Here is a 56,823-nt window from a genome sequence, read left to right on the forward strand (position 1 = left end):
GACCTGAGTCTCGACGTGGATGTGCTGGTCAACAACGCCGGGATTCAAAAGGTCGCGGCAGTCCAGGACTTCGATCCCGCTGACTTCCACAGGATCCTCACGCTCATGCTCGAGTCCCCGTTCCTGCTGATCCGCGCCGCCCTGCCCCACATGTACGAGCGCGAGTGGGGTCGGATCATCAACGTGTCCTCGATTCACGGTCTGCGCGCCTCAGCGTTCAAATCCGCGTACGTCGCCGCGAAGCACGGTTTGGAGGGGCTGTCCAAGGCCGTGGCCCTGGAGGGCGCTCCGCACGGTGTGACCAGCAACTGCGTGAACCCCAGCTACGTGCGCACGCCTCTGGTCGACAAGCAGATCAAGGACCAGGCGGCCACCCACGGAATCCCCGAGGACGAAGTGGTCGAGAAGATCATGCTCACCGAATCAGCGATCAAACGCCTGGTCGAGCCGGAGGAGGTTGGCGAGCTCATTGCCTTCCTGGCCGGTCCCTCCGCCGGCATGGTCACCGGTGCCGCCTACACGATGGACGGCGGCTGGACGGCGTCCTAGCCAGATGGCACCGGGCGCTCCGGGCCGTCGCCCACGATCTGACCGTTGCGGGGTAGGCCGTCCGGAAATGACAGGGGTAAGCCAACAGCCTGAGCGAAATCCAGAGAATCGACCGCCTGCACATGCACATGCACGTGCGGTTCGGTGCTGTTCCCAGAATTTCCGAATTGGGCAACTGCGGTCCCAGCCTGAATGCTCTGGCCAACTCGAACCCTGATGCTGCCTTGCCGCAGGTGGCACAGTGCTACGTACTGGCCGCTGAAGGAATCCTGCACCACCACGTAATTTCCAGCCAACGCGCCCCATCCGGCGGCGACGCGGCAGGCTTGGGTCAGCGCGTAACCAACGGAGGACAACCCGCGGAAGGCGTCGTGATCTTCGGCGTGGTCGTCCGCCAGAACCACCGTGCCGGTCACGGGTGAAATGACCGGTTGTCCGAAACCGACGAACTTCTCGGGAGCCTCCGTGCGCAACAGCGACGTGCCAGTGAACCTGGCCGAACGGTTCTGTCCATCCACCGGCACAAAATCCATCGCGAAACTGGTGCCGAACCGATCGGTTCCGTGGCTCGGCACTCGATTCGCGGGGCTGTTCTGCACCAGGCACCGCCCGTGGAACGGATAGTCGAGTTCCATGCCCTTCATTCTTGCCCGTCCGGCGACTCGTGGGAATAGGCCACGACGCCGCTCACACACCCCGGCACGCACGGCGGGTGGGCCGAGCGGCGTCGGCGAACCATTTCGTCAGGGGTTACGACAAAGTAACCGGGTCTACTGCGCAGTAAGCCCTCATCACATGGTCCGGCCCGTACGCCACGCCGACGACGCCGCCCGCACACCCTTCCAGGCCCGGCACCTTACGCCGAGGGCGCCCCGGTGCGCAGGGCCGTGGACAATTTGTGCGCCTGATCGAGCAGCGCCGCGCCCAGTTGGGGGCGGCGTTCGGCGCGGAATCTTGATTCGATGCCGGTCAATGACAGGGCGTACCGGGGTTGTCCGGAGGCATCGAACACCGCGGCGGCCATGCCCCATGACCCTTCGACAATGCGTCCCGGATTCAGGGACCAACCGTGGTCGCGAACGCGGGCGACGAGTTTGCGGACGTGTGCGTCGCCGTGCTGAGAGCCGAGGCGTTGCCGTTCGTCCCGGGTGTCCGCTAGGGCGGTTTCGAGCTGATCCGGCGGGAGTTGACCGAGGATCGCGATCCCCGCGGACGCCACGCCCAGCGGGAGGCGGAGCCCTTCGTAAAGCACATGGGAGCGGACCGGAAACGACCCCTCGACGCGGGCCAGACAGATGACTTCGTTGCCGCGGCGGGCAGAGAAGAACGCGGATTCACCCGTGGCCTCCGCGAGGCGCTGCAGGCACGGGGTGGCGAGTTCCTGAGCCGGATAGCGCTGGGCCGCCACGGTGCCCAGGATGTGGAGTTCGGGTCCGAGCGCCCAGTTGCCGTTCTCGGTGCGGTCGACCAGGCCTTCATCGGCCAGCGCCGTCAGGAGCCTATGGGTGGTGGGCCTGGTCAGTCCGGTGTGGAGCGCAATTGCCGCGGTAGAGCCAGCCGTTTCACTCGCGGCAACCGCCTGCAGGATGGCCGCCACCCGGGCCACGACCTGAGTGCCCCTCTGGGTATGCGGTGAGCGGGAGTGCGACGAGGTATTGGAATCCGGTGTTGTCATCGTCGTCCCCTGGCTTGGAGCTGTCGCGAAGTTGTTCACATTATGGACAGACTAGACGCTGTTTTTCAGAATGTGAGGACTTGCCCGGAAGAATGCGGAAGTTCATTGACCAGGATGTGGGCGCTTCCTACGCTGAGATGGAGATCACACATTACGAAAGGGTGACCGTGTCCAAACTCAGAGACAACGTTGCCGAACTCCTGGCCGACACACTGCGGGACGGCATGACCCTGGCCGTGGGTGGCTTTGGCCTGTCCGGTATCCCGCGGGACCTCATCGAAGCGGTGAGGGACAGCGGCGTGAAAGACCTGACCGTGGTGTCCAACAACATGGGCGTGGACGGCAAAGGCCTGGGACTGCTGCTCGAGAACAAGCAAGTCACCAAGGTTTTGTCTTCCTACGTGGGGGAGAACAAGGAGTTCGCCCGTCAGTACTTGGAGGGTGAGCTCGACGTCGAGTTCACACCCCAGGGAACGCTTGCCGAGCGGCTGCGGGCCGGCGGTGCGGGAATCCCCGCGTTCTACACAGCCACCGGTGTTGGCACCTTGGTTGCCGAGGGCAAGCCGACCGCGGAGTTCGACGGCCGAACCTATGTTCAGGAACGCGGGATCGTCGCTGACGTGGCTCTGGTGCACGCGTGGCAGGGAGATACGGACGGCAACCTGATCTACCGCCGCACCTCGCGGAACTTCAACCCGGTGTGCGCTGCCTCCGGCAAGGTCACCTTTGCCGAGGTCGAGAACATCGTGGAACCGGGCGAGCTGGATCCGGACCACATCGTGACGCCCGGTGTGTACGTGCAGCACGTGGTGCAGTACTCGGGTGCTCCCAAAGACATCGAGCAGCGGACCACGCGACCGAGGCCGGGCGCGGCGACGTCGTCGGCCGAATCGGAAGGAGGCGCGGCATGAGCTGGACGCGCGACGAGATGGCGGCCATTGCGGCGTCGGAACTCAACGACGGCGACTACGTGAACCTGGGTATCGGCATCCCCACGATGGTGGCCAACAACCTGCCCGAGGGCGTGAGCGTGGTGCTGCAGTCCGAGAACGGTGTGCTGGGCATGGGGCCGTTCCCGTATGAGGGCGATGAGGACCCGGACCTGATCAACGCCGGCAAGCAGACCATTACTCTGCAGGACGGTGCGGCGATCTTCGACTCGGCCACGTCCTTCGGAATGATCCGAGGCGGCCACGTGAAGATGGCGATCCTGGGTGCCATGCAGGTCTCCGAACAGGGGGATCTGGCTAATTGGATGATCCCCGGCAAGATGGTCAAGGGCATGGGTGGCGCCATGGACCTTGTGGCCGGAACCCCGCGTGTGCTGGTCTTGACGGAACACGTGGCCAAGGACGGTTCGGCCAAGATCAAGCGCGAATGCGACTTGCCGCTGACCGGCGTGGGCGTGGTGGACCGGATTGTCACGGACTTGTGCGTCTTCGACGTGGAGGATGGCGGGTTGGTGCTGCGGACCCTGGCCCCGGACGTGACCGAAGAAGAAGTGGCAGAAAAAACCGAAGCGAAGTACCGGGTTGACCTTGTGGACGTCACCCCGGATTCCGTTCCCGTACAGGAGGACAAATGACCGAGAACGCCAATGATGTTGTGATCGTCAATGGGGCGCGTACCCCGCAGGGCAAGCTGATGGGCACGCTCGCGTCCCTGAGCGCGGTGGAGCTTGGGGCGCACGCCATCAAGCACGCTGTGGAGCGCTCGGGTATTGCCCCTGACACCGTGGATTACGTGTACATGGGCAACGTGGTGCAGGCCGGAAACGGCCAGAACCCCGCAAAACAGGCCGCCGTGGAAGCGGGTCTGCCCATGACCGTGCCCGCCATGACGTTGAACAAGGTGTGCCTGTCCGGGCTGGTCGCGGTGACCGAGGCGGCCCGCATGATTCGCGCCGGCGAGGCCTCCGTGGTGGTGGCCGGCGGCATGGAATCCATGACCAGCGCGCCGCACCTGTCCCTGGGCGCTCGCAAGGGCAAGGCCTACGGCGACATGACCCTGGCCGATTCGCTGGCCAATGACGGTCTGGTCGACGCCGCTTTGGGGGTTGCGATGGGCGAGCTCACCGAGACGGGCAATTCCGAGCGCTCGATCGGCCGCGAACAGCAGGACCAGGTCGCGGCACGTAGCCACCAGCTGGCGGGTGAGGCGCAGTCCTCGGGTGTGTTCGCGGACGAGATCGCGCCGCTGGAGATCCCGCAGCGCAAGGGCGATCCGGTCACGGTGTCCGAGGATCAGGGTGTTCGTCCCGAGTCCACGGCCGAGGGCCTCGGCAAGTTGCGCGCTGCGTTCACCAAGGACGGCACGATCACTGCCGGCAACTCGTCCCCGATTTCGGACGGTGCCGCGGCCGTTGTGCTGACGACGCGCGCCTACGCGGAGGAGCACGGTCTGTCCTGGCTGGCCGTGGTGGGCAAGCCGGGTCAGGTTGCGGGTCCGGATACGTCCCTGCACTCCCAGCCGTCGCGAGCCATTGAGCATGCGCTGGAACGCGCTGGGTGGTCCGTGGATGAGCTGGATTTCGTGGAAATCAACGAGGCATTCGCGGCAGTCTCCGTGCAGTCGGTCGATGACCTGGGGATTCCGTTGGAGAAGGCCAATATCCATGGCGGTGCCATTGCCTTGGGCCACCCGATCGGCGCGTCCGGTGCTCGTCTGGCGCTGCACGCGGCTCTCGAGCTGGCACGCCGGGGTTCCGGCAAGGCGGCCGTGTCGCTGTGTGGCGGCGGCGGTCAGGGTGAGGCGTTGCTGTTGAGCCGCTAATGCAGTGACGTTTCCGCAATCCGGATAATGGAATAGTTATTCCATTATCCGGATTTGTGCTGCATACTCAGTGGACGAGACCCACGCCACACTCAGGAGATGCGCCCGATGACTCACACCCATGCCTTCAACGGACCGGCTTGGATTGTCGTTCCCGCCGATCAGCCAGAGCAGTTCGCTGAGGCTGCACAAGCGGCGGACGTGGTGGTGTTGGACCTGCACAACGGCGTGCTGCCGCGGGACAAGGAGTTCGCGCGCCAGTGCATCCTGGAATGCCCGTTGGATCCGGCCCGCACGGTCATCCGAGTGAACCCGGTGGGGACCGATGAGCATGCTGCAGATCTGCAGGCGTTGGCTTCTACGACCTACCGGCGTGTGGCGGTTCCCAAGGTTGAATCCGCCGAGCAGCTCGCGGGGCTAGTCGACTACGAAGTCGTGTCCATGATCGAGTCTCCCCATGGTGCCCTGGCGCTGGGCGAGATTGCCGGCGCGAGCGGCGTCGTCGGCCTCATGTGGGGATCAGAGGACCTGATCGTGAATCTGGGTGGCCTCACGAGCCGCAAGTGCAACGGCGCGCTCCGGGATATTTCCCTGCACGTGCGCTCGCAGACGGTGCTGCACGCGGCGGTGGCAGGGATTTTCGCGGTCGACGGGATCTTCCTGGACGTCGAGAACCTTGAGGGACTGCTGGGCGAGACCCTGGACGCCTCCAGCTCCGGTTTTGCCGCCAAGGGTGGGATGCACGTCTCGCAGATGGCCGTGATCAAGGAAGGGTTCCGCTCCAAGCCGGACAAGCTCGACTGGGCCCGCGGCGTGGTGGAAGTGGCCGCGGAGCAGCGGGGATCGTTCCGGCATGGGGCGCAGGTCATTGACGCGCCCGTGATCACTCTCGCGGAGCGCATGGTGGCTCGCGCCGATGCGAGCGCATCCGTGACGCCCTAGCCTTTCGAGGCTATTTCAACGCGTGCGACAGGGGAGCGCGCTGCTCAAGTAGGTGTTGGCCCCGCTCGTAATCGTCGTCCGAGTTGTAGGTGAGCACGCCCACCAGCTCGCCGCGTTCGTCGCCGTACCAGACCACGAACCCGTCCGGCCGCTCCCGGAACTCTGCCGTGCTGAAGCCGTCTCCCCACGCGGAGTATTTGAGCGTGTGGTCACCGATGATGCTCCAAAAACCGGGGATCGAATCCCACGATTTTTGCGCGTTCTGCTCGACCGCAGCATTGTGCCCGGCGATTTCTCCCATGGCCAGCGCGTCACCCCAGTGCTCGACCATGATGGGCCGCCCCGCCACGCCATGCTGGGCCAGCGCGGAATCTCCGGCGACCCACACGGTGGCGTGCGCCTTCAGATGCTGGTCGGTCATGATCCGGCCGCCCCGGACCTCCGCAGGCGAGTTGTCCAGGAGCGTGCCGCCCGGAGTCACACCCACCGCGGCAAGGATCAGATCGGGGTTCAACGATGTCCCGTCATCGAGTTGCACGACCCGCGGGGCCGCCACGGACTTCACGCTGCGGCCGGTACGCACCTCGACACCGACGGCCTCAAGCCAGTCCTTGATTCTCGACGACGCCGCTGCGCCCAGTCGTTGCTCCTGCGGCCCGTTTTCGGGCGTCACCAGGGCGACGTTGAGGCCGCGTTGGGCCAGTGACGCGGCTGCTTCGCAGCCGATGAAACCGGAGCCGATCACCAGGGCGGTATACGCCGTTCGCGCGGAGGCCACCAGGGTCCTTGCGTCATCGAGTGATCGCAGCAAATGGATTTCGGCACCCTCCTGCGCGGCGTGAAGCGACTTGGAGCGCGCACCCGTGGCAACAATCAACCGGTCGAATTCCACGGACCAGCTCTTAGCCGCCACGGTCTGCTTCTCTATGTCCACGGCCGAGATCGACGAGGCGAGCAGCAGCTCCACACCGTCCGGAAGGCCCTCTCCATTGACAGGGTCGCCGGTGGGTTCTTTCTCGCCGGACAGGACTTCCTTGGACAGCGGCGGGCGTTCGTAGGGTGGATCGATGTCTTCGGTGACCATGAGCACGGGACCCGGCCCGGCGGCGTCGAGGTAGCTACGTGCCGCGCTGACGCCACCCGCGCCGCTGCCGATGATCACCAGGGGATAGTGCTCCCGTGAGGGGAGGGACTGGTGACGGGGGAATGTCGAGGCATCCGAAACTGTCATGCTCCCATTTTGCTGACCGCTTGAGGGGGCTGACCAGGGGTTCGGAGGCTACTTGCGTGTTTTCGCTCCGATGGCCGTGCGGTGGTCCATGATCTTGTCGAGCAGGCTGATGAGCAATTCGCGCTCTTGTTCGGTGAGGGCCTGGCTCCAGTCGTTCTCGCGGGAGTTCTGCCGGGCGAAGACCTCTTGGATCTTGGTTTGGCCCGTGTCGGTGAGGTGCAGGATCAAGGAGCGCCCGTCCGCCTCGGATGCCTGTTTGACCAGCAGACCTTTGGATTCCAGATTGCCCGCGAGGTTCGAGACCGCAGCACGGCTCATTCCCATGAGCTCGGCCGCGCGGTGAGGGGTCAGGGGGCCCGCAACCCACAGCGCGAACAGCATGCGATAACTGGCCCACGTGCCACCGGCGGGGCGGTGAATGGAGGACTCGAAGTCGTAGATCACCGATGAGGACGCCCGGAACAGCGTGACGAACAGGCGGTTGGCCGTGACGTCGCATTCCGGGAACTCTTGCGAGATGCGTGACGCGGCGGCATTTGCGAACTGCCAGTAATCCGGGTTCACCGCGTTCGGGGCGTCGTCAGGTGTGGGCATGGTCCAAATTTAGTGTGCAGCCAAGCCGTTCGGGGAGTTTCTCTCGGGTGGGCAGGTTGTTAGACCTTTTATTACCTGGTGAGATCTCAGCGGCGCGAGGCTCATGGTGGTCACGTATTGAACCGCTTGCTCTGGGAATGAACAATGAAGGCAGGAGCCCCGTTGTCGCGTTGAGGAGTGCTGGAAATGTCCACCGTTGAACCGAACGCACGAAACGAAGCGCGAACGGGACACCGTGGCGGGGTCGAAACCAGAGACGAACGGCACCCCGGCAAGCGAACCGTGCTGTCGGGATTCCTGTTTGGTTGCGGTATTGCAGCGTCCATGATCGATCTGTTCATCTTCCACTTGGGCCTGCAATGGCACCATTTTTATGATCTGTCCACCCATGAGGTGGCGTTGCTGACGGACGGGATTTTCCACGCGTTCGGGTGGTTCATCACCGTGTGGGGCCTGTTCCTGCTGGCCGATATCCGACGCCGCGGGGGCGTGAATTGGAAGCGCTGGGCTGGGGCAGTGGCCCTGGGCATCGGGTCGTTCCAACTCCTCGACGGCGTGCTCAACCACAAGATCCTGGGCATCCATCAGATCCGGTACGGCGTTGACCTGCTGTTGTATGACACGGTGTGGATCGGATCTGCGATCGTACTCATGGTGACCGGGTGGGTGGTGCTGCGCATGACCCGTTCGGCCCATGACGCTCGCTGAGGCTGCCCGTGCACGCTCATGACTCAGCCCACGCGACTGGCCTTGATGGCTGGCTCGTGTTCGAAGTATTTGTTGCTGCATTGCTGATTGCCACGGCGGTCGGGTATGCCTGGTCCCTCTGGGCCGGGCGGCACCGCAGTGCGTGGCCGGTTCATCGGACCGTGTTCTTCTACGCGGGACTGGCCTGCGCGGCCGCGAGCCTGGTGGGCCCCTTGGGCCAGGCCGCTCACGAGAGTTTCACCGCGCACATGATGGGGCACTTGTTGCTCGGGATGATCGCCCCGCTCCTACTGGTGCTTTCGGCTCCGGTGAGCGTGCTGTTGCGGGCCTTGCCCGTGGGGCGAGCGCGTGCGGTGTCTCGCATGCTCCGTTCGCCCTACGTCCGGGTGATCACGCACCCGGTCGTGGCCGCTCTCTTGAACGCGGGTGGATTGTGGGTGCTGTACACCACCCCGCTGTTTCATTGGATGCACGGTTCCGTGTGGGTGCATGCGCTGGTGCACACCCATATTTTCTTGGCGGGGTATGTGTTCACGGCGTCCATGGTGGGCGTGGACTCGGATCCGCACAGGGCGTCGTTCAAGCTTCGAGCCGGGGTGCTGATTGCGTTCATCGCTGCGCATTCGATTCTGGCCAAGTGGTTGTACGCCCACCAGCCCATGGGGGTGGAAACCGCGGATGCGCAGTTCGGTGCCCAGCTCATGTACTACGGCGGAGATGCGGTGGACGTGCTACTGATCGTTCTGCTGTTCACCGGGTGGTACCGGGCCACGAGGCCGCGGTCAGCGAGCTCGGATAGGGCGCGAGCGACGTCGTCGTAGACGGCCCCGACTAACGCACCATGCGAATGGTCTTCAAATCGTTGGATGCGCTGTCGATCCGTTCGGCGCCGTCCGCCTCAAAGCCGTTCTTCTCGTAGAATCTGCGCGCTCGGGGGTTGTCCTTGGCCATCCACAGCTGTGACGGCTGATCGTCGAGGGAGGCGTCCAAGAGTTCTTGTCCTGCGCCCGTCCCGTGGAATTCCTTGAGGACGTAGAGCATGAACAGCTGGAAGTCCCGCACGTCATCCTTTTCTTGAGGGTGGGCGGTCATCGAGAACCCGATGATGTGATCATCCGCTTCTGCCACCCACGGGAACATGTCCTGGCCGTGATTGTCCACGATGGCTTGCCAGGTGCGGCGGCGGGATTCCCAAGCGGTGTCTCCGAGGAAAGCGTCGGGTAATTGGCCCGTGTACGTCTCTTGCCAGCACCGGAGGTGCACGTCGGCCAGCGGTTCAACGTCGGTCGGTTCGGGGCGTCGCAAAGTGATCGGTGGAGCACTCATGGTTTAACGCTAAGAAACGGCCCCGGGGGCGGTTCAAGCGGCCGGTAGCGCCCGGCCCGAAATACCGTGTGATCCACGCCACTCTCGATAGCCTCAGGGGTGGTTGGTGACCCGATCCCACCGCACCAAGCCGTACCGATCTGACTGACGAGGTATCGCCATGAGCACCCCCGAGCACCATTCCGACACCCGCACCACGGCTGAGCCGCCGCTGGCCCGGCTGATGCGACCCGTGAACTCCGTGGTGGAGCGGTTCATCCCCTCCGCCTTGATCTTCGCCATCGTGCTGACCGTGGTCGTCGCCGTCATGGCTCTGATCCTCACCGATTCCGGTCCCGTGACCGTGATCGAAGGGTGGGGAGTGGGCCTGTCCGGGCTGTTGAAGTTCATGACCCAGATGGCCTTGGTGCTGTTGCTCGGCCACGCACTCGCCAGTACACGGCCGGTGCGTGCGCTGCTCGGCAGGTTGGCTTCCGTCCCGCGTTCACCTTTGAAGGCGTACGTGTTCGTGTTTGTCGTGGCAGCTATTTCCTGTCTCATCACCTGGGGTTTCGGGTTGGTTGTTGGCGCCTTACTGGCGAGGGAGGTCGCCCACGAGTTCGGCCGCAGGAACATTCCCATCAGTTTCCCCATGCTCGTGGCCGCAGGGTTCTCCGGCATGGTGGTGTGGCACATGGGTTACTCGGGTTCCGGACCGCTGACCGCGGCCACGCCTGGGTCTTTCATCGAGAAGCAGGTGGGGTACGTGATTCCCATCAGCGAAACGACCTTCTCATGGTGGAACATGAGTGCCGCGGTGGCGACAGTGATTCTGGTGGCAGCGGCCCTGTGGCTCGTAGCTCCTCGAGTAGTGCCCGCATCTCACAGGATCACCGCGGAGGCGCTCAAGGAATCCGATCAAGAGGTGCAGCAGCCCAAGGTCGAGGCCCCGGCAGATCACTTGGACGCGTCACGACTGCCCACTCTCCTCATCGGGATCGCTCTCGTGGCCTACCTGGTGATCCATTTCGCGCATGGCGGGTCGGTCACGCTCAACATCGTGAACTGGATGTTCCTCGCATTGATTTTCTTGCTGTCCCGCAATTCGTTTGCGGTCATGGGCCTGATCAAGAATGCTGCCTCCAACGTGGGCGACATTCTGCTGCAGTTCCCGTTGTACGCCGGAATCATGGGCATCATGACCGCCACCGGTCTCATCCAGGTGCTGTCCGATTCGATCGTGGCGGTGGCCTCGCCGCAGACTTTGGGGTTGCTGGCGTTTCTGTCCGCGGGTCTGGTCAACTTCTTTGTCCCTTCCGGCGGTGGCCAGGTGGCCATCCAGGCGCCCATTCTTCTCGACGCCGCCGCGAGACTCGACGTGGACCCCTCCGTCATGATCATGGCCGTGGCATACGGCGACCAGTGGACGAACATGATCCAGCCGTTCTGGGCGCTGCCGCTGTTGGCCATCGCGGGCCTCAAGATCCGCGACATCCTGGGTTACACCACGGTGGTGCTCTTGGTGTCGGGAGTCGTTTTCGGTGCCACCATGTTGATCGTGGGGGCAGGGGTTTAGCGCACCATTCGCACGATCATGAATCCGGTGGCTTGAATGTAGACCGCTTCGGCGCCGTCTGTGGTGAAACGGTTGCGTTCGTAGAAGCGCCGTGCCCGGGGATTGTCCTTGGCGACCCAGAGGAACGCAGGATTGTCACCGATGACGGCCTCTAGGAGAGCCTGTCCGGCACCGCTGCCGTGGTGCTCGGCGAGTACATAGAGCATGCGAAGTTCCAGGGGACGAGCGGCATGTTCATCAGTCGACGGTGCGGCACCCGCGAATCCGATCAGCTGGTCCTTCGTCTCAGCGACCAGCAGTGTGCCGTCCCTCTCTGGACGTTGCAGCGTGCCTTGCCACATCTCGACCCGGGCGGCGCGAGCGGCGTCGTCGAAGGCCGAGGCCGGCATCAACTGCCCGTAGGTTTCCCGCCACGTCTCCACGTGGAGGTCCCCGAGGGCAGCGGCGTCGTCGAAAGTGGGCTCGCGCAGGGTGATAGCCGGCGGGTTCATGGCCCTATGGTATTGCCGCAGTGGGTGCGTGTGGATGTCCGAGGTTACGTTTACTGTGGTTCACATCTCACCCGCGAAGTGCAGCACTCAGCCAGGAGTCACCATGAAGATCACCGGAGCAGTCCTCGAAGAGATCGGCCTGGAGCGTCCCTACACGGAGTCGAAGCCACTGAACATCACGGAGCTGGACCTGGACGATCCCGGCCCGGACGAGGTACTGATTCGTATTCGGGCCGCAGGCCTGTGCCATTCGGATCTTTCCGTGGTCGATGGAAATCGAGTACGGCCCACGCCCATGCTGCTTGGCCATGAGGCTTCCGGGGTCGTGGAAAAAGTCGGTGAGAACGTCACAGACCTGTCCGTGGGAGAGCAGGTCACCACGGTGTTCCTGCCGCGCTGCGGTGAATGCAAGAACTGCCTCACGGACGGAAAACTGCCGTGCACCCCGGGCACCGCCGCCAACAATGACGGCGTGCTCATCGGTGATCACGTGCGGCTACATCGGGAAGGTGAGGAGGTTCGTCACCATCTGGGGGTCTCTGGGTTCGCGACGCACGCCGTGTTGAACCGGCAGTCGGTGGTTCCGATTGGCGACGACGTGCCCGCGGACGTCGCCGCCGTCCTGGGCTGCGCGGTGCTCACCGGCGGCGGCGCCGTGCTGAATGCCGGCCAACCGGCGGATGGGCACGCCGTGATGGTCGTGGGCCTGGGGGGTGTGGGGATGGCTGCGCTCATCACGGCCGTTTCCATCGACAAGGGCAAGGTCATTGGAGTGGACGCCAACCAGGAGAAGCTCGCACGCGCCCGTGAATTGGGAGCTGACGAGGTCTACACGCCCGCACAGGTGACCGAGCAGGGCATCAAGGCCCCCGTGGTGATTGAGGCGGCCGGGCATCCCAAGGCGTTCGAGACCGCAGTGGCCGCGACAGAGGTGGGCGGCACCACGGTGACTGTGGGTTTGCCGTCCCCGGATGCGCGATCCAGCATTTCGCCGCTCGTACTCACCGCTGAGGCCCGCACCATCAAGGGTTCCTACCTGGGCTCAGCCGTGCCCGCCCGGGACATCCCGATCTACGCGCAGCTGTGGCGCGAGGGGAAACTGCCGGTCGAAGAGCTGATTTCCGGGCGAATCGCACTGTCGGAGATCAACAGCTCACTCGACCTACTCGCGGACGGTCAGGCCGTCCGCCAGGTGATTATGTTCGAGGACTGAACCTGCCCCCGCCCGGGATGAGCGCTGTCAGGCCTCGTCCGGGTTCCAGCCCCGGATTTTTCCGTCCGGGGCCGCGTACTTGGCGATCAGGCTGCAGTCCAGGTTCTCGTAGCCCTCGTCCACGAGTTGCTGGAACCGCTGGGCCGCGAGCTCGGCCGCGGGGAGGTTCACCCCGGTCTGTTCACCCGCAGCCAGCGCGAGCCCCACATCCTTGGCCGCAAGTGCCGCGGAGAACGTGGCCTTGAAGTTGTTGTTCGCCGCCGAGGAGTCGACGATGTCCGGCACGGGATACCACGTCTGCAGGGCCCAGGAGTTGCCGGACGAGACCGAGGCGATGTCCCAGAACACCTGCGGGTCCAGGCCCAGCCGGTCGGCAAGGACAGCGCCTTCGCCGCAGGCCTCCAGGCTGATGAACAGCATCATGTTGTTCACGATCTTCGCGGCCTGACCGGTTCCCGCCTCGCCGGTGTGGACGATCCGCCCGGCCATGGGCTCGATGTACTGCTTGGCTTTCTCGACTGCGCCGCTCTCGCCGCCCACCATGAACGTCAAGGTCCCGGCCGCCGCACCACTAATGCCTCCGGACACCGGGGCATCGACGAATTCGAATCCCGCCTCCGCGGCGGTCTTGTGCAGGTCGACCGCGGTTTCCACGTCGATGGTCGAACTGTCGATGAGCAGGGCGTCTTGTGGCGCGAGGGCCAAGACTCCACTGTCCCCGAGGTACACGGCTCGCGAATGCTCACCCTTTGGCAGCATGGTGAAGACCACCTGCGCGCCGTCCAGGACTTCCTCGATAGAACTGCAGGTCGTCACGCCCTGGGCCTTAGCCTCGTGCATCGCTTGTTCATTGAGGTCGAAACCGCGGACGTCGTGGCCCGCCTTCACGAGGTTGGCGGACATGGGTCCGCCCATGTTTCCCAGGCCGATCCAGCTGATGGTGGTCATGGTGGTGTCCCTTTCGGCGGGCCCCCGAGGAAGATCAGGAGCTGGTGGTGTGTGTCGTGCGTTCCTGGTCCAGGCGGCGTCGGTCTTCGGCGTCGATCGACTGCAAAGAAATACCGCGGGTCTCGCGCAATGTGGCCACGGCGAACAGCGTGATGAGGCACGCGATCGAAATGTAGATGGAAATGGGCACCCAGGAGCCGAACTGGCGCAACAGGGTGGTCGCAATAATGGGAGCCAGCGAACCCGCGACGATCGAGGTGACCTGGTAGCCCAGCGAGACGCCCGAGTACCGCATGCGTGTGGGGAACATCTCGGCCATGATGGCGGGTTGTCCGGCGTACATGAAGGCGTGGATTGCCAGGCCCAGAACGATGGCGGCAAGAATGACCCAGTCGTTCTGAGTGTTGAACATGGGGAACGCGATGAACGACCACACGATGCCCATCAGCGCACCGGCTGCGTACACGGGGCGTCGGCCGATCTTGTCCGTGAACCGGCCCATCAGGGGCACCAGGATGGCGTGGATGATGTGCGCCACCAGCAGGAGCAGCAGGATGTTAGAGGTGTCCATCTTCAGCTGTGTGGACAAGTACGTGATCGAGAAGGTGACCACGATGTAGTAGAGGATGTTCTCTGCGAAGCGCAGTCCCATGGCGCCGAATACGCCGCGGGGGTAGCGGCGGAACACTTCGGCCACACCGTATGCGGCACCCTTGGCCTCGATGACCTCTTCCTGAGTCTCCTTGAAGATTGCAGCGTCCGAAACATGGGTGCGGATGTAGTAGCCGACGATCACGATGACCACGGACAGCCAGAAGCCCACGCGCCAGCCCCACGAGAGGAACTGCTCGTCGGAGAGCGTGCGGGAGAGGATCAACAGAACCACGGTTGCGAGCAGGTTGCCCAACGGGACCGCGGCCTGGGGCCAGCTCGCCCAGAAGCCGCGCTCCTTGTTGGGAGAGTGCTCGGCCACGAGCAGCACGGCGCCGCCCCACTCGCCACCCACGGCGAAGCCCTGTGCGAAGCGCAGGATCACGAGCAGCGTGGGAGCCCAGTAGCCGACTTGGTGGAACGTGGGTAGGCAGCCCATGAGGAAGGTCGCGGCACCCACCAGAATGATGGCCACTTGGAGCAGATGCTTACGGCCGAACTTGTCACCGAAGTGCCCGAAGACGATGCCACCCAGTGGGCGTGCAATGAAACCAACCGCGTAGATGAGGAAGGCCTTGATGATGCCGTCCAAGGGGTTGCCCGTGTCCACGAAGAACAACGGGCCGAACACCAAGGTGGACGCGGTTGCGAACAAGAAGAACTCGTACCACTCGACCACGGTGCCGGCCATTGAGGCGGCCACGACCTTCTTGAGTCCCGCGCGGTTCTCCGGAGTGTCATTGGGATCGAGATCGGCTGCGGGGGTGGCCCGGTCCGCGGTGCTCATGGGGTTCTCCTTATGAATCAAAACTGTGACCGCGATCACGCCGCAGTGGGTCAAACCTACTGCTAGCTCCGGACTTCCTCAATGACCAGAACCTGGCCCCCGCTGTGCAAAAATGCACACACTGCTCTCGATGAGCTTTGCGATACACATGGGAGGGGTGCGAGTGGCGCAAGACGTCGACAATCTGTTGCTACTGCTCTCCGTGGTGCGCCACGGCTCGTACTTGGGTGCGGGTGCTGCGCTGGGGATCAGTCACACCACGGTCTCCCGCAGGATCGCGGCCCTGGAGAAATCTGCCGGAGCCCGCCTGCTCGTTCGTTCCGGGGAGGTATGGGAACCCACGGAACTGGGGCGCGAATTCGTCTCGGCCGGTGAAGACATTGAACTGGCACTCGGCTCGTTGGCGTTGGATTCGGGCGGCGTTGGCGGTTCTGTGCGGGGTGTGGTTCGCGTACTCGTGCCCGAGGGGTTCGGTGGTGTGGTCGTTGGGGCGGCCATGCGCAGATTGTCCGAAACCCACCCCGGCGTTCGCCTGGAAATGATCAATGCCGCGCGGAGGGCCAGAACCAATCTGGTGGGCATCGACTTCGAAGTGGTGGTGGGACGGCCGGAGGTCTCACGGAACGAGGCTTTCCACTTGGCTGACTACACGTTGGGAATGTACGCGTCTCGGTCCTATCTCGAGACCCATGAAGCGATCACCGAACCCGACCAGGTGCAGGACCACCCGCTCCTCTATTTCGTGGAGTCGATGCAAGACGTTCCGGAGCTGACGGATCCGGTGAGTTACTTTCCGCGCATGCGGCAATCGGTGGGGGCTACGTCCTCCATGGTCCATGTGGAGCTCACGCGCGCCGGTGCGGGGATCGGACTCCTGCCGTGCTTCATGGCCGAACGGGCCAGTGACCTGGTGCGACTGTTCCCCAGAGAACTGACTTTCCCCGTGTCCTACTGGGTAGTCTCACGCCCCGATCTGCTCCGACGGCCCGCGGTGCAAGCAGTCATGAGTGCTCTCCGGGCCGCGGTGCACGACATGAAAGATGAGCTTGCGGCTGCCCCGCCGGAGGATGAGCGGGCCTAGCGGGAGCCGGATTGGCGCGGATCACCCTCAGCTCAAAAGCCGCTCGAGACCCGCAGTGAACTCCGCTTCAGAGGATGAGGTGTCCAGCCCCATGGCCTCCCGCGTCTGCTCCGTGCTGACCGACCCCAAGGTGAAGCGAACCAGGGTGAGGGCTGTATATTTCGCTTCGCCCTGGGGTGATCCGGATTCAGTGGAGAGCGCCACCAGTTCCGGCACCGGACTCAGACTTTCCGGGTTGATCGAGTGCGCCACGCTCACGACTTCCGCGCCATCGCGCACGGCCAGGATCAGCGAACGAAACTCACGCGTCAGGTGGGCGGCGCGCTCGAGCGGGGTGGCGGCGTCGTCAAGTGCCTCTGTTGAGAGCGGCGCAACCATGCGCTGGGCGAGCACTCCGAGCAGCTCTTGTTTATTGGCCACGTGCCAGTAGAGGGCGCCGGGTTGGACTCCGAGGTCCTTGGCAAGGCGGCGCATCGAGAGGTCGCCCAGGCCGTAACTCTGCAGAATGCCCCACGCGGCAGCCACGATCTGGTCGCGAGACAGGGCCATGGTGCTCCTCGAAATCTGGGCGGGGACGATTGGAACTTTACCCGCGGGGCACCCTCGGATTGACAAACTTGAACACTGTTCAATAATTGAACGGTGTTCAAGAACTTCAACGATCTCGCAGATCGCACGCTCAACGGTGAGCCGGTGACCCCCGAAGAGGCGCTCCAACTGCTCGAAACCAGTGATCAGGACATGCTCGACCTGGTGGCTGCCGCGGCCCGATTGCGGCGCGAGCACTTCGGGATGACCGTCAAGGTGAACTACCTGGTCAACCTCAAGTCCGGGTTGTGCGCGGAGGACTGCGGCTATTGTTCGCAGCGGTTGAATTCCGGCGCGGGCATCCTGAAGTACTCGTGGCTCACTCCCGAGCAGGCTGTGGAGCAGGCGCAGCACGGCATCAAGGGTGGCGCGAGCCGCGTGTGCCTGGTGGCGAGCGGTCGCGGACCGTCCAATCGCGAAGTCAACACCGTGACGCAAACGGTCGAGGCGCTCAAGGAACAGCACCCCGGGGTGGAGGTCTGTGCTTGCCTGGGTCTGCTCAAAGACGGCCAGGCCGAGACCCTCAGTGACGCCGGCGTGGATGCTTACAACCACAACCTCAACACCGCCGAGTCCAATTACGAGAGCATCTGCTCGACGCACACCTACCAGGACCGCGTGGACACCGTGGAGCGAGCCAAAGGCGCGGGGCTCTCGCCGTGTTCGGGGCTGATCGTGGGCATGCGTGAGACGGACGAACAGCTCGTCGAGGCGCTTTTCGCCTTGCGCGAGCTCGATTCGGATTCGGTGCCGGTCAACTTCCTGATGCCCTTCGAGGGCACTCCCTTAGCGGGTACTTGGCAGCTGAGCCCGCAAAAGTGCCTCAAGATCCTCGCCGTGGTGCGCTTCGTCTGCCCGGACAAGGAGATTCGCATGGCGGGCGGTCGCGAAATGCACTTGCGTTCGCTCCAGCCGCTGGCGTTGCACGTAGTCAACTCGCTGTTCTTGGGTGACTACCTGACGTCCGAGGGCCAGGCCGCCAAAGCGGACCTGGACATGATTGCCGACGCCGGCTTCACCGTTCTCGGGTCCGCTTCCGACGACGCTTCGAATGCCGACACCGCGGCCGTACCCGAACCCTACGAAAAGGTGGACCTGGGTTTGGAGCCGGCGCTGCGGCGTCGTGGGGCGGGCACGGCGGTGGCCCCCAATGCTTAAATCGGGCGAGCGATCCCTCGCCGACCGGGACCGGGGCTTGTTGTGGCACCCGTACGAAGCACTCGACGGCGAGCCACCGTACGCGGTCGAGGAAGCCGACGGCGTCAGCCTGAATCTGCGGTCCCCGGATGGCGAGTTGATACATGCCATTGACGGCATGTCGTCGTGGTGGTGTGCGGTGCACGGCTACCGCAATACACGGCTGGACCGTGCTGCGGTGGAGCAGATCAGCCGGTTCTCCCACGTGATGTTCGGCGGTTTAACCCACCAACCCGCAGTGGAATTGGCCGAACGACTCGTGGCCGTCACGCCGGAGGGTCTGGACCACGTGTTCCTCGCCGACTCCGGTTCCGTCAGTGTTGAAGTGGCCCTCAAGCTCGCGGTCCAGTATCAAGCGGCGCGGAGTCGTCCCGAGCGGCGCCGTATCCTCACGGTCCGCGGCGGCTACCACGGGGACACTACCGGTGCCATGAGCGTGTGCGATCCCGAAGGCGGCATGCACGCGCAGTTCAGCGGGCTCGTTGCGGACCAGTTGTTCGTGGCACCCCCGCCCGCAGCGCGCTTCGTTCCGGCCGGGGATCTTGCCGACGCCGCTGATCGCTTTTTCGACGCCCCCGCGCCCGACTACGCGGTGTCCGACGACGCCGCTTCCGGATGGTTCGGCAATCTGCCGGCGGGTTCGTGGTCGAGCAATACCGACGAAGTTGATCGTTGGATCTCGGAACTACAAGAAACCGCGCGGCACCACCGACACGAGCTGGCGGGCGTGATCGTCGAGCCCATCCTGCAGGGCGCGGGTGGCATGCGCACCTACGATCCTCGCTGTCTCAAGGCGCTGCGCGAGCTCGCCGATGAACTGGACCTGGTCTTCATCGCGGACGAAATCGCCACCGGTTTCGGGCGCACCGGCGCGTGGTTCGCGTGCGAGTGGGCGGGCATTGTCCCGGATGTGATGTGCGTGGGTAAGGCGCTGACCGGCGGTTACCTGACGCTGGCGGCGGTCCTCGTCTCGCGGCGGGTTGCGGTCGTCGTCACGGATTCGCCACAGCGTGCACTGATGCACGGCCCCACCTTCATGGCCAACCCGTTGGCGTGCGCGGTGGCTCATGAATCGCTGGCCATGCTTCAGGAGAGCTGGCGGCCGAGCGTGACCCGGCAGAATCTGAAATTACAAGAAATCCTGCCGACTGCCACGGAGCTGTCCACGGTGGCGGATGTCAGAGTGATCGGGGCCGTGGGGGTTATTGAATTCCACGACGCGCCGGATCGGGGCGTGCTGACTCGGACTGCCTTGGAACGCGGCGTCTGGCTGCGACCCTTCGGGAATCTGCTCTATGCCATGCCGCCGTACGTCTGCACCGAGCGCGAGATCGAGCGGATCGCCCGCGCCATGGTCGCCGCGGCAGGAACTGTCGCGCAGCAGGCGGTGAGCGCACGGTGATGGCCACTTGCCCGGCAGCTGAACCGGTCGCGGTGCCGCACTGCGAAGCGCCATCGCCTTTGTCCACGCGTGCGCAGGAGGCCACCTCATGATTGGGAAGACCGGACCGCTCGATTCCTGGCTGCACGACAAGGCGAGTACACGCGCGGACTTGGGGCTGCGGCGTCGTACCGTGGCGATCCGCGAGAACTCGGTCGATTTGGCGTCCAACGACTACCTGGGGCTGTCACGGGATCCGCGAGTTGTGGCTGCCGCGGCGGAAGCCCTGCACCGGTACGGCGCGGGATCGCGCGCGTCCCGACTGGTCACCGGAACATTGAGCGTTCACGCGGACCTCGAACGGGCCCTCTGCGATCTAACGGGACAGCCCGCCGCGCTTGTATTCTCCAGCGGGTATGCAGCGAACACTGGCTTGCTCACGGCCCTGGGGGAGGCGGACACCCTGATCGTTTCCGATCAGCACGTGCACGCGTCCCTGGTGGATGGGGCGCGTCTGTCTCGAGCGCCAGTGGTGATTTCCGGGCACAACAACGTTGAACACGTGGCGCAGTTGCTCAAGGAGCGCAGTCAGAAGCGCGCCATCGTGGTCGTCGAGTCCATCTACTCGGTGCTCGGCGATCATGCTCCACTCAAAGAACTCGCCGCGGTATGCGAACTCCACGGGGCACTGCTCGTGGTGGATGAGGCACACGGAATCGGTGTCGCTGGGCGGGGACGCGGGCTCGCACACCAGGAAGGCCTGGCGGGCCACCCCAATGTGGTCCTGACCGTCACGCTGTCCAAGGCCTTGGGCGCACAGGGCGGAGCGGTTCTGGGGTCCGAGCTGTTGCGCGATCACCTGGTCAATGTCGCGCGTCCTTTCATTTTCGATACGGCGCTCGCCCCGGCCAGCGCGGCCGCGGCAACTGAGGCGTGCCGAATCATTGTCCGCGAACCGGATCTGGCGGAACGGCTGCACGCTAACGGCCGAGTCATCGCTGAGGTACTAGGGATCGAGCACGCCCTCGCGGCAGTTCAGTCCGTACCGATCGAATCGCCGGAGTTGGCGCTCACTACGGCCGAGACCTTGCGCGATCGAGGGATTCTGGTCGGCTGCTTCCGCCCACCGTCAGTGCCGGACGGCATCAGTCGGTTAAGGCTCACGGCCCGAGCAAACGTGGAATTACAAGCATTGACGGACGCATTGAGCGAGGTCCAAGACGTCATAACTGAGTTGGGTGCCCGACCGCTCGGGGTGGTCGCGTGATGGGTAATCCTTTGGCGCGGGCGGCGGAACTCCTGACCGGGGTTGTGGTCGTCACGGGCACCGATACGGACGTCGGCAAGACCTACGCCACCGCGGCCCTTGCCTTGGCCGGGTGCTCGGCGGGGCGGCGTCGGATTGCCGTCTATAAACCGGTCCAAACGGGCGTGCTTCCCGGTGATTCCGGCGACATCGACGACGTCGCCCGCTTACTTGCCGCTGCCGGCGTACCTAGCGATCTCCTCACCACTGCCGAAGGTCAACGACTCTCGGCGCCCATGGCCCCGCCACCGGCAGCGGCCATCGACCAGGTGCCACTGTTGAACCTCGACGATCACGCGGAACGCGTTGCCGCGCTGCTGAGCGATCACGACCTGGTGCTCGTTGAGGGCAGCGGAGGTGTGCTCGTGGAACTCGACGGTCAGGGGCGCAACATCGCGGATCTGACCGAGCGCATAAGCCGCGACGTCGATCCGTACGTGGGAGTAGTGCTCGTGGGCCGCCCCGATTTGGGCACCCTGAATCACACATTGCTCAGCCTCGAAGCTTTGTATCGCAGGGGAGTGCGCGTGCTCGGAACGGTGCTGGGTAGTTGGCCCTCGAATCCGCAGATACTGCACGAGACCAATCGCGACTACATCGTTAACATCCATGCGGAGGACGGCAGGAGCATCCCTCTCCTTGGTGCCATCCCGAAGGGCTGGGGCTCCGTGGGCTGAGTATGAGGTGAAGTAACTGCAGGTCTGAAGTGTGGTGGGAGGGAAATGCCATTTCGGAGCAGGAAATCGACACTTCCCTCACTTGAGACTTCGTCGGTGCCGTTGCCTCACCTCAGACTCGCGCAGGTTGCTGGATAGTGCAGCTGCGCGGAGCATGCTCCGCGGTTAGCGCTCCGCCGGATCAGGACCCCGCCACCAACGCGTCGTACACGCGCTCGAACCGCTCGTGGACACCGTCGTAGTACTCACGAGTCTCATATTGCGGGGAGTACGTGCCAGCGGGTTCGTGATTCGCCGGTTCCACATCCGGTGCCAGTGACTCGAGCATTAACAGCGCCGTGCCGCGGGCGGTGGAGCGCTTCATCACCTGATGGATGACAGGTTTGCCCAGGTAATCGCCAAGAATCTGCAGCCACGACGGTAGACCCTGCGTCACGCTTCCCGCGGCCACGATCTTCTCGACGTCCTTGGCAGCCTCTTCCATTTCATCGGCAACTCGTCGATACGACGCCGCGATGCCCTCCAACATGCCGCGCGCCATTCCCGTGGCATGGGTGGACGCGGAGACATCGACGAACGCGGTGCGCGCACTGCCGGCCCAACCAGTGGAACGTTCGCCGGTCAGGAAGGGCAGCACCCCCGGGGTCGAAGGGGACACTGCTTCCGCCGCAATCTCGTCCAGGTCAACGCCGTCCAGATTGAGCGTGGTCTCAAGCCAGCTGATGGCCCTACCGACATCATTGAGGGCACCACCCAACAGGCATCGAGAAGAGTCGATCCGGTAACACCACAGCCCGGGCGGAATATCGTTCGGCCGGTGATGCAGGAGCACTCGCATGGCTCCGGAAGTGGCAGCCGAGACAACCATGGTCTGCTGATTGTCGCCGCCCACGCCGACGTTGGCACACAACCCATCGGCAACAGGTGCGTACCACTGGGCGTCGGAGAGAGCCTCCCAGCGTTCGGTGCGTTCGGGGTCCACGTCCGGTAGCGGCTGATCGGGGTCGAGGATCGGGGACAACACGTCCTCGGTGATTCCCGCGGCCTTGAGCATGCACTGATCCCAGTTGCCGGAGCGCCGGTTGAGCAGCCCGGTCCACGCGGCGGTTGCGGTGCCCGCTGCCGTAGTGCCCAACAGTTTCAGCCAGACATATTCCCCGATGGACATCCATCGAGCGGCTTCCTCCATGATCTCTGGCTGCGTCTCTGCGAGCCAGCGGAACCTCGGCGCCAGATAGCTCGTGTGCAGTCGGGCGCCCACGATGTCCTGGACTTCGCGCTCGTCCAGTTCTTTCCGGAGCTGCGCGAGCTGCGGTGCGCAGCGGGAATCCGCATACGTGAAACACAGGGTAATAGCGTCCCCGTCTTCGTTCACGCCCACGAGAGATGACGCGAAAGTATCGAGGCCGACGCCGCGCACTCGCCCGGCCAGCTCGGGCCGGTCACACACGAGGTCCAGAATCTCGGTCAGCTCTTCGACCACCTGATCGGGATCGATCACCGATGTGCCGTCGGAGTTAGTGGTGAAGGAATGCGGAACCTTGTGCCGGTAGCCACGGACCGGGGTCCCGGTGGCATCGTGGAGAGAGCCGCGGCTTGCCGTGGAGCCAACGTCAAGGGCCATGACCAACGGGTCCACTGCTTTCTTGAGTTCGACAGCGAACTCCACCCCGTCATCCGGTCGCGGTGTGTCCTTGTGTTTGGCCATGATTCCTCCTGCTCCATTGCGGTGGATCGACACCTTCAGTCTATGGAGCGGGGCCGAGCGTGGGGCGGGAGCAACTCGCGTGAGGGAGGCAGGAAACGGGAGAGAGCGGCGTCGGCGTCCCAAATTTTGAGATGCATGACCGACATGTGGATAGCGTCAGGGGCCGCGCGTATCCTTGAACGAACAAATCTTTCGGGTCGCGGCAACTTCGAGCCGCGTGAGAGCCCGAACCACACCTTGGGAAGGAGTCACTGTGCCGCAGCTGCGATCAGCCACGTCAACCACCGGCCGGAACATGGCGGGAGCGCGCGCCCTGTGGCGTGCCACCGGCATGGGAAGCGAGGACTTCGGTAAGCCGATCATCGCGATCGCCAACTCCTTCACCCAGTTCGTCCCCGGACACGTGCACCTGAAGAACATGGGCGAGCTCGTGGCCTCCGCCGTACACGAGGCTGGCGGTGTGGCCAAGGAATTCAACACGATCGCCGTGGATGATGGCATCGCCATGGGCCACGACGGCATGCTCTATTCCCTGCCCTCCCGTGACATCATCGCGGACTCCGTGGAGTACATGGTCAACGCCCACTGCGCGGACGCACTGGTGTGCATCTCCAACTGCGACAAGATCACTCCGGGCATGCTCATGGCTGCCCTGCGTCTGAACATCCCCGTGGTGTTCGTCTCCGGTGGACCCATGGAATCCGGTGAAGGTGTCGAGGGCGTGGTGGAGCACCGCGTGGACCTGGTGGACGCCATGGCCCTGGCCGTGGATGAATCCATCACGGACGCTCAGTTGGCCCAGATCGAGGAGAATGCCTGCCCCACCTGTGGTTCGTGCTCCGGCATGTTCACCGCCAACTCCATGAACTGCCTGACCGAGGCGCTGGGGCTGTCCCTGCCCGGTAACGGCACCACGCTGGCGACCCACGTGAACCGTAAGCGCCTGTTCCTCGAGGCCGGCCGCCGCGTGGTCGAGTCCGCCAAGCGCTACTACGAGCAGGACGACGAGTCCGTGCTGCCCCGCAACATCGCCACCAAGGCCGCGTTCAGCAACGCCATGGCCTTGGACGTGGCCATGGGCGGTTCGACCAACACCGTGCTGCACATCCTGGCTGCGGCCCAGGAGGCCGAGGTGGACTTCAACCTCTCGGACATCGACGCACTGTCCCGCAAGGTTCCGTGTCTGGCCAAGGTGGCGCCGAACTCCACTAAATTCCACATCGAGCATGTACACCGCGCCGGTGGTATCCCCGCCATCCTGGGTGAGCTGCGCCGCGGCGGCCTGCTGGATGAGGACGTCCACACCGTGCACGCCCAGACCATGGGCGAGTGGCTGGACGAGTGGGACATTCGTTCCGGCAAGGCTTCGAATGAAGCTAAGGAGTTCTTCCTGGCCGCACCCGGCGGTGTTCGCACCACCCAGGCGTTCTCGCAGGCCAACGAGTACGAGGACCACGATCTGGACGCCGCCGAGGGTTGCATCCGCGACATCGAGAACGCGTACACGATCGAGGGTGGCCTGTGCGTGCTGTTCGGCAACATCGCTGAGGACGGCGCCGTGATCAAGACGGCCGGCATCGACCCCGAGCTGTTCCACTTCAAGGGCAATGCCTACGTGGTCGAGTCCCAGGACGAGGCCGTGCACGAGATCCTCTCCAAGAACGTCAAGGAAGGGGACATCGTGGTGATTGCCTACGAGGGCCCCAAGGGCGGACCGGGCATGCAGGAAATGCTGTACCCGACCAGCTACCTCAAGGGCTTGGGCCTGGGTAAGAAGTGCGCCCTGATCACGGACGGTCGCTTCTCCGGCGGTACCTCAGGCCTGTCGATCGGCCACATCTCCCCGGAGGCCGCAGCTGGCGGTGCCGTGGGGCTGATCGAGCACGGCGATGAGATCGAGATCGACGTGGAGAACCGCGTGCTTCGGGTCAACGTCGACGACGCCGAGCTTGCGCGTCGTCGCGAAGCCAAGGGTTCCGCACCCTGGAAGCCCACCAAACCGCGAGAGCGCAAGGTGTCAAAGGCGTTGCGGGCTTACGCCTCCATGGTGACCTCTGCCGATAAGGGCGCAGTGCGCGTTGTCGAGGACTAAATGAAAGTTATTCATTTGTAGCGAAGCCGCTAGTGAAATGAAGAAGATGACCCCGTTTATTAACGGGGTCATCTTCTTGTCATATTTGCCCTTTCGGGTGGCGCGCGTGTCACAGGTAACAACCCTGGTCCTAAGCTCAGCTCTCAGGCACGCGAAGATGTACGGGCCTCATGCGAAAGGACTTTTGGATGGCACAGCAGGGCCCACACATCGGGACGACCGAAGAGCGTCAGATCCTTAAAGAGCGGTTCAACGATGAAACCGTTGGTTTCCACAAGGGACTGGGTGCGCGACAGCTTCAGATGATCGCGATCGGTAGTGCGATCGGAACGGGTTTGTTCCTGGGTGCCGGTGGCCGGTTGGAGCAGGCGGGTCCGTCGCTGTTCATTCTGTACGCGATCTGTGGTTTTTTCGGCTACCTGATTCTTCGGTCGCTCGGTGAGCTCGTGGTGCACCGGCCGTCCTCCGGGTCCTTCGTGTCGTATTCACGCGAGTTCTACGGTGAGAAAGCGGCGTACGTCTCCGGTTGGCTCTACTGGTTGAACTGGGCCATGACCGCGGTCGCGGATGCCACGGCCATTGCCATCTACATCAAGTGGTTCGGGCAGTACAGCGAGACCGTGGCGGGTATCCCGCAGTGGATCTTGGCGCTGGTCGTAGTGGTCCTGGTGGTTGCCATGAACATGGTCTCCGTCAAGGTGTTCGGTGAACTGGAGTTCTGGTTCTCGCTTATCAAAGTCCTGGCGCTCGTGATCTTCCTGATAGTTGGAATCTTCTTCGTCATGTTCGGAACACCCACCGGTTCCGAGGTCGGTTTCTCCCTGATCCAGGACAACGGTGGCCTGTTGCCGGCCGGTATTCTTCCGGCGTTGATCGTGGTGCAGGGCGTGGTGTTCGCCTACGCCGGTATCGAGTTGGTGGGAACCACTTCCGGTGAGACCCGCAACGCGGAGAAGGTCATCCCGCGGGCGATCAACACCGTGATCTTGCGTATTGCCGTCTTCTACGTCGGTTCCGTGCTGCTGTTGTGCCTGCTCCTTCCCTACACCGCCTACAGCGCCACCGAGAGCCCGTTCGTGACATTCTTCTCGTCCATCGGCGTGGATGCGGCCGGTCCGATCATGCAGCTCGTGGTGATTACCGCGGCGCTGTCTTCGTTGAACGCGGGCCTGTATTCCACTGGACGCATCATGCACTCCATGGCGCAAGCGGGATCGGCCCCCAAGTTCGCCGGAAAACTCACCAACTCCGGTGTGCCGTTCGGCGGCATTTTGATGACGGCCGGTGTCGCTGTGCTGGGTGTGGGCCTGAACTTCGTGGTTCCCGAGCAGGCGTTCGAGATCGTGTTGAACCTGGCCGCACTGGGAACCATGGCCGGTTGGGCGGCTATCACCATGTCGCACATGAAGTACGTGTCCATGGCCAGGCAGGGGTTCTACAACAGACCCTCTTATCGCGCACCACTGGCTCCTTTCACCAACTGGTTGACCATTGCGTTCCTTGCGGGTGTGATTGTGCTCATGGCCGTGGACTACCCGGTGGGCACCTTGACCCTGGGATCCTCACTCGTGTTGATCCCCATCCTGATGATCGGTTGGTTCGTGGTGCGCGGTCGAGTCCGTGCGATCGCTGCCGAACGAGAGGGCTACACGGGGGCGTTCCCCGTTCTGGCGGAGCGTCCGGTGGTGAGCGCCTTCCGAGTCGGCCGCGAGCGGTCCACCGGATCCGGCTCCACCACTTCCACGGCTTCACTGCATCAAGTTCCCAAGCCGCACACGGACGCAGCCACCACCGACACCACCAACTCCGACTAGATCAGCACCGAAAAGCACACCACTGACGGGGATCATCCCTCTAAGGAGAACGAGACCATGACACAGTTCGTCGACGTACCCAATATGGCCCGATGGATCCAGCGCGAAGGCGTCGAGGGGATCATGCGCAACATGGTCAAGTACCTGGAGAGAGATTTCGCCCGCTGGGAGAAGTTCGACAAGATCCCGCGCGTGGCCAGCCACACGCCGTTCGGGGTGATCGAGTTGATGCCCACCTCGGATGGCGAGGAGTATTCCTTCAAGTACGTGAACGGCCATCCGTTCAACCCCGCCCGCGGCTACCAGACCGTGACCGCGTTCGGCGTGCTCGCCAACGTGGACAACGGCTACCCCACGTTCCTGGCCGAGATGACCCTGCTGACCGCGCTACGCACCGCAGCGACGTCGGCAATGGTGGGCAAGCGCCTGGCGCGCCAGGACTCCAAGCGCATGGCCATGATCGGTGCCGGCTCCCAGGCCGAGTTCCAGGCACTGGCCTTCCGTGCCGCGATGGGTATCGAGGACCTGGACGTCTACGACGTGGACCCCGCCGCGATGGACAAGCTCAAGCGCAACCTGGAACCCCTGGGCTTCCGCATCAACGCCATGACCTCCACCGATGAGGCCGTGGCCAACGCAGATATCATCACCACCTGCACCGCGGACAAGGCGCAGAACACCATCCTGGTGGACAGCCACGTCAAGCCCGGCGTGCACATCAACGCCGTGGGCGGTGACTGCCCGGGTAAGACCGAGCTGGAGGCGGCGATCCTCTATCGCTCCACCGTATTCGTGGAGTTCCCCGAGCAGACCCGCATCGAGGGCGAGATCCAGCAGGTCGAAGAGGACTTCCCGGTCGTGGAGTTCTGGAAGGTCCTCACCGATCAGGCTCCCGGGCGCACCTCGGAAGAAGAAATCACCATCTTCGACTCCGTGGGCTTCGCCATCGCGGACTTCTCCGCCCTGCGTTGCCTGCGCGATTCGACGAACGGTACGGAACTGCAGAGCTACATCGACCTGGTGGCGGAGCCGGAGGACCCCAAGGATCTCTTCTCGCTGGTGAACTCGCTCAAGCCCGTGGGCTGAGCCTCGCTCACACCCCGGCTGCAGTTTCCGCTACTGTGACCTAGATCAGTGCAACAGCACACACTAGGTACCCGGTCCCGTTCACTCCACAACTGCGAGTGAACGGGATCGTTCCGAGGGAGAAGTCCGGGGATTTTCATGGATGCATTAACAGAACTTGTGGGAACGGTGGGCGAGTACGTTTGGTACGTCGTCTTCGCGATCCTGATCGGCGTGGGGCTCTATCTGACCGTTCGTACGGGCGTGATCCAGCTGCGCGGACTCCCCGAGATGTTCCGCGTTCTTACCGACCCTCCCGGTGACGCCGAGGACGGCAAGAAAGGTATCTCGTCCTTCCGCGCGTTCACCGTGTCCGCGGCGGCCCGCGTCGGCACCGGCAACATCGCCGGTGTTGCCATCGCCATCAGCCTGGGCGGCCCGGGTGCCGTTTTCTGGATGTGGACCATCGCGGCCATTGGCGCGGCGAGTGCCTTTACCGAGTCCCTGCTGGGCCAGCTTTACAAGATCAAGTCGCGGGACGGTTACGTGGGTGGCCCGGCGTACTACATGGAGCGGGGCCTCAAGAAGCGCTGGATGGGGTTGATCTTCGCGGTCACCATCACCATCACCTACGGTTTCGTGTTCAACTCGGTGCAGTCCAACTCGATCGTGGACGCCGTCAGTGGTTCCTTCAACCTGGACATGGCCGACAGCCAGAACCTGTGGATCCGCATCGTCATCGGTCTTGCCCTGGTTGCCATTACCGCGGCCGTGATCTTCGGCGGTATTCGCTCGATCTCCAACGTGACACAGATCGTGGTTCCCGTGATGGCCATCCTGTACCTGATCCTGGGTCTGCTGGTCGTGGCGCTCAACATCACCGAGGTTCCCGCCATGTTCCTCATGATCGTCGAGGGTGCCTTCGGAATCCGCGAATTCGTGACCGGCAGCTTGATCGGTGTGATCATCCAGGGCATGAAGCGCGGCCTGTTCTCCAACGAGGCGGGTATGGGTTCAGCGCCCAACGCCGGCGCCACCGCTTCCGTGTCCCACCCGGCCAAGCAGGGTTTCGTGCAGTCCCTGGGCGTCTACTTCGACACCATGATCGTCTGCTCCGTCACCGCGTTCATCATCCTGCTCTCCAACCCGACGTTCGGCGATGAGCGCCAAGGTGCCTCGCTCACTCAGACCGCGCTGGGCGCACAGCTGGGCGACTGGGCCATTCACTTCCTGACCGTCGCGATCTTCCTCTTCGCGTGGTCGTCGGTGATCGGCAACTACTACTACGGCGAGTCCAACATTCGCTTCATGACCGGTTCTCGCGCGGTCATGACGGGTTACCGCTTCCTGGTGCTGGCGTGCGTCTTCCTGGGTGCCATTGCCGCTCTGGATCTCGTATGGTCGCTCGCGGACCTGTTCATGGCGTTCATGGCCACCATCAACCTGATCGCCCTGGTCGGGTTGGCCGGGGTCGCAGCCAAGGTCCTGCGCAACTACATGGACCAGCGCAAGGCCGGTGTGGAACCCGTCTTCCACTCCGGTGACATCCCCGGTCTGTCCGGCCTGGGCGCGTGGGACGGCACGGACTTCGTGACCACCCGCGAGCACTGGATCGTTCAAGCGGAGGAGAAGGCCGAAAAGAAAGAGGCCAAGCGCGGCTAGTCCCGCCGCGGCGTCGTCGTCATGAATCGTTCGCGACCAGGACGACGACGCCGCCCGCGCACCAGACGAAAGGCCCCTCACCACGCGTGGTGAGGGGCCTTTCGCTACGACTGATGAACCGGGGTCAGCGAGGGTCCTTCGAGTCGGAAGTCTCGCGCTTGTCGGCACCGCGGTCCTTGCCGTTCTTCTTGCCGAGACTGCGAACGACCTCTGCGTCGATGGCGCCGGTAATGGCGTCACCGTCCGCGGTCGATTGGTCCGCGGCGTCTTGGAGGCGCTTCTCGTGGCCTTCGGGGAAGTCCTTGTCCTCGGACTCCTTCAGGGTCAGTAGCGCGCGCATGCGGTCGCGGCGGCTTTCCTCGCTCGAGATCTTCGGGCGACTGCGGAACCACCAGACCAGCATGACAACAACCATGACCATGCCCACGTAACCGATGGCGGGATACACGTAGCTCATGAGTGTGCCGAACCCGATGAGGCTGATGAAGTATCCGACAACGCAGGTGCCCAGGAACACCGGGACGTAACGGTTGCGGTGGTTGACGGTGATGCGGCGGCCCAGCGCGTAAAACATGCTGATGCAGGTGTTGTAGATCATCACGAACGTCACGATCACCATGCCCAGTGCAGCCGTGGGGTGCATGGTCTCGAAGAGCATGAGCATGGGGATGTCAGAGCCTTCCACGGACTCGTAATTGACCAGCAATGCCACGGCGTTCATGACCAGCAAGATCGTGTACACCACGCCACCCAGGACACCGCCCCAACCGGCCACGCGGGGGTTGGGGGTGTTGCCGCCGATCATCAGGCTCATGGAGACACCCAGCATCAGGGCCATACAGGTGTAGTTGATCGCGGACAGCCACCACGGAGACACGGGGGAATCGGCCTGCACGGCCAGATCACTCATGGCACCGAGGTCCACAGGCAGCTGCAGCATGGTGTAGATGAACGCCACGATCACGGCCACGAAGATCAGGGGTGTGACTGCGGAAATGATGTTGGTGACCTTGTTGACGTTGAGCAGGCCGGTGAGCATCACGATGCCCACCATGATGGCCGAACCGATCCAAGCGGGAAGGCCGAACTGCTGCTCCAAGGTGGAGCCGGCGCCGGCGAGCATCACGAATCCCATGGCGAACAAGGTCAGGGTCACGCTGATGTCCAAGAATCTGGAGACCACGGGGTGTGCCACGGAGCGGAAGACGCCGCGGTGCTCCTCTGCCAAGAAGTAACTGCCGATCTGGATGATCACAGCACCCGCGGCAATCATGAGAATGCCGGAGACCACGGCACCGGCAATACCCCACGTGCCGAATGAGATGAAGTACTGGACAACTTCTTGACCGGTCGCGAAGCCAGCCCCCACCAGGAGCCCGACAAAGGCCAGAGTGACTTGTAATGTTTTTCTGGCATTCACGGGTGACAACTCCTCGAATTTAGGGAACAAATGGCGAAAATCAGCGAACCTTCCCAGGATAGAGGACTGCATGACAAACGCCACCTGGTGTGATAGGGCGAGTGAGATACTCGGGGCAATAGCTTGCCGAGAAAGGAGAATCGCATGGCGCAGCAATGGGAAGACGACCTCAAGGACTGGGTGGCCGGTTGGGATGCGGTGCGCGGAACCGAAGCACCGCCGCAGAACGTGGTGGCCTGGGACGGTTCAGTCCCTTCAAAGGACGGGCTCGTGTTGGTCTGTCCCGAGGATCAGGTCGTGATGGCCCGCGGCGCCGTGAATGCTCAGGAGAAGGAGGTGCTCTCGCAGGGCATCTTGCTGACGGGTGCGGTTCAGGAGCTGGACCGTGGACTGAGTTTCCCGGGTGAGTCCGGGATGTTCGATGCACCCATGGGGGACGTCACGCGGTTCGAAGTGGACGAATGGGGCAAGCCGGTAGCGCACTCCACGCTGTCCGTGCAGGACGAGGTTGCCTACATGGGCCCGCTGCTCACTGACGCCTCCACCGAACGCGATCCTGCCGAGGTGCTGGACCCGTTGGTCTCGTCCATGGCCAACGAGGCCTTTCTTGCTGATGCCGAGCGTTTGTACACCGTGGTCCCCGAGGACGAAGTTCCCGCCCGCGAGTCCCAGGGCTGGGAACGCGCGGCCGTGGTGTTGCGGTTGGGCTGAGAGCGACGTCGGCAGTTTGCAGCTGGGCCGGAGAACAGCAGGCCCCAGAACCATGTGATCCCGCCTCACTGCAAAGTAACCGTGGTTACTACGCAGTGAGGCGGGATCAATTGGTTGGTCACCCAATGACCGTCAGGCAACCACCTGACGCTTGGCGGAAATCACCCCGGTGTTGAAGCCGGCCAGGTGCAGGCCGCCGTGGAAGCGGGCGTGTTCGATCTTCACGCAGCGATCCATCACGGCGTTGAGCCCGGCGTTCTCGGCGATCGCCGCGGCTTCCTCGCTCCACGAGCCCAGCTGCATCCACACGGTCTTGGCGCCGAGGTCCACGGCCTCCTGGGCCACGCCGGGCAGATCGGAGTCCTTGCGGAACGCGTCCACCATGTCCGGGACCTCGGGCAGGTCCGCGAGCGAGGGGTAGACCTTCTGGCCCAGCACCTCGTCCAACACGGGGTTCACGAAGTACACGCGGTACGGGGACGAAGACAGTAGATACGTGGCCACGAAGTAGCTGGCCCGCGCGGGCTTATTGGACATGCCCACGATCGCGATCGACTCGGTGTTGCGCAGGATGTTCAGTCGCTCGGGGGCGCTGGGGCCCACCCAGGTGCGTTCGGTGCTCATGCGTGGACTCCTTCGGTAGCTTTTTCGGACGTGGGTTCGGCGGTGGCCGCTGCGGGCGTCACGGTTTCGACGACGTCGCCCTCGCGGTTGATCCCGGTCGCGGCGGTCAGTGCCTGGTCCAGATCCCACAGGATGTCCGCGGGGTCCTCGAGACCCACGGAAATGCGAATCAGGTCTTCCCTCACGCCGCCGGATTCCAGCTGCTCGGAGGTGAGCTGCTGGTGGGTGGTGGACGCCGGGTGCAGCACCAGGGTGCGGGCGTCACCAATGTTGGCCAGGTGCGAGGCCAGCTGCAGGTTCTCGATGAACCGGCCGCCCACTTCGCGGCCGCTGAGCTGATCGGTGCCGGCTACACCGAAGGCGAACACGGAACCGATGCCCTGGGGCAAGTACTTCTGGGCGCGTTCGTGGTGCGGGTGATCTTCGAGACCCGCGTAGTTCACGTAGCCGATGCGCGGATCGGTGGCCAGCCACTGCACGACCTCTTGGGCATTTGCGACGTGGGCGTCCATGCGCTGGGGGAGGGTTTCCACTCCCTGCAGCAGGTTCCACGCGGCCTGCGGGGTCAGCGATGGACCGATGTCGCGCAGCTGCTCGGAACGCAGCTTGGTCAGGAAGCCGTACTCACCGAAGTTCCCCCACCACGTCACGTTGTTGTACGAGGGGACCGGTTCGGTCATGGCCGGGAACTTGCCGTTGCCCCAGTTGAAACGACCGGACTCGACCACCACACCGCCCAGGGTGTTGCCGTGGCCGCCCAGGAATTTGGTGATCGAGTGGATCACGATGTCCGCGCCGTGCTCGAACGGACGGCACAGGTACGGGGTGTTGAGTGTGGCATCCACGATCAGCGGCAGGCCTGCCTCGTGGGCGACCTCCGCCAAGCCTTCCAAATCGGCGATCTCACCGGACGGGTTGGCCACGAGCTCGGTGTAAACGGCCTTGGTGTTCTCGGTGATGGCCGCCTTGTAGTCGGCTGGATCGGTGCCGGGAACAAAGGTGGTCTCCACACCGAAGCGCCGCAGGGTCACGTCCAACTGCGTGACCGTTCCGCCGTAGAGCTGGGAGGAAGCCACCACGTGATCGCCCTGTCCGCACAGCGCGGCAAAGGTGATGAACTCGGCAGCCATACCGGAGGCCGTTGCTACCGCGCCGATACCGCCCTCGAGGGACGCAATCCGTTCCTCCAGCGCAGCCACGGTGGGGTTGCCGATGCGCGAGTAGATGTTGCCGTACTTCTGCAGCGCGAAGAGGTTAGCGGCGTCGTCGGCGTCTTTGAAGACGAACGAACTGGTCTGGTAGATCGGGACGGAACGGGCGCCGTGCTCGGCGTCCGGGGTGCCGCCTGCGTGCAGTGCACGGGTGCGGAAACCGAACTGGTGCTCGGCCATAGGGCTCCTCCTTGTCGGCCGCGTACAGCTCCCGTCCGAACACTGCCCGGGGCCGCGCAGCACTCCATCGGTCCTGGCGGTAGCACCGTGCAGTAGGCCGATCGCTGCGGGTTGCTGCGGCGTCGTCGATCCAGGTCTCTCGGCCGCTCGGGATGGTGAGTCCATTGTGTCGCGTGGGTGTCGACGTTCACAAACCGGGGCCCGCCGGTGACCACGGTGCGAGACGGCCGTCGACGCCGCCGCGCGGGACCTCCCGCGCGTCCGCGGTGAATTAGGCGTACTTCCCCGGGTTCATCCGGCGGAGATTTTCTCGAGCGACTTCCGTGAGGTTCTCGAGGGGGAGGCCGGCGGGGCAGACCTCCATGCAATCGCCCAAAAGGGAGCAGGGGCCGAACTCGTGCTCGGCGGCGTCGAGCACCTTGCTCGAGCGTTCGTTCCGTTCCTCCGGAGTCTTGGCGAGCGGCGGGAGTTCCTTGAGCAGCGTGCCCACGTACAACTGGCCGGAACCGTTGGGGCAAGCCGCCACGCATGCGCCACAGCTGATGCAGCCGGCGTTGCCCAGGGCCTTGAGTGCCACCGGGAACTTGGCCTCCTTGGCCACCCGCCGCAGAGCCTTCTTGTCCACGGACAGATCTTTCTTGACCGGGAACGAGCCCGCGCGCATGGGTTCGATGAAGATCTCGTCCCCATCGCGGTAGGCCCGCAGTGACTGCGTGCATGATGCCTGGTTCTTGTCCGGGCCGTGGGGCACGCCGTCCACGGTCACGCCGCACTTGCCGCAGATGCCTTCCCGGCAGCCATCGTCAAAGCTGACGGGGTCATCGCCCTGGCGAGTGAGGGTTTCGTTGACCGCGTCGAGTAGGTCCAGAATGCTCATGTCTTCGCGAGCCTCGACCGGGCTCACGGCCACGAACGTGCCCTGATCCTCGGCGGAAGCCTGCCGCCACACGTGCACTGTCAGCAGCATCAGCGCACCACCTTGGCCTGTACGGCCACGGGGATGGTGACGTTTCCGAGAGCCACAGTGGCACCCACCAGCTTGGCCATGGCCTCGATCAATTGGGCGCGCTGTTCGGTCGTCGTGAAGCCTGCGTCCATGGCGGCCGTGCGCACGCCGTGAATCATGTGGCCCGCCAAGGCAGCCATGGATGCGGTGTAGAAGAACGCGACGCTCGGGCGGGACAGGCTTGCCACCAGATTGCCGTAGGCGTCCCCGTGGCGATGCTTCACTGACGCCGCCGGACGCGCCCCCACCGTCAGGTCCGCCACGTGGTAGGCCGTAAACAGGCCGAGCACCACGCCCGTGGAGCGCATGGAGCGGGCAATGATCTGGGGGACCGAGCGACGTCGGCCGCGAGGGCGCCTGCGCTGCTTGCCCGTGAGTTGGAGCTTGAGGTCTTGAACCGTGCTCTGGACCGTGTGGCGCTCGGCGCGCATGGCTCGCAGTGTGAGCTCGGTGCCGGCCATGATGTGGCTCGTGGCGCTTGCGAGCAGTCCCACTCGAACCACCCACAACACCGAATTGCGCGGCAGCACCGGTGCACCGATCATGCGGAGGAATTCCGCGTACTCGTTGAAGTGCTTCCGGCCCAGGTAGACCTGCATGTTCCCGGCCATGTGCCCCGCGGTGAACAGGCTCAAGATGGTTCCGGAGGCGGCCATCGCGAGTTTGAGCTCGGCGTTGGTGGCGTCCTTGAACATCACTTCCCACGCGCTGGGCTTGGGAGTGGAGTCGGGGGTAACCGTCGGGGGCTGAGCGGCGGGATTCATCACTGAATCATCCTAAGAGTTCTGCGCGCAAGTATCAGTACGAGCGCCCCGGGAAGTAACGAACAACTCAATCCCCCTGGTGCGGGGGCGGATTTCCAACGCTCGGGGGAGTTGTCGAACGTTGCCTAGCCGTAGCCTGGAAGATCAGGAGCAACCAGGTGATGACTAGGAGCGCTGGATGACTGATTCAGGTGACGACCCGCGGCAAAGCACTCGCGGCCATGCCCAGGACCCCGGCGGCGATCAACCCCTCACGACCTTCAGCGAGCGGCCTCAACCGAACTTTGCGCTGGATCCGTTCCACAAGGTGCTCCTTGCGGTCAGCATGATCGCGGCCGTGGCGCTGCCGGTGTACTTCTTCCTGCGGTCCTTCGGAGCCCAGGGCGACTTCGCCCTCCATTACGACTTCACCGGCGACGTGACCCGCGAAGGATCTCTCCAGGAAGCCGCCGTCATCCTCGTACTGCTGAGTCTGCTGACGATCGGTTGCGGAGTGCTGACGCGATACCCGCGGATCTTCAACTTCCCTGTGACCCTCACCCGGGAGAACGTGCAGCGCCAGTACAAGAACGCCGTCCAGATGCTGGTGTGGATCGTGGCCGGCATGGCGGCCATTTTGGCCATCATGGTGGGCGGCTGGCTCGGGATCCTCAGCGTGGACCTGATGTGGTTACCGCTCGCGGCCATGGGGATCGTCCTGATCGTGTTCATCCGGAGGATGATCTTGCTCCGCTGAAATCGTCGGGCCGGTTCAACCCCTCCGGCCCGACGACGCCGCTCAGCGCTTTTCCTTGCTCAGCCCACGTTTATTCGCGCGTCGCCAGGACCTCGGCGATCGCGTCAAGCGCTTCCTCATTCTGCAAGGAGGAGCGGTCGCCCAAGGTCTGCCCCTCGTAGAGCTGGGTCAAGAGGCGACGAGTAATCTTACCCGAACGAGTCTTGGGCAGATCCGGCACGGCGATGACCTCGCGGGGTTTGGCGATCGGGCCGATTTCCTGCGCCACATGGGCGCGGAGTTCTTCTCGAACCTCATCCGCGGACAGAGACTGCGCGTCCGCCGTGAGCACCACGTAGGCCAGAACGGCGTGTCCGGTGACGGGATCCTTGATGGGGGTCGCGCCGGCCTCGACCACGTGCGGATGGGTCACCAGGGCGGACTCGATCTCAATGGTCGACAGTCGGTGCCCGGACACATTGATCACATCGTCCACGCGGCCCAGGATGTACAGGTCCCCTTCATCGTCGGTGCGAGCGCCGTCCCCGGCGAGGAACCAGCCGCGTTCGCCGTAGGCCGCCCAGTACGAGGACAGGTAGCGCTGCGGATCGCCCCACACCGTGCGGGCCATGGACGGGCCGATCTTGTCGACCACGGCGAAGCCCTGCAGGTTGGGACCCACTTCCTCACCGGACTCGTCGAGCACGCGCACCGAGATACCCGGGACGGCGCGCGTAGCACTTCCGGGCTTCAGGGAGGTGTGCGGAGCGGCGTCGTCGAACGTGCCGGGCGGTGCGAATTGCGGGTCGTGCGGACGCGGCGAGGCCACGCACGAGCCCGTCTCGGACTGCCACCAGGTGTCCACGAACGGGACCTCGTCGCGGCCGACCTGCGCGCGCAGCCAACGCCACGCCTCGGGGTTGATGGACTCGCCCACAGACCCGAGCAGACGGATGGACGAGAGGTTGTAGACCTGCGGCAAGCCCTTGGGGAAGGCGCCCATGAGTGAGCGGATCAGCGTGGGCGCGGTGTAGTAATTGGTCACGCCGTAGCGTTCGATGACCTCGAAATGACGCCCATAATCCGGGGTGTTCGGCGTGCCCTCGTAGATCACTTCGGACACGCCGTTGGCCAGCGGGCCGTAGATCTCATAGGTGTGCGCGGTGACCCACGCGAGGTCGGCGGTGCACCAGTGAACGGTCGAATCCACCTTGGCCGGGTCGTTCACCGCGGAGAGCTCGTCCGGCCGCAGCACGCCGTTGGCATCGGGCACATCCGGGAGTAGATCGAACATCAGGGCGTGCGTGTACGCGGTCTGCACCAGGTACCCGCCCATCGTGTGCACCAGGCCCTTGGGCTTACCCGTGGTGCCGGAGGTGTAGATGATGAACAGGGGTGTCTCCGCGTCGAAGGCCTCTGGCACGTGCACGTCCGAGACATCCGCGGTCAGTTCGTGCCACCACACATCGCGGCCGCGAGTCCACGGCACGGTGTCCTCCTGCTTGGAACGCAGCCCGCGGGTTCCGCGCGGCAGATCCATGCGGCCGGGTCGCGAGGTGCGGCGCACCACGATCACGTGCTCGATGTCATTCTTGCCGCTGCACGCCTGGTCCGCGTTGGTCTTCACGGGGACGACGGCGCCGCGCCGGTTCTGCCCGTCTGTGGTCACCAGCACCTTGGCGCCGGTGTCCTCCACGCGGAACTTGAGGGCCTCGGCGGAGAAGCCTCCGAACACGAGGGAGTGGATCGCGCCGATGCGCGCGCACGCGAGCGTGATGATGACCGTCTCCGGAATCACCGGGAGGTAGATGACCACGCGGTCACCCTTCTCCACACCGAGTTTCAGCAGCGCGTTGGCGGCCTTGGAAACCTCACGTTGAAGATCGGCGTAGGTATAGACCAGGCGATCCCCGGGTTCACCCTCGAAGTACAGGGCCACGTGGTTGCCGCAGCCGGCCTCCACATGGCGGTCCACGCAGTTATAGGAGACGTTGAGCTTGCCGCCCTCGAACCATGCGATCTCCGGCACGGAGAGGATGTCATTGCCGTCATCGTCCGTGCCGATCTTCTGTGGCTTGTCGAAACGGTGAGTCGTGTGCCACGGCTCCGCCCAGTCCAGACGGGTCGCCTGCTTGGCCCAGAACTCCTCGCGCGCCTCATCCGAGATCAGCGCGGGATTGGGCGTGGGCGAGTAAGGGTCTGAGAAGGAAGTAATCTCGATCAACTCCATCGTCTCCTGGCATTAGCACCTTGCACCGCACGGGTACCGGTTGCTGCGACGTCAACGAGCCAGGTCTCTCGGCCGCTCCGGATGGGAACCGTTCCATTCAACGTCTCTGGGGGGTGCGCTCGCAAATTGAGTCCGCGAGCGGTGCCTGAACATTTTTGGCAGAGGTTCGCACGTCAGAGGCGGCAATGAACATTCCTGGCAGAGGTTCGCACGTCAAAGGAGACCATGGACATTTTTGGCAGGGGGTCGCACTAAACACCGGGGTCCGGGCGTGAACCTCTGCCCATAATGTCGACGGCCCGTGGGGAATGCCGGCCGCGCTCTCGATTACAGGACCAGTGCGACTACGGAACCAGTGCGACTACGGAACCATCGCGCTTACGGAAACACTGCGCCTACGGAACCACCGCACCTACGGAAACACCGCGCTTACAGAACCACCGCACCTACAGAACCCGAGGGCCCTACAGAACCCGCGGGGCCTCGATCAGCGGGCAGGTGTTCATGACCACTTTCACCCCGGCGGCCTTCGCCCGTTCGGCAGCGGCCTGATCGGTCACACCCAGCTGCATCCACACCGCTCCGGCACCAATGTCGATCGCCTGATCCACCACTTCACCCACGCGGCTGGAGTTCACGAAACAGTCGACCACGTCCACGTGCCCCGGGATGTCCTCGAGCGATCGATAGCCCGTCTCGCCATGTACGTCCTCGCCCGCCAGATTGACCGGGATGATCTGCTGCCCGAACTCGTCACGGATCCGGCGGGACACCGCAAACGCGGGTCGCGTGCGGTTGGTGGACAGCCCAACAATGGCCCACCGCCCCGGGGTCGCGAGTAGCTCGCGAATCAGGTCCGGATCGTTGACGTGGCGATCACTCATATGACCATCGTCTCACTGTGAATCAGCTCGGTCATTATGTTTCACGAGCCGCCGGAGGGGCCACGGAAACGGTACAGTGGGGCGCAGAACGATCATGAGTTCCGACGCACAGCCCTGGCTTGTCGGACGGCAACCCTCTCCCGTAGCGGGGTGCCCCAGGTGAGGATCGGGCCGCATGGCACACCGCATGTGGCAAGTACGGCGCCACACAAGCGCGCTGGACCCGCAGAGTAGGCCGCCGCAGGTGGTGCACGGGGCGCGGGTCGAGTTCGACCCAAAGGGGCACACATGAGCAAAAAGCGGATTTCCGTGAACGCCTTCGACATGACGTGCGTGGACCACCAGAGTTTCGGTCTGTGGCGTCATCCGCGGTCCAAGGCCACCGAGTACAACACCATCGAGTACTGGACCAACCTGGCCAAGACGCTGGAGAAGGGCAAGTTCGACGCCCTGTTCCTGGCGGACGTGGTGGGCATCTACGACATCTACAAGAACTCTGCCGCACCCTCCGTGTCGGACGGCGCTCAGGTTCCCGTGAACGATCCGTTCATGCAGATCTCCGCCATGGCCGCCGTGACCGAGCACCTGGGCTTCGGCGTGACCAGCGCGGTGACCTACGAGCAGCCCTACACCCTGGCCCGCAAGTACGCGACGCTCGATCACCTGACCAAGGGCCGCGTGGGCTTCAACGTGGTGACCTCGTACCTGCCCTCCGCCGCGGAGAACCAGGGTCTGCCGCGCCAGATCGAGCACGATACCCGCTACGAGATTGCCGAGGAATTCCTCGACGTCTGCTACAAGCTCTGGGAGGGTTCCTGGGAAGACGGCGCCGTGGTCAAGGACCGCGAAGCCGGCGTCTACGCTGACACCCAGAAGGTCCACCCGATTCAGCACTCGGGCAAGTACTTCACCGTTCCGGGTGCCGCGCTCACCGAGCCGTCCCCGCAGCGCACCCCGCTGATCTTCCAAGCCGGTGCGTCCTCGCGCGGCCAGGCGTTCGCCGGACGTCACGCGGAGGCCGTGTTCATTGGCGGCTTGCGTCCGGACCTCACCCGCTACGTCACGGACAAGATCCGCGAGCAGGCCGAGGAACAGGGCCGCCACCGCGACGACGTCAAGATCTACGCGATGCTCTCCGTGGTCGTGGACGAGACCGAGGAGAAAGCCCAGGAGAAGTACCGGGAGTACCTCTCCTACGTGAACCTGGAGGCATCCCAGGCGATCATCGGCGGTTGGTCCGGTGTGGACCTGAGCCAGTTCGACGAGGACGAGGCCCTGAACTACATCAAGACCGACTCCATCCAGTCCTTCCTGACCCCGTTCACCCTCCAGTCCAAGGACAAGAAGTGGACCCGCGAGGAGATCGCTAAGCACTGTGCCCTGGGCGGCATGGGTGACGTGATCGTGGGATCGCCGGAATCCGTGGCCGATCAGCTCGAGACCTGGGTCGACGAGGGTGGCCTGGACGGTATCAACCTGGCCTACCACGTGAGCCCCGGTTCCTTCGAAGACTTCGTGGAGTACGTGGTCCCCGAGCTGCAGAAGCGCGGCCGCTATCGCACCGAGTACGACGGCTCCACCCTGCGCGAGTCCCTCTACGGCGCCGGCCAGCCCCAGGTCATGGACACCCACCCCGCCGCGCAGTACCGCGGTGCGTACGCGGACAAGCCGTCCGTGGCGGACACCGCCGCTCGCGAGTTGGTGGGCTAACAGCCCGTTTGCCGACGACGCCGCTGCCGCGACCTTTCGCACGAAAAGGTTGCGGCAGCGGCGTCGTCGGCGTTAAAGCAATGCCGAGGTGAGGCGGCAGACGTTCTCGACGTACTTCTGCCGCATGGGGCGCTTGTTCCAGAGATCGAGGTCGAGCAGCGTGGAGGAGGCCTTGAACTCTTCTACGACGTCCTCCATGCGGTCGTGGAAACCCTGGTCCACGATCATCACGGACACCTCGAGGTCCAGGGCGAAGGAGCGCTCGTCCATGTTGGAGGAACCGATCACGCTGATCAGGTCGTCCACGAGCACGAACTTGGCGTGCAGCACCGTGGGGGAGCTGTAGCGGTAAATCTTGACCCCGGCTTCGGCGAGTTCGGAATAGTAGGAATTCTGGGCGTTCTGTGCCAGGAAGTGATCCGAGGACTCTCCCACGAAAATTTCCACGTCCACCCCGGACTGCGCCTCGGTGGTGAGTGCGTGCAGCAGGGACTCGTCCGGGACGAAGTACGGGCTGGAGATCACCACGCGCCGGTTGGCGTTGTAGATGAGGTGGTTGAACAGGCGCAGATTGTTCTCGGTCTCGAACCCGGGTCCCGAGGGGACCACTTGCGCATACACGGGGCCTTCGACGTCGGTGAGGACCTCGGTGGCCTCGTCCAGGAGTAGGTCGTCGGTCTCTGAATACCAGTCGGAAACGAATACCGCGTTGAGCTCGGCAACCACGGGACCGGAGCAGCGGATCATCAGATCCTTCCACTCCAGGCCGCGGCGGACGTTCTTCTTCTTGTTGTACGAGCGATGAATGATGTTCTGCGAACCCGTGTAGGCGATCGAACCGTCCACCACCAGGATCTTGCGGTGGTTGCGCAGGTCCGGACGCTGCCACTCACCTCGCCACGGGCGGATCGGCAGCATGCGTCGCCAGGGGATGCCGGAGGCGTTGAAGCGGCGGACCAGTTCCGCGTAGCCGGGGTAGCCCAGCGAACCCACGTGATCGATCAGGATGCGCACCCTCACACCGCGTTCGTGGGCCCGAACGAGCGAATCCAGCAAGACCTGGGACACCCGATCCGTGGCCACGATGTAGAACTCGAAGTGCACATAATCCGTGGCGCGGTCCACGTCACGGGCCATCTGCGCCATGGAGTCATGGTTGTCCGTGAGGATGTCGAAGCCGTTGCCGCCCACCATGGGCAGTGCGCCCAACTGGTAGTTCAGCTTGGCGGTCGTGGTGACCCACTCGGGCAGGTGATGGAACTCCTCGCCCAGGGCGAAGTCCTCCGGGGTGTTCTCCCGAATGATGTCGTTCATCTTGGCCTGCTTCTCCATCCGCTTTCGCGGTAGACGGGAGGAACCAACGACCAGGAACAACAACAGCCCCGCGTAGGGCAGGAGGAAGATGGCCAGCAGCCACGCCAAGGCGACGGAGGGCCTGCGGTTATGCGGGATCCAGCCGAGCGCAACGATTCGGACCAGCAGGTCGATGACACCCAGGATCACCAGGATCCACTCTGGGACAGTGTCCGGGGAGAACAGTTCGTAGGGGGTCCAGGGGAACATCAGCCGGCTAACTCAGTTGCTTCAATGCGTCTCCGGGCGGACATGCACATACGTGGATTCGGAGCCGCCGCTCGGGCGCTCCTCAAAACCGTGCGTGAGAAGCAGCCGACATGCGGGCTGATTACCCCACGGCACGGAAGCGTTCACCGCGTTGACCTGGGAATTCTGGAAGGCCAGCTCGACCAAGTAGGGGAGCACCTCGCCCGCGTACCCCTGATTCTGTCGGTTCGGCACAACGGACCCGACGACCTCGAGTTCGTTGTCGATGGGCGGGCCCACAAAACCTGCCATGCCGATTATCTGACCCGATGCCGCGTCCACCATGGCAAACATCGAGTACATGGTCTCGGTGAAGAAATAGCTGCCGGCATCCAACGCGGTCTGAGCCCAGTCCTGATCCTCGGGAGTCGGAAACCCCTGGGCGAACTGTGGCAAGTCTGTTGATTCTGCGATCGACTCAAGCTCGTCCTGGGTGAACGGACGCAGCAAGAGACGCTCGGTACGAATCGATCGTTCCGGGCTGAGCTCTTCAAGAACCTCAGTCATGGTGTCTGTCCTTATGATCAACCGAAATACTTGGGCAGGGTGGCACTGTGGGCCTCTCGCAAGGCCTCCAGATCAACGGAGAACTCACCCTGGACGTCCAGGGCTCCGGACTCCGCGTCCACCACGCCGATGCGCGCGAACGGGTAGTTGCGCACGGTGCACATGTCCTTGAAGCGCACCTCTTCCGAACGCGGAACGGCCACTACGGTCCGCCCCTGGGACTCGGAGAACAGCAGCGTGAACGTGTCCACGCCGTCCCGATCGGCAACTTCCCCCAGGCCGATCCGTGCGCCCACGCCAAAGCGCAGGGCCATCTCCGACAGGGTCGCGGCCAAGCCACCCTCGGAAACATCGTGTGCTGCGTCAATCATGCCGTCCCGCGACATATTGACGAGCATGTCCCCCAGGATACGCTCCTGCTTCAGATCAACCGCGGGCGGTTGTCCGCCCAGGTGACCCCGCACGCGGGCCCACTCGGAACCGTCCAGTTCGTCAGCGGTCTCACCGAGCAGATAAATGGCCTGACCGTCCTCACGCCACCCGGACGGGGTGCGGCGAGCGACGTCGTCGAGCACGCCCAGCAAGGCGACCACCGGGGTGGGATTAATGGCGACGCCGCCGGTCTGGTTGTAGAGCGAGACGTTACCGCCCGTGACGGGCACGCCCAGTTCTTGGCAACCGTCGGACAGGCCACGCACGGCTTCGGCGAACTGCCACATGATGTCCGGGTCCTCGGGGGAGCCGAAGTTCAGGCAGTCCGAGACGGCCGCGGGGCGAGCTCCCGCGGTGGTCACGTTGCGGTAGGCCTGGGCGAGCGCGAGCTGCGCACCGGCGTACGGGTCCAGGCGGGTGTAGCGGCCGTTGCAGTCGGTGGACAGGGCCACGCCCAGGCCGGTTTCCTGATCAACGCGGATCACGCCGGCGTCATCGGGCATGGCCATGGCGGTGTTGCCCTGTACATAGCGGTCGTACTGGCTGGTGACCCAGTCCTTGGAGCACAGGTTGGGTGAGGCCATCAGTTCCAACACGGCCTGGCGCAGCTCCGCACCGGAGGGGCGGGAGGCGTCTTCGGGAGAGCCGGTGAAGTGGTTGGCCTGCAGCTGGTCCTGGGAGTCAGGGCGAGCGTAGGGACGTTCGTAGACCGGGCCGTCGTGGGCCACGGTGCGCGGATCCACATCAACGATCACTTCGCCCTGGTAGTCGATGATCAACCGGCCGGTGTCGGTGACCTCACCGATCCACGAGTACTCCACGTCCCACTTGGCCATGACCGCTTCGAAGACCTCGACCTTCTCCGGGGTCACCACGGCCATCATGCGTTCCTGCGATTCGGACATCAGGATCTCGCCCGGCGTCAGGGTGGGGTCGCGCAACAACACCTTGGTCAGGTCCACGCGCATGCCGCCGTCACCATTGGAGGCCAGCTCGGAGGTCGCGCAGGAAATACCCGCGGCACCGAGGTCCTGGATGCCCTCCACCAGGGAGCTCTTGAACAGCTCCAGGCAGCACTCGATCAGGACCTTCTCCGCGAACGGGTCCCCCACCTGCACAGCGGGGCGCTTGGAGGGCTTGGAATCGTCGAAGGACTCGGAAGCCAGCACGGAGGCGCCACCAATGCCGTCGCCGCCCGTGCGTGCACCGAACAGCACCACCTTGTTGCCCGTACCCGAGGCGTTGGCCAGGCGGATGTCCTCGTGGCGCATGACGCCCACGGCCAGGGCATTGACCAGCGGGTTGCCCTGGTAGCAGGGATCGAACTCCACCTCACCGCCGATATTGGGCAGACCCAGCGAGTTGCCGTAGCCGCCCACACCGGCCACCACGCCGTGCACCACGCGCTGGGTGTCCGGGTGGTCGATGGCGCCAAAGCGCAGCGGATCCATCACGGCCACCGGGCGGGCACCCATGGAAATGATGTCGCGGACAATGCCACCCACGCCGGTCGCTGCACCCTGGTACGGCTCCACGAAGGACGGGTGGTTGTGGGACTCGATCTTGAAGGTCACGGCCCAACCGTCACCGATGTCCGTGACGCCGGCGTTCTCGCCGATGCCCACCATGAGGTCCTTGCGCATCTCTTCCGTGACCTTGTCGCCGAACTGGCGCAGGTGCACCTTGGTGGACTTGTACGAGCAGTGCTCGGACCACATGACCGAGTACATGGCCAATTCGGCGGCGGTTGGGCGGCGGCCCAGGATCTCCTTGACCCGATCGAACTCGGATTCGGTCAACCCCAGCTCGGCCCAGGGCAGCTCGGTGTTCGGGGTGGCGGCGGCGTGCTCAACAGTGTCCAGATTGAAGTGAGTTTCGCTCATGTCGGTTACGAGAATCCCTTGCCGTGGTGGTGGGCGCGTACGGTGCGTTCCCGGCGCTCACACGAAGAATGTCTGATGAAGTTGGGGCCAGCCGGTCAGCGGGTCAGTGAACCATGAGGTCCACAGAAGGGCCGCCCGGTTGGCGGACGCTAGCGGGTCAGGCGCTCCAGAGCGGACACGAAGATGTCCAGGCCGTCGGTGCCGTGGCGCATGTCCACATCACCGGAACCGGAGAAGTCCGCACCGAAGCCGGGTTCCACGGCGTGCTCCGGGTGGGGCATGAGACCCACCACGTTGCCGCGTGCGTTGGTGATTCCCGCAATGTCGTTGCGTGAGCCGTTGGGGTTGCCGCCCACGTAGCGGAAAGCAACGCGGTTCTCGGCCTCGAGCTCGTCCAGGGTGCGTTGATCGGCCACGTACTGGCCGTCCTGGTTCTTGAGCGGTACCACGATGGTCTGGCCCTGCTCGTAACGGCCGGTCCAGGCAGTATCCGCGTTCTCGATGCGCAGCGCCTGATCACGGCAGAGGAACTTCAACTGCTCGTTCTTGATCATGGAACCGGGCAGCAGGTGCGATTCGGTGAGTACCTGGAAACCGTTGCAAATGCCGAGGACGGGCAGAGCGGCGTCGGAATTGGCGGCGTCGATGATCTTGTCCATGAGCGGCGCGAAGCGCGCGATGGCGCCGGCGCGCAAGTAGTCCCCGTAGGAGAAGCCACCCGGCAGGATCACGGCGTCCACGTTCTGCAGGTCTTCGTCCGCGTACCAGAGCGGAACCGCGGTGCCGCCGGCGATCTGCACGGCGCGCATGGCGTCGCGGTCGTCCAGGGTGCCCGGGAAGGTGACCACGCCCACGCGGATGTCCTTCAACGCGGCGTTCGGCGCCGGCTGGGACAGATCCGCGATCAGGGGGGTCTGGTCGGCGGTCAGATTCTGGGCCACGATCAGTTCTCCTGGTCCAGCACCGACACGTTCACGACGTCCTCGATGACCGGGTTGGACAGCAGCTTCTCGGCGGCCTCGCGGGCCTGGGCGAGTACCTCGTCCGTTGCCTCACCGTCCACGGTGAGTTCGAAGCGGCGGCCCTGGCGGACCTCGCTGAATCCGTCCAGCCCAATGCGGGGCAGTTCGTTGGCGATCGCCTTGCCCTGCGGGTCAAGGATTTCCGGCTTGGGCATAACATCAACCACGATACGGGCCATTTCAACTCCTGAGATTCGAGCTAATCCTTGCCCATCCTATCGGTCTGCAAGCTCGACCATGGCAGCGTGTGAAGTGACGGGTCCCCGGACCGGTGACTGTTGGGTGCGGGGCCGTGTGACTCCGTCTCGTTCCGGGCTGATGGAGGCGCCGAAGTGGCCCGGCGGTCGGGGCTCTCCTACGATGGTCAGCACACTGATGTATGTGATGAGCGCGATGTGAGGAGCAGTCGGATGAATGCAATGCGGTGCAACGCGGTGTCGGTTAACGAGCTGTCACCCCGGTGCAATGGGTACGTGGATCTGCGCTCCTATGCGGTGGTCGGTGATGGTCGCACGGTTGCTCTGATCTCCCATGACGGATCCGTGGACTGGTACCCGATTCCTGATTTGGATTCGGCCCCCACTTTCGCGCGATTGCTGGATGCAGAGCACGGCGGATGTATCGAACTATGTCCGGACGAACGGTTCGAGGTCGAACGTGAGTATCTCTCGGGCACCAATATTCTGCAGACCACGTACACCACTCCCTCGGGGAGGGTGCAGGTCACCGACTCGTTGAACGTTGGTTCGACCGGGCGACTGCCCTGGAACGAACTCGCGCGGGCGGTGCAAGGCCTGGAGGGAACTGTTCCCATGCGATGGCGTGTGGCCCCGGGAACCATGCTCAACACGGTCTCTCCCTGGGTTGATGTCACAGCGGGCAAGCCCGTGCTGCGCACCAATCAGGTCTCGGTGGGGGTGTGCGGTGAACACGTGGGTGAGAGCACGATCGAGGAACAGCAGATGTCGGGATCCTTCCGAACCACCCCTGGTTCGCAGCACTTGCTCGCGGTGGTGGCCACGCACGGCGAACCCCTACGGCTACCGGCTCCACGTGAGATCCGCAAGAACCTTGACATGACTCGGGACACGTGGCGGCGGTGGGGGGATCTGCTCGACTACGACGGACCCTACGGTGAGGAAGTCCAACGCAGTGCCCTGGTGCTCAAATTATTGAGCCACAGTCCTTCAGGGTCCGTGGCAGCGGCCGCGACCACATCCCTGCCCGAGAACATGGCGGGCACCAAGAATTACGACTACCGCTTTGCCTGGATTCGTGACGCCACCTATTCCTTGCAATCTTTGTTGCAGCTCGGGGAGCAGGAGGACGTGCACGCCCAAGTGTCCTGGCTGCTTCGGCTGGTACGGGCCCAGGTGCCCCACCTATACGTGCTCAACCGTCTGGACGGCGAAGTCCCCGAAGCGCGCATGGAAGAGTACGACGTTCCAGGTTGGCGCGGTATCGGCCCGGTCGTGGCGGGCAATGAAGCGGCCGACCAACTACAACTGGGTGTCTACGGGGACGTGTTCGACGTGGCGCACCGCTACGTGGCAGGCGGTAACGTGCTGGACACGGCCACTGCCCGTATGTTGGCCGATCTCGCGGACGCGATCTGCGACGTGTGGCGGCGCCCCGATTCGGGGATGTGGGAACTGCCCGAACACCGCCATTACACAAGCTCCAAAATGGGGTGCTGGCACGGGTTGGATTGTGCCGTGCGGCTGGCGGAGGACGGTCACATCTCCGGCTGTGTGGATCGCTGGCGGGCCGAACAACAGCGCATCAGGACGTGGATCGACACCAAATGTTGGAATCCGGAACGGGGAGCATACGTCTGGTACCCGGGGACCGACGAGCTCGATGCGTCAGTACTGTTACACGCAATGACCGGCTTCGACCGCGGCCCGAAGATGGAATCGACCATTGCCGCACTCCGGCAAGAACTTGGTCGAGGGCCGTTGATGTACCGCTACAGCGGGATGGAGGCCGAGGAAGGCGCATTTGTCGCGTGTTCGTTCTGGACTGTCGCCGCGCTGACCGCCGTCGGTCAGCGCGAGCAGGCCGTGGAACTTATGGACCGCATGGTGGAGTTGTCCAACGATCTTGGTCTGTTCACGGAGATGATCGATCCCGAAGACTATTCGTTCCTGGGCAATTTTCCGCAGGCTTTGAGTCACCTGGCGGTGCTCAACGCGGCCCTTGCACTGCGTGACCAAGATGCAGAGTCCTGACCATCTCCCCGGGCCGTAGTTCTTGGCTGAACGGCAACCCCTGGCCAGACGGCGACCCCTGGTCGAGCCGCAATTATTGGTCGGGGCGGTGACGGCAGGCGATCCTCGATTCAGCTGAAACGGGCCATGACCCAGCCGTCGGTCACGGTGACCTCGGCCCGGGCCAGGTCCTTGGCCGGATCGTCAGCAATGCACCGCCCTGAGGCCAGGCTCAGTCGAGACCCCAGAAAACGGCCGTCCGGGGCGAACAGCCAATAGTGGTTGGGGCACTCAAAGCGTGTTGCACGGCCCGAGGACTCTCGACACACGGTGGCCCGTTGGTGAGGACACGTGTTGGACAGGACATGAAGGGCACCTGCGGCGTCACGGGTCACTAGAACAGGCCCTGTGCTGCAGCGAGCCGTCACGAAATCAAAGGATTGCGGTAGCGCCGACACCTCAACAATTCGTTCCCACGGCCCGGGTGACGTCGACTCGATCACTGTGAAACTCCCGGAGCGGCCGCGGGGTAGCCAATAGGACGGGGTGGGGACTGGCTCTCGGCGGATTCGGAGGAGCAGGTTTCCGGGAGCAGGAGTTCGGTGACTGCGAGTAACCGACGGCGCAGGTTGTCGGACCGGGCGGCAAAGTCCCGCTGGCGGCGTACATACTCCGCCTTGCCTGCGGGAGTCTCGATGCGCACAGGCTCGTAACCCCACTCGCTCAGCTCGTACGGGGATGCCTCCATGTCCGTGCGGCGCACATCCCAGGCCAGCTCGAAGCAATCGGCCAACAGATCGGAATTCACGGCGGGCAGCAACTTGTACGCCCACTTGTAGAGGTCCATGTTGGCGTGCAGGCACCCGGGCTGCTCCATGCGGCGTTGCGTTTCCCGGGTTGGCTGCAGCTCGTTGCGGTCCACGGCCTGCGGCTGGAAGAACCGGAAGGCGTCGAAATGGGAGCAGCGGATCTTGTGCGATTCCACCACGGCGTTCGTGCCTTCCGCGCCCAGCCTCAGTCCCACGTACTCGTGACGCACACCGTTCTCCTGCGCCTTGTACGCCATGGCCCACTCGTGCAGACCGAAACAGTCGAACGTGCCGGTCTTGGCCACGGTGTTGGACAGCAACTCTCGGGTGAAGCGAATGGCGGTCTCGCGCTTGGTCACAAAGCTTTCGAGATCCACGACGACGCCGCTCGCACCCTCGGGTGCGCTCGCCTCCTGAAGTTCGGCCTTCGTGGCGGGGCGGTAGAACTTCCAATCCGCTCTGTCCTGGGCATCCAACAGGATGGTTCCGACTCCGGGGTGCCACCGCGTGAATTGGGCGGGGGAGAGGGTGTAGTACGTGAACAAGAAATCTTCCACGGGGTGCGCACGCCCCTCGTGCCGCCGGTTCAGAAACGGCCTGGTGAAACCGGAAACGCGCTGTTCGTGTACTTGGGACGCCTCCAGCCATTCCTCACGGAACAGCGCTTTAAGCACGCGATGCTACTTCTGCCTGCGTGATCATGTACCGCATGGCTGTGTTGAGCTCGTGGACCTGTTCGGGCGTGATGCCCATGCGTTCCATCATGACTAGGGGTACTTCGGCAGCCTGGTCCTTGAGCGCCCGGCCTTCATCCGTGAGGGTCACGGCCAGCGCGCGCTCATTGTGGGTGTCGCGGCCGCGGCAGATCAATCCGCGAGCTTCCAATCGCTTCAGCAGCGGCGAGAGAGTGGCCGAATCCTGCATGAGTTCGGAACTCAGATCCTTCACGGTGCGGGGGCTGGAGCCCCACAAAGACAACATCACCAGGTACTGAGGATGGGTCAGTCCCAGGGGTTCGAGGATGGGGCGGTAACTCTGGACCACCATTCGAGATGCTACGGACAAGGAGAAACACAACTGGTTCCCCAGGGCCATCGGATCGTGCGGAGTGTTCTCGGAAAGGTTCTCACCAGGTTGGATGTCCATGTGTGCCTCTCCAGCGTTTACTTCTCTAGTCGATAGTTTGTGCACTAAAAGTGTAGGTCACGGGCCACTTGGATGGCAGCCCGTGACCTCAGTAAGTCTGAAGGTCTGAGAATCTCAGCGACCGGTTCCCCCGTACACGGTGGCCTCGTTATCCGCGTCCAAACCGAAAGCGGTGTGGATGGCGCGCACTGCGGTGTCCAACTTGCTGACATCGGTGATCACGGAGATCCGCACCTCAGAGGTCGAAATCATGTCCACGTTGATGTCCGCGTTGGCCAGGGCCTCGAAGAACTTGAACGACACTCCGGTGTTCGTTTTCATTCCCGCGCCTACCAGGGAGATCTTACCCACCTGATCGTCATAATCGAGACTCGTGTAACCGATCTTTTCCTCTGCAGCGCGCAGAAGGTTCATGGCCAGGTCACCCTGGGACTCGTCCAGGGTGAAGGACAGGTCGGTCATGGGGCGATCCCCGGTGGAGACGTTCTGCACGATCATGTCCACATTGACCTTGGAATCCGCGAGCAAGCGGAAGATACGGGACGCGATTCCAGGGCGGTCCGGGACACCCACCACGGTGATCTTGGCCTGGGTGCGGTCGTGTGCGATTCCGGAAATCAGCGGCTGTTCCAAGGGAATCTCCTTCTGCGGCGTGAAGTTTTCGTGGGGCGTGGGCATGACCCAGGTGCCTTCGTTATGGCTGAACGACGAGCGGACGTGCAAGGGCACGTTGAAGCGGCGCGCGTACTCCACGCAGCGCAGGTGCAGGATCTTGGCTCCGTTGGCGGCCAATTCCAGCATTTCCTCGGAAGACACCCGGTCGAGCTTCTGCGCCGAAGGAACGATGCGCGGATCGGCCGTGTACACGCCGTCCACGTCCGAATAGATTTCGCACACGTCCGCGTTGAGCGCGGCAGCCAGTGCGACGGCGGTGGTGTCGGAACCGCCACGACCGAGCGTGGTGATGTCTTTGGTCGAACGGTGCACGCCCTGGAAACCAGCGATGATCGCAATGTTTCCGGCGTCCAGTGCCTCGCGCACTCGGAAGGGGTTGACCTCCACGAGCTTGGCCGCACCGTGGTCACCGTCGGTGATCATGCCGGCCTGTGAGCCGGTGAAGGACTGGGCCGGTACGCCGACCTCGGAGATAGCCATGGCCAGCAGCGCCATGGAAATGCGTTCGCCTGCGGTCAGGAGCATATCCAGCTCGCGGGCCGGTGGCTTGCGAGCGACCTCGATGGCCAGATCCAGCAGGTCATCGGTGGTGTCGCCCATGGCGGAGACGACCACCACGACATCGTTGCCGGCGTTGCGGGTCTCGGCGACCCGGCGGGCAACTCGGCGGATTCCGTCGGCATCAGAAACCGAGGAACCACCGAACTTTTGGACAATGAGGCTCATACATTCCTCTCGGACTGCGCAAGAATCACGCGATCAAGTGGTTTGGCGTCCATGCTAACCGTTTGCGCAACCATGATCGTTTCGGAGTCCAATGAGGCGAAGCTGGGAAGTCAGTTCGCCTCCGCGATGACCGTGCGGCCCTCGAAGGCTCGCCCGAGAGTGACTTCGTCCGCATATTCCAGGTCGCCGCCCACTGGAAGACCCGAGGCCAAACGGGTGACCCGGATACCCAGGGTCTTGAGCATGCGGGACAAGTATGTGGCGGTGGCTTCACCTTCCAGGTTGGGGTCCGTAGCCAGCACGATCTCCTGGATTGTTTCGTCCGACAACCGCGTCATGAGTTCACGGATGCGCAACTGATCGGGGCCCACACCCTGGAGGGGTGAGATAGCCCCACCGAGCACGTGGTAGAGCCCGCGGTAACTGCGGGTGCGTTCGATGGCCATGACGTCTTTGGATTCCTCGACCACACAGATGACGGTGCGGTCGCGGCGAGCGTCACGGCAGATGGCGCATTCTTCTTGTTCGGTCACGTTGCCGCACACCTGACAAAAGGACACGGACGTTTTGACCGTGGTGATGGCATCCACGAGTTGCTGGACCTCGTCCTTGTCAGCGTCGAGCAGGTGGAATGCGATGCGCTGTGCGGATTTGGGTCCTACTCCCGGGAGCCTTCCCAGCTCATCGATGAGGTCTTGGACCGCGCCTTCGTACACAGTTCTCCTTGGGGGATTCGGTTAGTTCGCTTGATGGGGGCGCTCTTCGATGAGCAGGCCCCCCAGAATTCGTTCAATCGCCGCGCGGCCATACAACGACGAGTCCTCGATGGACTCATCATCCGCACTCGGCGAGAAGTTCTCGTCGTCGTTGGTGTCCGAGGAGTCTTCGGTCTGGGGCGCTGAGGGGCGTTGCCGTGCCGCGGCAATTTCCGCCGCGTGGCGTTCCCTGAAGCTCGGCCGTTGATTGCGAGGGCTGCTGACCTGGGCAGGTGCTTGTTCGCGAGATCCGCTCGGGCGACGATCCGAAGTCTCATAGAGGTCAGCGGGCGGCTCCTCTTCCGGAGGAGGCGGGGGTTCATTGGGCGTCCAGTACTCGTTGTTGGGCTCGGATGGGTGCTCGGGAGCCTGAGCGAACTGCCGCCCGCCGGACGCTGACGGCCGATTCTGAACCGATGCCGATGCCGATGCCGATGCCGATGTCTGAGCGGACTCCTGCCCGTCGGGGTCTGAGTCGGATTCCTGGGTTGTCTGCCGAATCCCGGAACCGGATGGCGAAGCGTCGCTCGTGTTCTCGGTGTTGGGAGCACGCCCCTGTTCCTGCCCAAGGCTGTCGACCGGTTGGGATTCGGCGGCCATGTCCTCACGGGTGTCCCCGGAAGTGTCCACGGACGACGTTTCAGGATTGGTGAGGTCAGCGTTGTCAGAGCCAACATCTTCGCCCGTGCCAATGGTGAGGTCCGCAGGGGAGATGGGCGTCGGATCCGACGACTCGACTGAGGAATCTTCCACGACCGGAGCCGCTTTAGCTTCCCCCGTCTGAGCCTCATCAGCTTGATCCGAGGAGTCAGCATCTGATGTTGACTCGGCGGGCCTACCCTGCGGGATTTTCGCCACGGACCATGATGTCACGGGCTCTTCCGGAGAGGGCTCAGGTTCGGGCTGCGGGGTACTTTCACGGTCTTGCGGGGTGCGGCGGGAGGCTTGCTCTTGCTCTCCCTGATCGCGTCCCAGGTCATTGGACTGTTCGGTGGGCTGCTCCCCAGCCGTCTGCTGGGGCTCGGCCGCGGGCCGCCGGCGCTGCGCACCGAAACCTTCCTGCTCACGGAAGTATGCGGGCGGCTCGGTGGTGGACTGCTGTTCCTCGTGGCCCTGGTGGCCGTGGGGTCCCTCGTGAGTGCGGCGATCTTGGCCGCCACCCGCCTGGTCCGGCCTTCCCTGCCCATTGCTGGGTTGTCTGCCCCCACGGCCAGGGCCGCCCGGTCCACTACCACCGGGATTCCCACCGCGCGTGGGGCCACCGGAACCGCCACCGCTTTGGCCTCCGCCGTGGGTATCGCCGGGACGCACTGCTTCGATGCGGCAGTCGATACCGAGCACGGAGTGGATGGCCGCGCGCACGTCGTTCTCGAAGCGCGGGAAGTTCAGCAGATCGCCCTCGGCATCGAAAGCGATGCGCAGGGTCTGACCGTCGAATGTCACGGGGGTGCCACGCATCGTGACCGTCCAGGCGACGCGACGGATCTCGGCCAGCGCGGACACGATTTCCGGCCAGGATGCGCGCAGCAACTCGATCTCCCCACCCTGGTCCGCGGAGGCATGAGTCTCCGCGCTCTGAGCTGGGGCAGTGTGGCCCTGAGCTCCGCCAGTTCCGCTGGGCGCCCCCGATGGGGCGGCACCACGGCTCTGGCCGGGTTCCTCCGAATCAGGGCGTGCCGGCGTGGTGTCTCGGTGTTCCGGTCCGTGATCGACCGGACCGTTGTCGTGGGCGGCATCTGGTTCGCCTGGGCCGGTCCGGCCGTCTGCAGGAGGCGTGTCGCTACCGGTCTCACGTTCGCGCTCTGGAACCGGCTCTGCGGCTGCCGGGTGTGAAGTTCCTTCCGGTTCCTCGGTGCCGTCCTGAGGATCCGTGGGCTCTTCGACAGTCGGGGCGTTCATGCCCGCCGACGGCGGAGCTTCAGTCGGTGGGGCTGCTGGCTGGGGCGCACGCTCAGGTGCGGTTTGGTGCTGTGGCGCGGGAGCGGCGTCGTCGGTGGGGACGTGCTGATCGGTCTCAGGGGCGCCCTGGCGAATACCGGCGCCGCGAGGAATGCTCAGGCGGCGCTCGAGGCGGTCCACGCGGGCTGTGATGCCGCGCGTGGTGTGGTCCGCGGAGGGCAGGAGAATGCGCGCACACAACAACTCGAGGTGAAGCTGAGGCGAAGTAGCCCCGGTCATCTCGTTGAGCGCGGTGTTAGTGATGTCCGCGGCGCGGGAGAGCTCTGCGGCCCCGAGCTGATTGGCCTGATTGCGCAAGCGATTGATCTGCTCGGTGGGCATGCCGTGCAGGATGTTGGCGGCGGAATCCGGAACCGCGTTGACCACGACCAGGTCGCGGAAGCGTTCCAGGAGGTCCTCGACAAATCGACGCGGGTCCTGGCCGGTCTGAACCACGCGATCGATGGCGCTGAACACCGTGGCGGCGTCGCCGGCGGCGAAGGCATCCACGACGTCGTCGAGGAGGGCCGCGTGCGTGTAGCCGAGCAAGGCCACCGCGAGGTCGTAGGTCATGCCACGGTCATCGGAACCGGCCATGAGCTGGTCCAACACGGACAGCGAATCGCGAACGGAACCGCCGCCGGCGCGAACCACGAGGGACAGGACACCGGGCTCCGTGGCCACATGTTCCTGCTCGCTCAGCAGCTCCAGGTACTGCATGAGCGGCTCGGGAGGAACCAGCCGGAACGGGTAGTGGTGGGTACGCGAGCGAATGGTGGTGAGCACCTTGGACGGCTCGGTGGTCGCGAAGATGAACTTCACGTGCTCCGGAGGCTCTTCCACGATTTTCAGGAGTGCATTGAATCCCTCGCGCGTGACCATGTGCGCCTCATCGATGATGAAGATCTTGTAGCGATCCCGCACCGGAGCGAAAGTAGCGCGTTCGCGCAGGTCACGGGCATGATCCACGCCGCCGTGTGAGGCCGCGTCCATCTCGATGACGTCCAACGAGCCAGCGCCGTCGCGGGAGAGATCCCGGCAAGAATCGCAGTGCCCGCACGGCGTGGCCGTGGGGCCCTCGGCACAGTTGAGGCAGCGCGCGAGAATACGGGCCGACGTGGTCTTGCCGCAACCGCGGGGACCGGAGAACAAATAGGCGTGATTGACCCTGTTCTTGCGCAGGGCAGTCATGAGGGGCTCGGTCACATGTTCCTGACCGATGACATCCTCGAAGGTCTCCGGGCGATAGCGGCGGTACAGGGCGGTAGTCACGTATGAAACTTTAGCCGCGGTCACCGACAGGCACAGCGCGACCGCACGGTTGGGGAGTTAGAGACGAAAAGACCCCTCGCGCACCCGCCAGAGCCCATTTACCCTTGCTACCTTCCGGTCCTGGGGGAGTTCAACAGGATGACGCCACACGAGGGGCTGCCCATTACTTTAGCTCAACTGATGGCAGAGTTCTAAACCGACCGGGCGTCCATATCGGATCGCATGCTGTCGGTCGACGACGACGCCGCTCGGTCCGGATTTTGCCCTAGCTTCACCCTCGATTCGCATCAGGGCTTCGAGTTCCGCTATGCTGAGTGCCGCACGTTGCCCACGCGTTGGGGAATGTGCACGCCTGGAGGATTCGCCTAGCGGCCTATG

General features: G+C 63.9%; 50 protein-coding genes, 1 tRNA gene, 1 other RNA gene and 3 riboswitches (2 of these 55 running past the window's edge). Of the genes, 23 read left to right on the plus strand and 29 right to left on the minus strand.

Annotated features, from left to right (window positions below; genetic code table 11):
- Positions 1-549, plus strand: partial view of a 3-hydroxybutyrate dehydrogenase gene (locus EWV37_RS07925; protein WP_129700885.1) — the 3' portion only. 204 nt of this gene lie to the left of the window's left edge; 549 of the gene's 753 nt are visible here — the last part of the coding sequence; its start codon lies beyond the left edge, outside the window; the stop codon is at positions 547-549.
- Here EWV37_RS07925 and EWV37_RS07930 read toward each other — a convergent pair.
- Both EWV37_RS07930 and EWV37_RS07935 read right to left on the minus strand, forming a co-directional pair.
- Positions 546-1,184: a M23 family metallopeptidase gene (locus tag EWV37_RS07930; RefSeq protein ID WP_238663147.1), complete on the minus strand. Its 639-nt coding sequence runs from the start codon at positions 1,182-1,184 to the stop codon at positions 546-548. The genes EWV37_RS07925 and EWV37_RS07930 overlap by 4 nt on opposite strands.
- A 221-nt stretch (positions 1,185-1,405) precedes the next feature.
- The gene (locus EWV37_RS07935; protein WP_129700889.1) at positions 1,406-2,224 is read right to left on the minus strand and encodes an IclR family transcriptional regulator; all 819 of its coding nucleotides are present in this window, start codon (positions 2,222-2,224) and stop codon (positions 1,406-1,408) included.
- A 167-nt stretch (positions 2,225-2,391) separates the two neighbouring features.
- Here EWV37_RS07935 and EWV37_RS07940 point away from each other — a divergent pair, with 167 nt between their 5' ends.
- The 4 genes from EWV37_RS07940 to EWV37_RS07955 all read left to right on the plus strand — a co-directional run bounded on the left by EWV37_RS07940 (position 2,392) and on the right by EWV37_RS07955 (position 5,938).
- Complete coding sequence (locus EWV37_RS07940) at positions 2,392-3,135, plus strand: CoA transferase subunit A (protein ID WP_173674259.1); 744 nt, start codon at positions 2,392-2,394, stop codon at positions 3,133-3,135.
- On the plus strand, positions 3,132-3,809 hold the full coding sequence (locus EWV37_RS07945; protein ID WP_095796197.1) for a CoA transferase subunit B: 678 nt from the start codon (positions 3,132-3,134) through the stop codon (positions 3,807-3,809). The genes EWV37_RS07940 and EWV37_RS07945 overlap by 4 nt, the downstream gene beginning before the upstream one ends.
- Positions 3,806-4,996 carry an acetyl-CoA C-acetyltransferase gene (locus EWV37_RS07950; protein ID WP_095796198.1) on the plus strand — a complete coding sequence of 397 codons (1,191 nt, stop codon included), beginning with the start codon at positions 3,806-3,808 and terminating at the stop codon, positions 4,994-4,996. Before EWV37_RS07945 ends, EWV37_RS07950 begins: the two co-directional genes overlap by 4 nt.
- Positions 4,997-5,104: 108 nt before the next feature.
- The gene (locus EWV37_RS07955; protein ID WP_129700891.1) at positions 5,105-5,938 is read left to right on the plus strand and encodes an HpcH/HpaI aldolase/citrate lyase family protein; all 834 of its coding nucleotides are present in this window, start codon (positions 5,105-5,107) and stop codon (positions 5,936-5,938) included.
- 10 nt (positions 5,939-5,948) lie between these two features.
- Here EWV37_RS07955 and EWV37_RS07960 read toward each other — a convergent pair whose 3' ends face one another.
- Positions 5,949-7,169, minus strand: a complete 1,221-nt coding sequence (locus EWV37_RS07960; protein ID WP_095796200.1) for an NAD(P)/FAD-dependent oxidoreductase — start codon at positions 7,167-7,169, stop codon at positions 5,949-5,951.
- A 48-nt stretch (positions 7,170-7,217) separates the two neighbouring features.
- On the minus strand, positions 7,218-7,763 hold the full coding sequence (locus tag EWV37_RS07965) for a MarR family winged helix-turn-helix transcriptional regulator (protein WP_095796201.1): 546 nt from the start codon (positions 7,761-7,763) through the stop codon (positions 7,218-7,220).
- Positions 7,764-7,949: 186 nt separating this feature from the next.
- Here EWV37_RS07965 and EWV37_RS07970 point away from each other — a divergent pair, with 186 nt between their 5' ends.
- Entirely contained in the window at positions 7,950-8,471 is a 522-nt protein-coding gene (locus tag EWV37_RS07970) for a DUF2243 domain-containing protein (protein ID WP_129700893.1), read from the plus strand.
- A gap of 56 nt (positions 8,472-8,527) precedes the next feature.
- A complete protein-coding gene (locus EWV37_RS07975; RefSeq protein ID WP_238663149.1) occupies positions 8,528-9,292 on the plus strand; it encodes a cytochrome c oxidase assembly protein in 765 nt (254 codons plus the stop codon).
- A 10-nt stretch (positions 9,293-9,302) separates the two neighbouring features.
- On the opposite strand, the gene EWV37_RS07980 is transcribed toward EWV37_RS07975, so the two are convergent.
- A complete protein-coding gene (locus EWV37_RS07980) occupies positions 9,303-9,797 on the minus strand; it encodes a GNAT family N-acetyltransferase (RefSeq protein ID WP_129700897.1) in 495 nt (164 codons plus the stop codon).
- A 160-nt stretch (positions 9,798-9,957) separates the two neighbouring features.
- Between EWV37_RS07980 and EWV37_RS07985 the strand changes: the two genes are divergently transcribed.
- The gene (locus EWV37_RS07985) at positions 9,958-11,352 is read left to right on the plus strand and encodes a short-chain fatty acid transporter (RefSeq protein ID WP_129700899.1); all 1,395 of its coding nucleotides are present in this window, start codon (positions 9,958-9,960) and stop codon (positions 11,350-11,352) included.
- On the opposite strand, the gene EWV37_RS07990 is transcribed toward EWV37_RS07985, so the two are convergent.
- On the minus strand, positions 11,349-11,843 hold the full coding sequence (locus EWV37_RS07990) for a GNAT family N-acetyltransferase (protein ID WP_129700901.1): 495 nt from the start codon (positions 11,841-11,843) through the stop codon (positions 11,349-11,351). The genes EWV37_RS07985 and EWV37_RS07990 overlap by 4 nt on opposite strands.
- A gap of 103 nt (positions 11,844-11,946) precedes the next feature.
- On the opposite strand from EWV37_RS07990, the gene EWV37_RS07995 reads away from it, so the two are divergent.
- A complete protein-coding gene (locus EWV37_RS07995) occupies positions 11,947-13,056 on the plus strand; it encodes an alcohol dehydrogenase catalytic domain-containing protein (protein WP_095796206.1) in 1,110 nt (369 codons plus the stop codon).
- A 27-nt stretch (positions 13,057-13,083) separates the two neighbouring features.
- Here the strand turns inward: EWV37_RS07995 and mmsB are convergent, their stop codons facing one another.
- Both mmsB and EWV37_RS08005 read right to left on the minus strand, forming a co-directional pair.
- The gene (gene mmsB, locus EWV37_RS08000; protein ID WP_129700903.1) at positions 13,084-14,004 is read right to left on the minus strand and encodes a 3-hydroxyisobutyrate dehydrogenase; all 921 of its coding nucleotides are present in this window, start codon (positions 14,002-14,004) and stop codon (positions 13,084-13,086) included.
- Positions 14,005-14,038: 34 nt separating this feature from the next.
- Positions 14,039-15,442, minus strand: coding sequence for an MFS transporter (locus EWV37_RS08005; RefSeq protein ID WP_129700905.1), 1,404 nt, complete (start codon positions 15,440-15,442; stop codon positions 14,039-14,041).
- 130 nt (positions 15,443-15,572) lie between these two features.
- Here EWV37_RS08005 and EWV37_RS08010 point away from each other — a divergent pair, with 130 nt between their 5' ends.
- On the plus strand, positions 15,573-16,523 hold the full coding sequence (locus tag EWV37_RS08010; protein ID WP_238663150.1) for a LysR family transcriptional regulator: 951 nt from the start codon (positions 15,573-15,575) through the stop codon (positions 16,521-16,523).
- A gap of 27 nt (positions 16,524-16,550) precedes the next feature.
- Here EWV37_RS08010 and EWV37_RS08015 read toward each other — a convergent pair whose 3' ends face one another.
- Positions 16,551-17,072: a TetR family transcriptional regulator gene (locus EWV37_RS08015; RefSeq protein WP_129700907.1), complete on the minus strand. Its 522-nt coding sequence runs from the start codon at positions 17,070-17,072 to the stop codon at positions 16,551-16,553.
- Positions 17,073-17,165: 93 nt separating this feature from the next.
- Here EWV37_RS08015 and bioB point away from each other — a divergent pair, with 93 nt between their 5' ends.
- The 4 genes from bioB (at position 17,166) to bioD (ending at position 21,672) form a co-directional block, all read left to right on the plus strand.
- The gene (gene bioB, locus EWV37_RS08020) at positions 17,166-18,269 is read left to right on the plus strand and encodes a biotin synthase BioB (RefSeq protein ID WP_095796211.1); all 1,104 of its coding nucleotides are present in this window, start codon (positions 17,166-17,168) and stop codon (positions 18,267-18,269) included.
- On the plus strand, positions 18,262-19,710 hold the full coding sequence (locus EWV37_RS08025) for an aspartate aminotransferase family protein (RefSeq protein ID WP_129700909.1): 1,449 nt from the start codon (positions 18,262-18,264) through the stop codon (positions 19,708-19,710). The genes bioB and EWV37_RS08025 overlap by 8 nt, the downstream gene beginning before the upstream one ends.
- A gap of 88 nt (positions 19,711-19,798) precedes the next feature.
- Positions 19,799-20,956 (plus strand): 8-amino-7-oxononanoate synthase, encoded by a 1,158-nt coding sequence (locus EWV37_RS08030; RefSeq protein WP_129700911.1) that lies wholly within the window; start codon positions 19,799-19,801, stop codon positions 20,954-20,956.
- Positions 20,956-21,672, plus strand: a complete 717-nt coding sequence (gene bioD, locus EWV37_RS08035) for a dethiobiotin synthase (protein ID WP_095796214.1) — start codon at positions 20,956-20,958, stop codon at positions 21,670-21,672. The genes EWV37_RS08030 and bioD overlap by 1 nt, the downstream gene beginning before the upstream one ends.
- A 181-nt stretch (positions 21,673-21,853) precedes the next feature.
- Here bioD and EWV37_RS08040 read toward each other — a convergent pair whose 3' ends face one another.
- Positions 21,854-23,380, minus strand: a complete 1,527-nt coding sequence (locus EWV37_RS08040) for a gluconokinase (protein ID WP_129700913.1) — start codon at positions 23,378-23,380, stop codon at positions 21,854-21,856.
- Between the two features lie 253 nt (positions 23,381-23,633).
- Between EWV37_RS08040 and ilvD the strand changes: the two genes are divergently transcribed.
- The 4 genes from ilvD to EWV37_RS08060 all read left to right on the plus strand — a co-directional run bounded on the left by ilvD (position 23,634) and on the right by EWV37_RS08060 (position 30,013).
- On the plus strand, positions 23,634-25,472 hold the full coding sequence (gene ilvD / locus EWV37_RS08045; RefSeq protein ID WP_095796216.1) for a dihydroxy-acid dehydratase: 1,839 nt from the start codon (positions 23,634-23,636) through the stop codon (positions 25,470-25,472).
- Between the two features lie 188 nt (positions 25,473-25,660).
- Entirely contained in the window at positions 25,661-27,286 is a 1,626-nt protein-coding gene (locus tag EWV37_RS08050; RefSeq protein WP_095796217.1) for an amino acid permease, read from the plus strand.
- A gap of 57 nt (positions 27,287-27,343) precedes the next feature.
- Complete coding sequence (locus EWV37_RS08055; RefSeq protein WP_129700915.1) at positions 27,344-28,372, plus strand: ornithine cyclodeaminase; 1,029 nt, start codon at positions 27,344-27,346, stop codon at positions 28,370-28,372.
- Between the two features lie 138 nt (positions 28,373-28,510).
- Positions 28,511-30,013, plus strand: coding sequence for an alanine/glycine:cation symporter family protein (locus EWV37_RS08060; RefSeq protein WP_129700917.1), 1,503 nt, complete (start codon positions 28,511-28,513; stop codon positions 30,011-30,013).
- 124 nt (positions 30,014-30,137) lie between these two features.
- On the opposite strand, the gene EWV37_RS08065 is transcribed toward EWV37_RS08060, so the two are convergent.
- Positions 30,138-31,433 carry a YkvI family membrane protein gene (locus EWV37_RS08065; RefSeq protein WP_202976197.1) on the minus strand — a complete coding sequence of 432 codons (1,296 nt, stop codon included), beginning with the start codon at positions 31,431-31,433 and terminating at the stop codon, positions 30,138-30,140.
- A 144-nt stretch (positions 31,434-31,577) separates the two neighbouring features.
- Here EWV37_RS08065 and EWV37_RS08070 point away from each other — a divergent pair, with 144 nt between their 5' ends.
- Positions 31,578-32,144, plus strand: coding sequence for a hypothetical protein (locus EWV37_RS08070; RefSeq protein ID WP_129700919.1), 567 nt, complete (start codon positions 31,578-31,580; stop codon positions 32,142-32,144).
- A 132-nt stretch (positions 32,145-32,276) separates the two neighbouring features.
- Here EWV37_RS08070 and EWV37_RS08075 read toward each other — a convergent pair whose 3' ends face one another.
- The 4 genes from EWV37_RS08075 to EWV37_RS08090 form a co-directional block, all read right to left on the minus strand.
- A complete protein-coding gene (locus EWV37_RS08075; RefSeq protein ID WP_095796220.1) occupies positions 32,277-32,768 on the minus strand; it encodes a CoA-binding protein in 492 nt (163 codons plus the stop codon).
- On the minus strand, positions 32,765-34,159 hold the full coding sequence (locus EWV37_RS08080) for an O-acetylhomoserine aminocarboxypropyltransferase/cysteine synthase family protein (RefSeq protein ID WP_129700921.1): 1,395 nt from the start codon (positions 34,157-34,159) through the stop codon (positions 32,765-32,767). The genes EWV37_RS08075 and EWV37_RS08080 overlap by 4 nt, the downstream gene beginning before the upstream one ends.
- Positions 34,160-34,220: 61 nt before the next feature.
- Positions 34,221-34,318: riboswitch (SAM riboswitch) on the minus strand.
- Between the two features lie 112 nt (positions 34,319-34,430).
- Positions 34,431-35,126 (minus strand): succinate dehydrogenase/fumarate reductase iron-sulfur subunit, encoded by a 696-nt coding sequence (locus EWV37_RS08085; protein WP_095796222.1) that lies wholly within the window; start codon positions 35,124-35,126, stop codon positions 34,431-34,433.
- A complete protein-coding gene (locus EWV37_RS08090) occupies positions 35,126-35,929 on the minus strand; it encodes a succinate dehydrogenase cytochrome b subunit (RefSeq protein ID WP_129700991.1) in 804 nt (267 codons plus the stop codon). Before EWV37_RS08090 ends, EWV37_RS08085 begins: the two co-directional genes overlap by 1 nt.
- 178 nt (positions 35,930-36,107) lie before the next feature.
- Here EWV37_RS08090 and EWV37_RS08095 point away from each other — a divergent pair, with 178 nt between their 5' ends.
- Entirely contained in the window at positions 36,108-36,665 is a 558-nt protein-coding gene (locus tag EWV37_RS08095) for a hypothetical protein (protein WP_129700923.1), read from the plus strand.
- Positions 36,666-36,735: 70 nt separating this feature from the next.
- On the opposite strand, the gene EWV37_RS08100 is transcribed toward EWV37_RS08095, so the two are convergent.
- Entirely contained in the window at positions 36,736-38,874 is a 2,139-nt protein-coding gene (locus EWV37_RS08100) for an AMP-binding protein (protein ID WP_129700925.1), read from the minus strand.
- A riboswitch (SAM riboswitch) is annotated at positions 38,868-38,962 on the minus strand. It overlaps the preceding gene by 7 nt.
- Before the next feature lie 376 nt (positions 38,963-39,338).
- Entirely contained in the window at positions 39,339-39,758 is a 420-nt protein-coding gene (locus EWV37_RS08105) for a CoA-binding protein (RefSeq protein ID WP_129700927.1), read from the minus strand.
- Positions 39,759-39,848: 90 nt separating this feature from the next.
- Positions 39,849-39,963, plus strand: a riboswitch (SAM riboswitch).
- A gap of 83 nt (positions 39,964-40,046) precedes the next feature.
- Here EWV37_RS08105 and EWV37_RS08110 point away from each other — a divergent pair.
- A complete protein-coding gene (locus tag EWV37_RS08110) occupies positions 40,047-41,468 on the plus strand; it encodes an LLM class flavin-dependent oxidoreductase (protein ID WP_129700929.1) in 1,422 nt (473 codons plus the stop codon).
- A 72-nt stretch (positions 41,469-41,540) separates the two neighbouring features.
- On the opposite strand, the gene cls is transcribed toward EWV37_RS08110, so the two are convergent.
- The 5 genes from cls to purS all read right to left on the minus strand — a co-directional run bounded on the left by cls (position 41,541) and on the right by purS (position 47,093).
- Positions 41,541-43,031 carry a cardiolipin synthase gene (gene cls / locus EWV37_RS08115; protein WP_129700931.1) on the minus strand — a complete coding sequence of 497 codons (1,491 nt, stop codon included), beginning with the start codon at positions 43,029-43,031 and terminating at the stop codon, positions 41,541-41,543.
- 21 nt (positions 43,032-43,052) lie between these two features.
- Positions 43,053-43,577 carry a GNAT family N-acetyltransferase gene (locus tag EWV37_RS08120; RefSeq protein WP_095796228.1) on the minus strand — a complete coding sequence of 175 codons (525 nt, stop codon included), beginning with the start codon at positions 43,575-43,577 and terminating at the stop codon, positions 43,053-43,055.
- 17 nt (positions 43,578-43,594) lie between these two features.
- On the minus strand, positions 43,595-45,892 hold the full coding sequence (purL, locus tag EWV37_RS08125; RefSeq protein WP_095796229.1) for a phosphoribosylformylglycinamidine synthase subunit PurL: 2,298 nt from the start codon (positions 45,890-45,892) through the stop codon (positions 43,595-43,597).
- A 149-nt stretch (positions 45,893-46,041) separates the two neighbouring features.
- Positions 46,042-46,833: a phosphoribosylformylglycinamidine synthase subunit PurQ gene (gene purQ / locus EWV37_RS08130; RefSeq protein WP_129700933.1), complete on the minus strand. Its 792-nt coding sequence runs from the start codon at positions 46,831-46,833 to the stop codon at positions 46,042-46,044.
- Positions 46,834-46,835: 2 nt separating this feature from the next.
- Entirely contained in the window at positions 46,836-47,093 is a 258-nt protein-coding gene (gene purS, locus EWV37_RS08135; protein WP_016997403.1) for a phosphoribosylformylglycinamidine synthase subunit PurS, read from the minus strand.
- 231 nt (positions 47,094-47,324) lie between these two features.
- On the opposite strand from purS, the gene EWV37_RS08140 reads away from it, so the two are divergent.
- A complete protein-coding gene (locus EWV37_RS08140) occupies positions 47,325-49,145 on the plus strand; it encodes a glycoside hydrolase family 15 protein (RefSeq protein ID WP_338032818.1) in 1,821 nt (606 codons plus the stop codon).
- 110 nt (positions 49,146-49,255) lie between these two features.
- On the opposite strand, the gene EWV37_RS08145 is transcribed toward EWV37_RS08140, so the two are convergent.
- From EWV37_RS08145 to ffs, 7 genes are all read right to left on the minus strand, one after another.
- Entirely contained in the window at positions 49,256-49,627 is a 372-nt protein-coding gene (locus EWV37_RS08145; RefSeq protein WP_095796233.1) for a Rieske 2Fe-2S domain-containing protein, read from the minus strand.
- Positions 49,624-50,607: a 3-methyladenine DNA glycosylase gene (locus tag EWV37_RS08150; RefSeq protein ID WP_238663151.1), complete on the minus strand. Its 984-nt coding sequence runs from the start codon at positions 50,605-50,607 to the stop codon at positions 49,624-49,626. Before EWV37_RS08150 ends, EWV37_RS08145 begins: the two co-directional genes overlap by 4 nt.
- The gene (locus tag EWV37_RS08155; RefSeq protein WP_129700935.1) at positions 50,600-51,079 is read right to left on the minus strand and encodes a MarR family winged helix-turn-helix transcriptional regulator; all 480 of its coding nucleotides are present in this window, start codon (positions 51,077-51,079) and stop codon (positions 50,600-50,602) included. Before EWV37_RS08155 ends, EWV37_RS08150 begins: the two co-directional genes overlap by 8 nt.
- A gap of 114 nt (positions 51,080-51,193) precedes the next feature.
- A complete protein-coding gene (locus tag EWV37_RS08160; protein WP_095796235.1) occupies positions 51,194-52,480 on the minus strand; it encodes an aspartate kinase in 1,287 nt (428 codons plus the stop codon).
- A 110-nt stretch (positions 52,481-52,590) separates the two neighbouring features.
- Positions 52,591-53,196 (minus strand): recombination mediator RecR, encoded by a 606-nt coding sequence (gene recR, locus EWV37_RS08165; protein ID WP_095796236.1) that lies wholly within the window; start codon positions 53,194-53,196, stop codon positions 52,591-52,593.
- 21 nt (positions 53,197-53,217) lie between these two features.
- On the minus strand, positions 53,218-56,445 hold the full coding sequence (locus tag EWV37_RS08170) for a DNA polymerase III subunit gamma and tau (protein WP_129700937.1): 3,228 nt from the start codon (positions 56,443-56,445) through the stop codon (positions 53,218-53,220).
- 64 nt (positions 56,446-56,509) lie between these two features.
- Positions 56,510-56,606, minus strand: an RNA gene (gene ffs, locus EWV37_RS08175) — signal recognition particle sRNA small type.
- Positions 56,607-56,799: 193 nt separating this feature from the next.
- Between ffs and EWV37_RS08180 the strand changes: the two genes are divergently transcribed.
- A tRNA-Ser gene (locus tag EWV37_RS08180) sits at positions 56,800-56,823 on the plus strand (it continues 61 nt past the right edge of the window).

The organism is Kocuria carniphila (assembly GCF_004136555.1).
GTDB lineage: Bacteria > Actinomycetota > Actinomycetes > Actinomycetales > Micrococcaceae > Kocuria > Kocuria carniphila.

Bases quoted from the DNA above. Each gene is read 5' to 3' on its own strand.
- EWV37_RS07930 (WP_238663147.1), bottom strand. From the start codon at position 1,184: ATGGAACTCGACTATCCGTTCCACGGGCGGTGCCTGGTGCAGAACAGC.
- EWV37_RS07935 (WP_129700889.1), bottom strand. From the start codon at position 2,224: ATGACAACACCGGATTCCAATACCTCGTCGCACTCCCGCTCACCGCAT.
- EWV37_RS07945 (WP_095796197.1), top strand. From the start codon at position 3,132: ATGAGCTGGACGCGCGACGAGATGGCGGCCATTGCGGCGTCGGAACTC.
- EWV37_RS07950 (WP_095796198.1), top strand. From the start codon at position 3,806: ATGACCGAGAACGCCAATGATGTTGTGATCGTCAATGGGGCGCGTACC.
- EWV37_RS07955 (WP_129700891.1), top strand. From the start codon at position 5,105: ATGACTCACACCCATGCCTTCAACGGACCGGCTTGGATTGTCGTTCCC.
- EWV37_RS07960 (WP_095796200.1), bottom strand. From the start codon at position 7,169: ATGACAGTTTCGGATGCCTCGACATTCCCCCGTCACCAGTCCCTCCCC.
- EWV37_RS07965 (WP_095796201.1), bottom strand. From the start codon at position 7,763: ATGCCCACACCTGACGACGCCCCGAACGCGGTGAACCCGGATTACTGG.
- EWV37_RS07970 (WP_129700893.1), top strand. From the start codon at position 7,950: ATGTCCACCGTTGAACCGAACGCACGAAACGAAGCGCGAACGGGACAC.
- EWV37_RS07980 (WP_129700897.1), bottom strand. From the start codon at position 9,797: ATGAGTGCTCCACCGATCACTTTGCGACGCCCCGAACCGACCGACGTT.
- EWV37_RS07985 (WP_129700899.1), top strand. From the start codon at position 9,958: ATGAGCACCCCCGAGCACCATTCCGACACCCGCACCACGGCTGAGCCG.
- EWV37_RS07990 (WP_129700901.1), bottom strand. From the start codon at position 11,843: ATGAACCCGCCGGCTATCACCCTGCGCGAGCCCACTTTCGACGACGCC.
- EWV37_RS07995 (WP_095796206.1), top strand. From the start codon at position 11,947: ATGAAGATCACCGGAGCAGTCCTCGAAGAGATCGGCCTGGAGCGTCCC.
- mmsB (WP_129700903.1), bottom strand. From the start codon at position 14,004: ATGACCACCATCAGCTGGATCGGCCTGGGAAACATGGGCGGACCCATG.
- EWV37_RS08005 (WP_129700905.1), bottom strand. From the start codon at position 15,442: ATGAGCACCGCGGACCGGGCCACCCCCGCAGCCGATCTCGATCCCAAT.
- EWV37_RS08010 (WP_238663150.1), top strand. From the start codon at position 15,573: ATGAGCTTTGCGATACACATGGGAGGGGTGCGAGTGGCGCAAGACGTC.
- EWV37_RS08015 (WP_129700907.1), bottom strand. From the start codon at position 17,072: ATGGCCCTGTCTCGCGACCAGATCGTGGCTGCCGCGTGGGGCATTCTG.
- EWV37_RS08025 (WP_129700909.1), top strand. From the start codon at position 18,262: ATGCTTAAATCGGGCGAGCGATCCCTCGCCGACCGGGACCGGGGCTTG.
- EWV37_RS08030 (WP_129700911.1), top strand. From the start codon at position 19,799: ATGATTGGGAAGACCGGACCGCTCGATTCCTGGCTGCACGACAAGGCG.
- bioD (WP_095796214.1), top strand. From the start codon at position 20,956: ATGGGTAATCCTTTGGCGCGGGCGGCGGAACTCCTGACCGGGGTTGTG.
- EWV37_RS08040 (WP_129700913.1), bottom strand. From the start codon at position 23,380: ATGGCCAAACACAAGGACACACCGCGACCGGATGACGGGGTGGAGTTC.
- EWV37_RS08050 (WP_095796217.1), top strand. From the start codon at position 25,661: ATGGCACAGCAGGGCCCACACATCGGGACGACCGAAGAGCGTCAGATC.
- EWV37_RS08055 (WP_129700915.1), top strand. From the start codon at position 27,344: ATGACACAGTTCGTCGACGTACCCAATATGGCCCGATGGATCCAGCGC.
- EWV37_RS08060 (WP_129700917.1), top strand. From the start codon at position 28,511: ATGGATGCATTAACAGAACTTGTGGGAACGGTGGGCGAGTACGTTTGG.
- EWV37_RS08070 (WP_129700919.1), top strand. From the start codon at position 31,578: ATGGCGCAGCAATGGGAAGACGACCTCAAGGACTGGGTGGCCGGTTGG.
- EWV37_RS08075 (WP_095796220.1), bottom strand. From the start codon at position 32,768: ATGAGCACCGAACGCACCTGGGTGGGCCCCAGCGCCCCCGAGCGACTG.
- EWV37_RS08080 (WP_129700921.1), bottom strand. From the start codon at position 34,159: ATGGCCGAGCACCAGTTCGGTTTCCGCACCCGTGCACTGCACGCAGGC.
- EWV37_RS08085 (WP_095796222.1), bottom strand. From the start codon at position 35,126: ATGCTGCTGACAGTGCACGTGTGGCGGCAGGCTTCCGCCGAGGATCAG.
- EWV37_RS08090 (WP_129700991.1), bottom strand. From the start codon at position 35,929: ATGAATCCCGCCGCTCAGCCCCCGACGGTTACCCCCGACTCCACTCCC.
- EWV37_RS08095 (WP_129700923.1), top strand. From the start codon at position 36,108: ATGACTGATTCAGGTGACGACCCGCGGCAAAGCACTCGCGGCCATGCC.
- EWV37_RS08100 (WP_129700925.1), bottom strand. From the start codon at position 38,874: ATGGAGTTGATCGAGATTACTTCCTTCTCAGACCCTTACTCGCCCACG.
- EWV37_RS08105 (WP_129700927.1), bottom strand. From the start codon at position 39,758: ATGAGTGATCGCCACGTCAACGATCCGGACCTGATTCGCGAGCTACTC.
- EWV37_RS08110 (WP_129700929.1), top strand. From the start codon at position 40,047: ATGAGCAAAAAGCGGATTTCCGTGAACGCCTTCGACATGACGTGCGTG.
- cls (WP_129700931.1), bottom strand. From the start codon at position 43,031: ATGTTCCCCTGGACCCCCTACGAACTGTTCTCCCCGGACACTGTCCCA.
- EWV37_RS08120 (WP_095796228.1), bottom strand. From the start codon at position 43,577: ATGACTGAGGTTCTTGAAGAGCTCAGCCCGGAACGATCGATTCGTACC.
- purL (WP_095796229.1), bottom strand. From the start codon at position 45,892: ATGAGCGAAACTCACTTCAATCTGGACACTGTTGAGCACGCCGCCGCC.
- purS (WP_016997403.1), bottom strand. From the start codon at position 47,093: ATGGCCCGTATCGTGGTTGATGTTATGCCCAAGCCGGAAATCCTTGAC.
- EWV37_RS08140 (WP_338032818.1), top strand. From the start codon at position 47,325: ATGAATGCAATGCGGTGCAACGCGGTGTCGGTTAACGAGCTGTCACCC.
- EWV37_RS08155 (WP_129700935.1), bottom strand. From the start codon at position 51,079: ATGGACATCCAACCTGGTGAGAACCTTTCCGAGAACACTCCGCACGAT.
- EWV37_RS08160 (WP_095796235.1), bottom strand. From the start codon at position 52,480: ATGAGCCTCATTGTCCAAAAGTTCGGTGGTTCCTCGGTTTCTGATGCC.